Origin of the sequence: Duganella vulcania (genome assembly GCF_009857655.1) — a bacterium.
GTDB lineage: Bacteria > Pseudomonadota > Gammaproteobacteria > Burkholderiales > Burkholderiaceae_D > Rugamonas > Rugamonas vulcania.
Window position 1 is genome coordinate 1 of record NZ_WWCX01000023.1, and the last position, 56,420, is coordinate 56,420.

At 61.2% G+C, this 56,420-nt stretch carries 54 protein-coding genes and 2 tRNA genes (1 of these 56 running past the window's edge); 12 read left to right on the plus strand and 44 right to left on the minus strand.

The genetic code is table 11. From position 1 onward, the window contains the following. A partial coding sequence (locus tag GTP90_RS15040) for a carboxylesterase family protein (protein ID WP_161084316.1) occupies positions 1 to 188 on the minus strand: 188 nt, incomplete at its 3' end. A 129-nt stretch (positions 189 to 317) separates the two neighbouring features. Between GTP90_RS15040 and GTP90_RS15045 the strand changes: the two genes are divergently transcribed. Both GTP90_RS15045 and GTP90_RS15050 read left to right on the plus strand, forming a co-directional pair. Beyond that, complete coding sequence (locus GTP90_RS15045) at positions 318 to 1,205, plus strand: LytR/AlgR family response regulator transcription factor (RefSeq protein WP_161084317.1); 888 nt, start codon at positions 318 to 320, stop codon at positions 1,203 to 1,205. Positions 1,206 to 1,239: 34 nt separating this feature from the next. Beyond that, complete coding sequence (locus tag GTP90_RS15050; RefSeq protein WP_161084318.1) at positions 1,240 to 2,214, plus strand: PEP-CTERM sorting domain-containing protein; 975 nt, start codon at positions 1,240 to 1,242, stop codon at positions 2,212 to 2,214. Here GTP90_RS15050 and GTP90_RS15055 read toward each other — a convergent pair. Then, entirely contained in the window at positions 2,211 to 2,468 is a 258-nt protein-coding gene (locus GTP90_RS15055; RefSeq protein WP_117009780.1) for an ArsR family transcriptional regulator, read from the minus strand. The genes GTP90_RS15050 and GTP90_RS15055 overlap by 4 nt on opposite strands. A 73-nt stretch (positions 2,469 to 2,541) precedes the next feature. On the opposite strand from GTP90_RS15055, the gene GTP90_RS15060 reads away from it, so the two are divergent. Together GTP90_RS15060 and GTP90_RS15065 are read left to right on the plus strand one after the other, a co-directional pair. Beyond that, on the plus strand, positions 2,542 to 4,863 hold the full coding sequence (locus GTP90_RS15060) for an FdhF/YdeP family oxidoreductase (RefSeq protein ID WP_161084319.1): 2,322 nt from the start codon (positions 2,542 to 2,544) through the stop codon (positions 4,861 to 4,863). Positions 4,864 to 4,977: 114 nt separating this feature from the next. Then, entirely contained in the window at positions 4,978 to 5,763 is a 786-nt protein-coding gene (locus tag GTP90_RS15065) for a substrate-binding periplasmic protein (RefSeq protein WP_254451873.1), read from the plus strand. A gap of 9 nt (positions 5,764 to 5,772) precedes the next feature. Here GTP90_RS15065 and GTP90_RS15070 read toward each other — a convergent pair whose 3' ends face one another. From GTP90_RS15070 to GTP90_RS15115, 10 genes are all read right to left on the minus strand, one after another. Next, positions 5,773 to 7,812, minus strand: coding sequence for a TonB-dependent receptor (locus GTP90_RS15070; RefSeq protein ID WP_161084320.1), 2,040 nt, complete (start codon positions 7,810 to 7,812; stop codon positions 5,773 to 5,775). 32 nt (positions 7,813 to 7,844) lie between these two features. Then, on the minus strand, positions 7,845 to 8,663 hold the full coding sequence (fdhD, locus tag GTP90_RS15075; RefSeq protein WP_175048097.1) for a formate dehydrogenase accessory sulfurtransferase FdhD: 819 nt from the start codon (positions 8,661 to 8,663) through the stop codon (positions 7,845 to 7,847). A gap of 53 nt (positions 8,664 to 8,716) precedes the next feature. Then, positions 8,717 to 9,490 carry a GNAT family N-acetyltransferase gene (locus GTP90_RS15080; RefSeq protein ID WP_161084321.1) on the minus strand — a complete coding sequence of 258 codons (774 nt, stop codon included), beginning with the start codon at positions 9,488 to 9,490 and terminating at the stop codon, positions 8,717 to 8,719. A gap of 107 nt (positions 9,491 to 9,597) precedes the next feature. Continuing rightward, entirely contained in the window at positions 9,598 to 10,182 is a 585-nt protein-coding gene (locus GTP90_RS15085; protein ID WP_161084322.1) for a hypothetical protein, read from the minus strand. A 63-nt stretch (positions 10,183 to 10,245) separates the two neighbouring features. Beyond that, positions 10,246 to 10,623 (minus strand): response regulator, encoded by a 378-nt coding sequence (locus GTP90_RS15090; RefSeq protein ID WP_161084323.1) that lies wholly within the window; start codon positions 10,621 to 10,623, stop codon positions 10,246 to 10,248. After that, on the minus strand, positions 10,620 to 13,247 hold the full coding sequence (locus GTP90_RS15095) for an ATP-binding protein (RefSeq protein WP_254451874.1): 2,628 nt from the start codon (positions 13,245 to 13,247) through the stop codon (positions 10,620 to 10,622). Before GTP90_RS15095 ends, GTP90_RS15090 begins: the two co-directional genes overlap by 4 nt. A 16-nt stretch (positions 13,248 to 13,263) precedes the next feature. Then, complete coding sequence (locus GTP90_RS15100) at positions 13,264 to 14,052, minus strand: substrate-binding periplasmic protein (RefSeq protein ID WP_161084324.1); 789 nt, start codon at positions 14,050 to 14,052, stop codon at positions 13,264 to 13,266. A gap of 15 nt (positions 14,053 to 14,067) precedes the next feature. Beyond that, positions 14,068 to 15,522 carry a Ppx/GppA phosphatase family protein gene (locus GTP90_RS15105; protein ID WP_161084325.1) on the minus strand — a complete coding sequence of 485 codons (1,455 nt, stop codon included), beginning with the start codon at positions 15,520 to 15,522 and terminating at the stop codon, positions 14,068 to 14,070. Between the two features lie 123 nt (positions 15,523 to 15,645). Continuing rightward, a complete protein-coding gene (locus GTP90_RS15110; RefSeq protein ID WP_161084326.1) occupies positions 15,646 to 16,815 on the minus strand; it encodes a GGDEF domain-containing protein in 1,170 nt (389 codons plus the stop codon). A gap of 13 nt (positions 16,816 to 16,828) precedes the next feature. Then, the gene (locus GTP90_RS15115) at positions 16,829 to 17,104 is read right to left on the minus strand and encodes a hypothetical protein (protein ID WP_028819676.1); all 276 of its coding nucleotides are present in this window, start codon (positions 17,102 to 17,104) and stop codon (positions 16,829 to 16,831) included. 144 nt (positions 17,105 to 17,248) lie between these two features. On the opposite strand from GTP90_RS15115, the gene GTP90_RS15120 reads away from it, so the two are divergent. Beyond that, on the plus strand, positions 17,249 to 18,004 hold the full coding sequence (locus tag GTP90_RS15120) for a spermine/spermidine synthase domain-containing protein (RefSeq protein WP_175048098.1): 756 nt from the start codon (positions 17,249 to 17,251) through the stop codon (positions 18,002 to 18,004). Positions 18,005 to 18,120: 116 nt separating this feature from the next. Continuing rightward, a complete protein-coding gene (locus GTP90_RS15125) occupies positions 18,121 to 21,018 on the plus strand; it encodes a bifunctional diguanylate cyclase/phosphodiesterase (RefSeq protein ID WP_254451875.1) in 2,898 nt (965 codons plus the stop codon). A 6-nt stretch (positions 21,019 to 21,024) separates the two neighbouring features. Here the strand turns inward: GTP90_RS15125 and GTP90_RS15130 are convergent, their stop codons facing one another. The 10 genes from GTP90_RS15130 to GTP90_RS15175 form a co-directional block, all read right to left on the minus strand. Further along, a complete protein-coding gene (locus GTP90_RS15130) occupies positions 21,025 to 22,380 on the minus strand; it encodes a TolC family protein (RefSeq protein ID WP_161084327.1) in 1,356 nt (451 codons plus the stop codon). A 134-nt stretch (positions 22,381 to 22,514) separates the two neighbouring features. Continuing rightward, positions 22,515 to 23,882, minus strand: coding sequence for an HlyD family type I secretion periplasmic adaptor subunit (locus tag GTP90_RS15135; RefSeq protein WP_161084328.1), 1,368 nt, complete (start codon positions 23,880 to 23,882; stop codon positions 22,515 to 22,517). Positions 23,883 to 23,924: 42 nt separating this feature from the next. Then, positions 23,925 to 26,117: a type I secretion system permease/ATPase gene (locus GTP90_RS15140; protein WP_161084329.1), complete on the minus strand. Its 2,193-nt coding sequence runs from the start codon at positions 26,115 to 26,117 to the stop codon at positions 23,925 to 23,927. Between the two features lie 111 nt (positions 26,118 to 26,228). After that, the gene (locus GTP90_RS15145) at positions 26,229 to 27,083 is read right to left on the minus strand and encodes a toxin-activating lysine-acyltransferase (protein ID WP_161084330.1); all 855 of its coding nucleotides are present in this window, start codon (positions 27,081 to 27,083) and stop codon (positions 26,229 to 26,231) included. Then, complete coding sequence (locus GTP90_RS15150; protein ID WP_161084331.1) at positions 27,083 to 28,735, minus strand: protein adenylyltransferase SelO family protein; 1,653 nt, start codon at positions 28,733 to 28,735, stop codon at positions 27,083 to 27,085. The genes GTP90_RS15145 and GTP90_RS15150 overlap by 1 nt, the downstream gene beginning before the upstream one ends. Positions 28,736 to 28,785: 50 nt before the next feature. Next, positions 28,786 to 29,970 (minus strand): hypothetical protein, encoded by a 1,185-nt coding sequence (locus tag GTP90_RS15155; RefSeq protein ID WP_161084332.1) that lies wholly within the window; start codon positions 29,968 to 29,970, stop codon positions 28,786 to 28,788. Between the two features lie 12 nt (positions 29,971 to 29,982). Then, positions 29,983 to 30,483: a hypothetical protein gene (locus GTP90_RS15160; RefSeq protein ID WP_161084333.1), complete on the minus strand. Its 501-nt coding sequence runs from the start codon at positions 30,481 to 30,483 to the stop codon at positions 29,983 to 29,985. A gap of 1,016 nt (positions 30,484 to 31,499) precedes the next feature. Then, on the minus strand, positions 31,500 to 32,006 hold the full coding sequence (locus GTP90_RS15165) for an SET domain-containing protein (RefSeq protein ID WP_254451876.1): 507 nt from the start codon (positions 32,004 to 32,006) through the stop codon (positions 31,500 to 31,502). Positions 32,007 to 32,032: 26 nt separating this feature from the next. Beyond that, entirely contained in the window at positions 32,033 to 32,311 is a 279-nt protein-coding gene (locus GTP90_RS15170) for a KTSC domain-containing protein (protein WP_161084335.1), read from the minus strand. A gap of 9 nt (positions 32,312 to 32,320) precedes the next feature. Continuing rightward, complete coding sequence (locus GTP90_RS15175) at positions 32,321 to 32,800, minus strand: acyl-CoA thioesterase (RefSeq protein WP_161084336.1); 480 nt, start codon at positions 32,798 to 32,800, stop codon at positions 32,321 to 32,323. Between the two features lie 128 nt (positions 32,801 to 32,928). Between GTP90_RS15175 and GTP90_RS15180 the strand changes: the two genes are divergently transcribed. Beyond that, positions 32,929 to 34,242, plus strand: a complete 1,314-nt coding sequence (locus GTP90_RS15180) for a M16 family metallopeptidase (RefSeq protein ID WP_161084337.1) — start codon at positions 32,929 to 32,931, stop codon at positions 34,240 to 34,242. 4 nt (positions 34,243 to 34,246) lie between these two features. Beyond that, entirely contained in the window at positions 34,247 to 35,638 is a 1,392-nt protein-coding gene (locus GTP90_RS15185) for a M16 family metallopeptidase (RefSeq protein ID WP_161084338.1), read from the plus strand. Positions 35,639 to 35,690: 52 nt separating this feature from the next. Here GTP90_RS15185 and GTP90_RS15190 read toward each other — a convergent pair whose 3' ends face one another. The 7 genes from GTP90_RS15190 to GTP90_RS15210 form a co-directional block, all read right to left on the minus strand. Further along, positions 35,691 to 39,125, minus strand: coding sequence for a response regulator (locus GTP90_RS15190; RefSeq protein WP_161084339.1), 3,435 nt, complete (start codon positions 39,123 to 39,125; stop codon positions 35,691 to 35,693). Between the two features lie 78 nt (positions 39,126 to 39,203). Continuing rightward, a complete protein-coding gene (locus GTP90_RS15195) occupies positions 39,204 to 39,569 on the minus strand; it encodes a hypothetical protein (RefSeq protein ID WP_161084375.1) in 366 nt (121 codons plus the stop codon). A gap of 129 nt (positions 39,570 to 39,698) precedes the next feature. Then, positions 39,699 to 39,836 (minus strand): hypothetical protein, encoded by a 138-nt coding sequence (locus GTP90_RS36415; protein ID WP_175001208.1) that lies wholly within the window; start codon positions 39,834 to 39,836, stop codon positions 39,699 to 39,701. A 141-nt stretch (positions 39,837 to 39,977) separates the two neighbouring features. After that, positions 39,978 to 40,121, minus strand: coding sequence for a hypothetical protein (locus GTP90_RS36420; RefSeq protein ID WP_175041629.1), 144 nt, complete (start codon positions 40,119 to 40,121; stop codon positions 39,978 to 39,980). Between the two features lie 115 nt (positions 40,122 to 40,236). After that, complete coding sequence (locus GTP90_RS15200) at positions 40,237 to 40,734, minus strand: hypothetical protein (protein WP_161084340.1); 498 nt, start codon at positions 40,732 to 40,734, stop codon at positions 40,237 to 40,239. A gap of 9 nt (positions 40,735 to 40,743) precedes the next feature. Beyond that, entirely contained in the window at positions 40,744 to 41,712 is a 969-nt protein-coding gene (locus GTP90_RS15205; RefSeq protein ID WP_161084341.1) for a phosphotransferase family protein, read from the minus strand. Between the two features lie 2 nt (positions 41,713 to 41,714). Then, on the minus strand, positions 41,715 to 42,443 hold the full coding sequence (locus tag GTP90_RS15210) for an SIMPL domain-containing protein (RefSeq protein WP_161084342.1): 729 nt from the start codon (positions 42,441 to 42,443) through the stop codon (positions 41,715 to 41,717). Between the two features lie 117 nt (positions 42,444 to 42,560). Between GTP90_RS15210 and GTP90_RS36425 the strand changes: the two genes are divergently transcribed. Next, complete coding sequence (locus GTP90_RS36425; RefSeq protein ID WP_175048099.1) at positions 42,561 to 42,710, plus strand: hypothetical protein; 150 nt, start codon at positions 42,561 to 42,563, stop codon at positions 42,708 to 42,710. 25 nt (positions 42,711 to 42,735) lie between these two features. On the opposite strand, the gene GTP90_RS15215 is transcribed toward GTP90_RS36425, so the two are convergent. Next, a complete protein-coding gene (locus GTP90_RS15215; RefSeq protein ID WP_161084343.1) occupies positions 42,736 to 43,251 on the minus strand; it encodes a hypothetical protein in 516 nt (171 codons plus the stop codon). A gap of 82 nt (positions 43,252 to 43,333) precedes the next feature. Here GTP90_RS15215 and GTP90_RS15220 point away from each other — a divergent pair, with 82 nt between their 5' ends. After that, entirely contained in the window at positions 43,334 to 43,879 is a 546-nt protein-coding gene (locus tag GTP90_RS15220; RefSeq protein ID WP_254451877.1) for a UPF0149 family protein, read from the plus strand. Here GTP90_RS15220 and GTP90_RS36625 read toward each other — a convergent pair. The 8 genes from GTP90_RS36625 to GTP90_RS15260 form a co-directional block, all read right to left on the minus strand. After that, positions 43,876 to 44,271 carry a hypothetical protein gene (locus GTP90_RS36625; protein ID WP_217431979.1) on the minus strand — a complete coding sequence of 132 codons (396 nt, stop codon included), beginning with the start codon at positions 44,269 to 44,271 and terminating at the stop codon, positions 43,876 to 43,878. The genes GTP90_RS15220 and GTP90_RS36625 overlap by 4 nt on opposite strands. Beyond that, positions 44,264 to 44,530 carry a PAAR domain-containing protein gene (locus GTP90_RS15230; protein WP_117009760.1) on the minus strand — a complete coding sequence of 89 codons (267 nt, stop codon included), beginning with the start codon at positions 44,528 to 44,530 and terminating at the stop codon, positions 44,264 to 44,266. Before GTP90_RS15230 ends, GTP90_RS36625 begins: the two co-directional genes overlap by 8 nt. Before the next feature lie 66 nt (positions 44,531 to 44,596). Then, positions 44,597 to 44,821: a non-reducing end alpha-L-arabinofuranosidase family hydrolase gene (locus GTP90_RS15235; RefSeq protein WP_161084345.1), complete on the minus strand. Its 225-nt coding sequence runs from the start codon at positions 44,819 to 44,821 to the stop codon at positions 44,597 to 44,599. Between the two features lie 78 nt (positions 44,822 to 44,899). Next, a tRNA-Ser gene (locus tag GTP90_RS15240) sits at positions 44,900 to 44,989 on the minus strand. A gap of 31 nt (positions 44,990 to 45,020) precedes the next feature. Continuing rightward, positions 45,021 to 45,110: transfer RNA gene (locus GTP90_RS15245), tRNA-Ser, on the minus strand. A 66-nt stretch (positions 45,111 to 45,176) separates the two neighbouring features. Further along, positions 45,177 to 46,466 carry a serine--tRNA ligase gene (serS, locus tag GTP90_RS15250; RefSeq protein ID WP_161084346.1) on the minus strand — a complete coding sequence of 430 codons (1,290 nt, stop codon included), beginning with the start codon at positions 46,464 to 46,466 and terminating at the stop codon, positions 45,177 to 45,179. A 90-nt stretch (positions 46,467 to 46,556) separates the two neighbouring features. After that, positions 46,557 to 46,754: a hypothetical protein gene (locus GTP90_RS15255; protein WP_161084347.1), complete on the minus strand. Its 198-nt coding sequence runs from the start codon at positions 46,752 to 46,754 to the stop codon at positions 46,557 to 46,559. A gap of 131 nt (positions 46,755 to 46,885) precedes the next feature. Further along, a complete protein-coding gene (locus tag GTP90_RS15260; protein WP_161084348.1) occupies positions 46,886 to 48,337 on the minus strand; it encodes an aminotransferase-like domain-containing protein in 1,452 nt (483 codons plus the stop codon). Positions 48,338 to 48,512: 175 nt separating this feature from the next. Between GTP90_RS15260 and GTP90_RS15265 the strand changes: the two genes are divergently transcribed. Together GTP90_RS15265 and GTP90_RS15270 are read left to right on the plus strand one after the other, a co-directional pair. After that, positions 48,513 to 48,848 carry a DUF2917 domain-containing protein gene (locus GTP90_RS15265; RefSeq protein ID WP_161084349.1) on the plus strand — a complete coding sequence of 112 codons (336 nt, stop codon included), beginning with the start codon at positions 48,513 to 48,515 and terminating at the stop codon, positions 48,846 to 48,848. Positions 48,849 to 48,915: 67 nt separating this feature from the next. Further along, positions 48,916 to 49,335 (plus strand): hypothetical protein, encoded by a 420-nt coding sequence (locus GTP90_RS15270; RefSeq protein WP_161084350.1) that lies wholly within the window; start codon positions 48,916 to 48,918, stop codon positions 49,333 to 49,335. A gap of 4 nt (positions 49,336 to 49,339) precedes the next feature. Here the strand turns inward: GTP90_RS15270 and GTP90_RS15275 are convergent, their stop codons facing one another. The 6 genes from GTP90_RS15275 to GTP90_RS15300 all read right to left on the minus strand — a co-directional run. Beyond that, positions 49,340 to 50,170: an alpha/beta fold hydrolase gene (locus tag GTP90_RS15275; RefSeq protein ID WP_161084351.1), complete on the minus strand. Its 831-nt coding sequence runs from the start codon at positions 50,168 to 50,170 to the stop codon at positions 49,340 to 49,342. A 71-nt stretch (positions 50,171 to 50,241) separates the two neighbouring features. Then, positions 50,242 to 51,870 (minus strand): diguanylate cyclase domain-containing protein, encoded by a 1,629-nt coding sequence (locus tag GTP90_RS15280; RefSeq protein ID WP_161084352.1) that lies wholly within the window; start codon positions 51,868 to 51,870, stop codon positions 50,242 to 50,244. Positions 51,871 to 52,019: 149 nt separating this feature from the next. Beyond that, positions 52,020 to 53,333: an NRAMP family divalent metal transporter gene (locus GTP90_RS15285; protein WP_161084353.1), complete on the minus strand. Its 1,314-nt coding sequence runs from the start codon at positions 53,331 to 53,333 to the stop codon at positions 52,020 to 52,022. 74 nt (positions 53,334 to 53,407) lie between these two features. Beyond that, positions 53,408 to 54,712, minus strand: coding sequence for a replication-associated recombination protein A (locus GTP90_RS15290; RefSeq protein ID WP_161084354.1), 1,305 nt, complete (start codon positions 54,710 to 54,712; stop codon positions 53,408 to 53,410). A 65-nt stretch (positions 54,713 to 54,777) separates the two neighbouring features. Next, positions 54,778 to 55,413, minus strand: coding sequence for an outer membrane lipoprotein chaperone LolA (gene lolA, locus GTP90_RS15295; RefSeq protein WP_161084355.1), 636 nt, complete (start codon positions 55,411 to 55,413; stop codon positions 54,778 to 54,780). A gap of 15 nt (positions 55,414 to 55,428) precedes the next feature. Further along, positions 55,429 to 56,420, minus strand: partial view of a DNA translocase FtsK gene (locus tag GTP90_RS15300; protein ID WP_161084356.1) — the end only. It continues 1,366 nt past the right edge of the window; 992 of the gene's 2,358 nt are visible here — the last part of the coding sequence; the start codon falls outside the window, past its right edge; its stop codon occupies positions 55,429 to 55,431.

Below are 56,420 nucleotides of genomic sequence, written 5' to 3' on the forward strand. Positions count from 1 at the left end.
GGCTGCGGCGGGCGCCAGCGCCACCGGCCCACCGGCGGCAGCGCGAACGGGATGCCGCGATACACCTCCAGGCCCCCCTCCCTGCGCCCAGCCAGCGCGCCCTCCGCCGTCAGCACCGGCGCCGCCAGCACGCAGCCCCACGCCGGCAACAGCAAGGCCAGGCACCATCTCAAAACGATTTTCATCATGTCCGCTCCCAAGCGATTAGTCAGCGGCCAGTGTGGCTTGCCAACGCCGCCCGGGCCAGACCGGCTGGTCACTTTTCCTCACGGCCCATCCCATTTCCGCCGGCGGCGAACGCTGCTAGAATCGTCCGCATGACGATTTCCGCCCATCCCGCCCCGTCCCCGGCACGCTGGTCCGCCTGGCTGCTGCCACACGCCTGGGTGGCGCTGTACTGGCTGGCCTTCCTGCTGGTGCTCGAACCCGGCAACATCCAGCGCGCCAGCCAGGCCGGCCAGGTCCTCAGCCTGCCGCATGAAACGATCCGCATCCTGGTGGCGTCCCTGCTGGGCGCGACGGTCACCTCGGCGGTGCAGGCGCTGGCCGGACGATTCCCGCTGCATGGTCCGGGACGCGGGCGCCATCTGCTGATACACGCGGCCGGCGCCGCCGGCCTGGCGCTGGCGCTGGTGCTGGCCTCCTGCCTGCTGGCGGCATGGGTGTTCGCAGGCCGCTGGCTGCCCTCCTGGGATGAAATCCGGGACCAACTGGTGGGCAATTTCACGCTGCTGATGTTTGCGCTGGCCGCGCTGATCGCGCTGGTGCACGCGAACCTGCAGCGCAAGGCGCCGGCCGTATCGCCCGTCCGGCCCGAAGCGCCGGCGCCCGTTCGCCAGCTGCCCGCGCTGACCCACGTGGAAGTCAAACGGCGCGGCCAGCTCATCTCGCTGCCGCTGTCCGAGGTGGACTGGATCGAATCGCAGGGCAATTACGTGGCGCTGCACGTCGGCCAGGAACAGCACCTGCTGCGCGACACCGTGTCGCGCTTCGCGGAACGGCTCGACAGCCGCCGGTTCCTGCGCATCCACCGTGGCGTGATCGTTGCGGTGGACCGCGTCCGCGCAGTCGAACCGCTGACCAACAGCGACACGCTGCTGCACTTGACACGCGGCGGCCCGCTGCGCGCCAGCCGCAGCTACGCCGCCGCCGTCCGGGCACTCGCCGCCCAATTATGTCGTGAGCCGGTCATAAAAAAGAATTAGCATAACTGCATTCTAATTTAACAATGGAGCAGTCATGCGCATCCCTACCCTGCTGGCCCTGGCGCTGAGCGTCGCCGTACTCGCCCCGGCCCACGCCGCCGGCAACTGGACGCTCGCCGGCGTCGACAACTTCTACATGCACACGCCGGCGCCCGATTCCTTTACCGGCCTGTATCGCAGCCAGGGCATGGCCACCGACGGCAAGCAATGGTTCTTCTCGTGGCAGTACGGCCTGGAACGCGCCAACGACAACTTCGATTCCCTGCAGCGCAATTCCTCGCTGACGCTGGCGGGCGGACTCACCCCCGGCATCCCGGCCGCGCTGATGGCGCAGGGCCTGAACCACATCGGCGACATCGATTACCACAACGGCATCATCTACGCCTCGCTCGACTCCACGGCCGGCTACACCAAGCCGCACGTGGCGCTGTTCAACGCCTCGGACCTGAGCTACACCGGCAAGACCTATGCGCTGGGCGGCACGCCGGCCAACCCGAGCAAGGACCTGGCCAGCTGGGTCGCGGTGGACGCCAGGCGCGGCGTCGGCTACGGCAAGGAATGGCAGAACGGGAACACCATCAACGTCTACAACCTGGACGACTGGAGCTTCAGCCACACGATCACGCTGGCCGCGCCGCTGTCGCGCATCCAGGGCGCGAAGGTGGTCGGCGACTGGCTGTACATGGCCTCGGACAACGACACCCAATCGATCTACCGCAGCAACCTGCTGACCGGCGCGGTGGAGGAAGTGCTGCGATTGCCGCAGCCTTTGGGCGACCTTGAAATGGAAGGACTGGCGCTGCGCGAAGGCGCCAACGGCGCGCTGGACATGTACATCGAACAGGTGGTCGACCCGGACCGCAGCAATCAGTCGCTGACCAATCCCAACCTGCACCTGGCGCTGTACCACTATCAGCTGGCGCCGGTGCCGGAACCGGCCACGTATGCGATGCTGCTGGCCGGCGCCGGCCTGCTGGCCATGCGCCGCCGGCGCGCGCGCAAGGTTTAAGCGAACAACTCCCGCCCCAGCTGCCGGCCGCTATCGGTCAGCAGCACGGTGCCGGCGACGCCGCCCTCCTCCAGCCGCACCTCGACCCAGCCGGCATCGGCCAGCAGCGTCAATTGGCGCCGCAGCACCGACATCGGACGCTCCGATTGCTTGCTCAATTTGGCGAGCGTGCATGGCTTGTCCGGCCACTCCGCGTTGATGCGCCACAGCGCCTCCAGCACGCCCACCAGCGCGGCCATTACCTCTTCATCCATACGACACACCCTTCAAGCGCGAGCGCGCAATTCTGCACTATACTCCGCTCAACAAGATTGACTGGACCAAGGCATGCAGAAGACAAAACCCGAAGGACGCATCGAACCCTATCAACACGCGGCCGCCGGCTGGGGCGCGGTGAAGCAGGTGGCGATCAACCTGGTACGCGAGAAGGTCGCCGGCGGCAATTACAAGACGCTGCTCAAGCAAAACCAGCCGGACGGTTTCGATTGTCCCGGCTGCGCCTGGCCGGACCGCGAACACGCCTCCACCTTCGAATTTTGCGAGAACGGCGTCAAGGCCGTGGCGGCCGAAGCCACCAGCAAGCGCGTACGCCCCGACTTCTTCGCCGCCCACACGGTCACCGAACTGCTGGCGCAATCCGACTACCAGCTCGAACAGCACGGCCGCCTGACCGACCCGATGGTCTACGACAGCGCCAGCGACAAATACCTGCCCATCGCGTGGGACGACGCCTTCGCGCTCATCGCCCGCCACCTGAAAGCGCTGCCCGATCCGAACCAGGCCACGTTCTACGTCTCCGGCCGCACCGGCAACGAGGCGGCCTTCCTGTTCCAGCTGTTCGTGCGCATGTACGGCACCAACAACTTCCCCGACTGCTCCAACATGTGCCACGAGCCGACCAGCCGCGGCCTGCCGGGCACCGTCGGCACCGGCAAGGGCACGGTGACGCTGGAGGACTTCGAGCACGCCGACACGCTGCTGATCTTCGGCCAGAACCCGGCCACCAACCACCCGCGCATGCTGGGCGAGCTGCGCGACTGCGCCAGGCGCGGCGCCACCATCGTCTCCATCAACCCGTTGCGCGAGCGCGGGCTTGAGCGGTTCACCAGCCCATCGCATCCGATGGAGATGCTGACCAACGCCAGCACGGAGATCAGCAGCATGTTCGTGCAGCCCAAGCTGGGCGGCGACTTCGCGCTGATCAAGGCCATCGCCAAGCGCCTGGTGGAACGCGACGACGCGGCGCTGGCCGCCGGCCAGGCCAGCCTGCTGGACCGCGACTTCATCGCCGCCCACACCAGCGGCTACGAGGCCTTCGAGCAGGACCTGCGCGCCCAGGACTGGGACCAGCTGCTGGCCGAATCGGGCGTGCCGCGCGCGCAGGTCGAGGCGCTGGCGGAGGTCTACATCAAGGGCAAGCGGGTGATCAGCACCTGGGGCATGGGCCTGACCCAGCACAAGGGCGCGGTGGCGACGATCCAGATGCTGTCCAACCTGATGATGATGCGCGGGAATATCGGCCGCCTCGGCGCCGGCCTGTGCCCGGTGCGCGGCCACTCCAACGTGCAGGGCGACCGCACCATGGGCATCGAGGAGAAGCCCACCAAGGCCTTCCTCGACCGCATGCGGAAGGTGTTCGCGTTCGAGCCGCCGCGCGCGCACGGCTACGACACGGTGGAAAGCATCCAGGCCATGTTGGACGGGAAGGTGAAAGTCTTCTTCGGCATGGGCGGCAACTTCGCCATGGCCACGCCGGACACGCCGCTGACCTTCGACGCGCTGCGCGCCTGCGACCTGACGGTGCACGTGGCCACCAAGCTCAATCGCAGCCATCTGGTGCACGGCAAGGACGCGCTGATCCTGCCGACGCTGGGCCGCACCGAGATCGACATGCAGGCCGGCGTGCCGCAGGGCGTGACGGTGGAGGATTCCATGAGCATGGTCCACCTGTCCTACGGCATGAACCAGCCGGCCTCGGACAACCTGCTGTCCGAGACCATGATCACCGCCCGCATGGCGCACGCCACGCTGGGCAGCGGCAAGGTGGACTGGCTCGCGTTGGGCAGCGACTACGCCCGCATCCGCGACGCCATCGAGCAGGTGTTCGACGACTTCCACGACTTCAACGCGCGCGTGGCCAGGCCGGGCGGCTTCCACCTGCGGGTGGCCTCGCGCGAGCGCGAATGGCGCACCGCCAGCGGCAAGGCGCAGTTCCTGCCGCACGCGGTCGACACCGACACGCCGATCCACCGCGCCCGCGCGCTGCACGGCGAGCGCTTGATGACGCTGATGACGGCCCGCTCGCACGATCAGTACAACACCACCATCTACGGCATGGACGACCGCTATCGCGGCGTGTTCGGCCTGCGCCGCGTCGTGTTCATCAACCGCGCCGACCTGGAGCTGCTGGGCATGCGCAACGGCCAGTGGGTGGATATCGTCAGCGTGTGGGACGACGGCGTGGAGCGCCGCGCCGAACGCTTCCTGCTGGTGGAATACGACATCCCGCGCGGCTGCCTGGGGTCCTACTTCCCCGAGACGAACGGCCTGGTCCCGCTGCACAGCACCGCCGACGGCGCCGGCACGCCGACCTCGAAATCGATCCCGGTGCTGCTGCACCTGTCGGCCGAGCAGTCGTCGGCGGAATAACAACAGCGGCCCACAACGCCCCCAACGCGGTAGAATTGACCCTTGCTTTGAGGGAAATAACGATACCGCGGCCCCGCCGCCATCCTGAGCCAACATTTCGGGAAGGGGAATTGCTTGAAGTTGTCTACGCTATGGGGACTGGCTTTCAGTCTGCTGCTGAATGCACCCGTGCTGGCCGCCGCGCCAGCGACGCTGCGCTTCGCCACGGAAGAGTGGCCGCCGTTCTTCAGCGCCGCTCTGCCAGGCAATGGCCTCACCGGCACCTTGCTGGAGGCGGTCCTGCAGCGCATGGACGCCACCGCCAGGATCGACTACTTCCCCTGGAAGCGCGCCATGCAAGTGGGCTTGAACGACCACCGCTACGCCGGCGCGCTGGCCATGTTCCGCACCCCTGAACGCGAAAAGCTGTGCCATTTTTCCAGCGCCGTCGGCAGCCGCCAGACGGTGCTCGCCTACCTGAAGGACGAACCGGTGGCGGCCGCCCGGCTGGAGGATTTGCGCGGTGTCCGCATCGGCACCGTGGCCGGCTATTCGAACGGCGAAGCCTTCGACGCGCTGGTCCATTCCGGCCTGCTGACCGTGGACGAAGGCCTCAACAACGAAATGAACCTGCGCAAGCTGCTGCACCGGCGCTTCAGCGCGGTGGTGGTGGAAAAACGCATGCTGCGCTACACGCTGGCCGGCGGCGGCTACACGCAGGCGGAACGCGAGCGCATCGTCATCGCAGAGAATCTGTTCCCGGAGCGGTCCGTGCACGTCTGCTTCCAGCGCACCGAGGAAGGCCTGAAGCGCCAGCGCGCCTTCGACGAGGCGGCGCGCGAGGTCGACCTGGCCCGCATCGAGCGCGATTACTGGCGCACCATCGGCCAGACCGCCCGGCTGCCGCCGCCGCGCCAGTGAGGCGCCGGCCTAGAACGTCGTGTTGAGCGCCACATACGCCGCGCGGCCATCGCCCGGCGAATGGCGCGTCCGGTCGTTGATCCACACGTATTCGTAGTAGCGGTTGGCCAGGTTCTTCAGCTGCAGCTCCAGCGCCATGCTGGCGCCGAGCCGGTAGCTTGCGCTGGCGTTGAGCAGCACATAGCCGCCGAACTGGCCGCCGGTGTTGGCCGAGGTGAGGTAGTAGCCGGACTGGCCGTTGCCCCAGGCCGACAGCTTGAGCGCCGGCGTGGCCTGCCAATCGGCGCCGGCCGAGTAGACATGGCGCGGCACATGGTCGATGGTCTTGCCGATGGTGGACGGCGCGGCCGGATCCGGCTTGACGATGGTCGCGTCCTGCAGCGACCAGGCCAGCCAGGCATTGGCGCCCCGCGCGGGCCGCAGGTTGAGCTGGACGTCGACGCCCTGGCGGCGCGTTTCGCCGACGTTGTCGACATCCCCACTGGGATCGTTCAGGCGGCGCTTGACCTCCCCCGAGGCGCGCTGGCGCCACAACGCGACGCGGCCGTCCAGCCACGCCGCCGGCGTGAGTTTGACGCCGGACTCCCAGCCATCGTTGATCGACGGGCGCAACACCGTCGGCGTGGACTGGAAGGCCGCAGCGCCGCTGCCGACCTGGAAACTGCGGCCCCAGTTGGCGTACACGCTGGCGCCCGGCGCCGCCGCGTAGGCGATGCTGAATTTCGGCTGCCGGATCACGCCATAATCCCGAATGGGATAAGCCACGCCCTTGGACGGATCGTTGAAATCGCCGTCGATCTTGTCGATCCTGAAGCCGGGCACGATCTTCAACGCGTCGACCGGCTTGATCACCGCCTGCACGTAGCCGCCCAAGGTGTCGAAGGTGAAGTGGTGGTCGCGCGTGGCCTTCACGCGGACCTCGTCGATGGTGCTGTAGCGGGGACTGCGGTCGCGCTGGTGCTCGGCGCCGACGCCGCCCTCGATGACGACGCTTTTGAAGCCGTCCAATAGCGCCAGGCGCGGGCGATAGGTCAAGGTGCCGAGGAAGCCGGCATGCGTCTCGACATAGACGCGCTCCTGCTGCGGATCCGTGGTGGTGAAACGCAGCCAGCGCTGGTCCTGTATCCGGTTCAGATAAACGCGGGTGGACAGCGACAGTTGCGAATGGAGTTCGGCGTCCAGGTGCAGGCCGAGTTGGGTGAGCTGGCGGTTGCCGCCGTCCGACTGCGCGTACGGGTAGGATGCGGTCGGGTCGCTGCGCGCATCGGCGGCAGTCAGGTAGCCGGGTTCCTGCGAAGTGGCCTCCGCGCGGCGCGCGCTCAGGCCCACGCGCAGGCGGCCGTCGTCCGTGGTGTAGAACCATTTGCCGGCCACGACCAGGTTGCTGCCGCGCGCGTGGTCGCGGTAGCCGCCGCTGCCCTGGTAGCCGAACACATAATTCTGCGACCAGTTACCCTCCTCCACGCCCTTCACCAGCTGGAGCTGGCTGGTATCGAAGCTGCCGTAGCTCAGCCTCGCCTCGCCGTCGTTGCCGCCGGCGCGCGTGATCAGGTTGACGTTTCCGGCGATGTTATGCAGGCCATAACGCGGGTCGTTGGTGCCGCGTACGACTTCGATGCGCTGCAGTTCCAGCGGCAGGATCGCGCCGATCAACGGCATGCCGCCGGCGTTGTCATTGGACGGAATGCCGTCGACGAGCAGCTTGACGGCGTTCACCTCGCCCTCGCCATTGAAGCCGCGGAACGACAGCTTGCCGGACTCGTTCCCCTGCCGGAAAGGCGTGACCATGACGCCGGGCGCCCGCGCGAACAGCTCCCACGCGCTCTTGACCTGCTGGTCGCGCAGCAGGCCCTCGCCCAGGATGTCGACGGAACTGAGCACACTGCGAGTAGGCAGCACACCGCCCTTGCTGGCGCTGATTTCAACCCGGCCCAATATCAGCGATGAATCGCCGTCTGGCGCATCCTGCGCGCAGGCCGGCGAACAGCAGGCCAATCCCGCCAGCGTGAGCGCGACGGCGCCCGGCGTGCTTGCGATGATCGTTTTCATGGCGTGGCTCCGGGCAGGTTTCCGTTCAGCGCTTAGCTGTATTCGACGCAGCCGTCCTGGCGGCAGAAGCTCACCAGCTTGACGCCCGCTTCGACGGCGACATCGATCGCCAGCGTGCTGGGGGCGGAGATGGTCGCCAGCATCGGGATGTGCATGCGCGCCGCCTTGCGCACCAGCTCATAACTGGCGCGGCTGGACATGAAGACGAAACCACGCCGCATGTCCACGCCTTCGCGCGCCAGGTGGCCGATCAGCTTATCGAGCGCGTTGTGGCGGCCCACGTCCTCGCACACGCGCAGCACCGCGCCGGCGGGGTCGCACCATGCGGCGGCGTGCACCCCGCCGGTGGCCTGCATCAGCTCCTGGTGCTTGCCCAGCTCCGCCGCCGCGCGGGCGATGGCGGGCGGCAGCGTGTACGCATCGTGCAGCGCCGCCGCGTCGATGGGCGCGGGCTGCAGATCGAGCAGCTCCAGGCTCTCGACGCCGCACACGCCGCAACCGCTGCGGCCCGCCATCGAGCGGCGCTGCTGCTTGAGCTGCATGAATTCTTCCTGGGCGATGGTGAGGGCGACCTCGAAGCTGCGCGCATGTTCGCGCAGTTCGATATCGAATACGTCGGCGGCCTTGCCGACCAGCCCCTCAGTGAGCGCGAAGCCTAGCGCGAACGCTTCCAGCTCGCGCGGGGTGACCATCATGACGGCATGCGAGATGCCATTGAAGACCAGCGCCACCGGCATTTCCTCGGCGACGCGGTCGGTGCCGCGAGCGGCGTCCTGCGGCGCGGCGCCGCGCCGGCGCAGCACGGAGCGCTCCTGCAATCCAGATCGTTCCGTCTCTGTCTCAAACTTCATCCCTGCCCCGCTGAATAAGCACAACGGCTTATTCTACACGGGGCGGCAACACATCACGCGGCCAGTGGTTCGCCGGCCACGCCGTAGTGGCGTGCGTAGCGGCCGTCCAGGTTCGCCAGCGGCAGCAGCAGGAACAGGTCGGCGCTTTCGAAATCAGGATCCCATGCCGGTTCGCCGCAGATCCAGGCGCCCGAACGCACGTAGCCCTTCAACAGCGGCGGCACTTGCGGCTTCTGCGCGGCTTCCAGTTTCGAGAACGGGAACGGCAGGTGCGGGGTAACGCGGTACTCGGACGGCGCCAGGTGGGCGCCGACCAGCGACTGGTAGACGGCGACCGCATTATGCCCGCCATCGGCCAGGCTGATGCTGGCGCAGCCGGCCAGGTAGTCGCAGTTCTCGCGGCGCATGTATTCGGCCAGGCCGGACCACAGCAGCATGATGACGCTGCCGCCACGGTAGTCGGGATGGATGCAGGCGCGGCCCGCTTCCACCATGCGGCCACGCAGGTTGTTCAGGCGGCCCAGGTCGAACTCGCCCTCGGAGTAGACGCGGCCCAGCTTGCGGGCACGCGCGGCGCTCAGCAAGCGGTAGGTGCCCACCACCTTGAGCGAGCTCGAATCACGCACGATCAGGTGATCGCAGTGTTCGTCGAATTCGTCGCTATCCAGGCCATCCTCGCGGACCAGCGAACTCAATCCCATCGTTTCGATGAACACCTTGTAGCGCAAACGCTGAACCTCGCGCAGCTCTTCCGGTGTGCTTGCCATACTGAGTACCAGCTTACCGGACGCTGCTCGGACGTCGGCTTGTATGATCGAAGTTTGCATGCTTCATCCTTTCTGTGGGGAACGAAGCAAGCGTAACGGTCGAATACTTCAGGAAAATGACATCGTGGTGTCAGTTCCGTGACATGGGCCGAAGTGTTGTTTTTTATTTAGTCTTTTTTTGGACGGCCGGTTTTCAGTTGCGGCAGGCCGGACAACACATTTTGCAGCGTGGCAAGGTCGATCTGGCTGATCAGGGCGACGCCGATGCGCAGCAATTCGCTCTTTTTGATCTCAAAACCGGCTTTCAGGCAGGCTTTCTTGACCTGGCCGAGCACCGCGTATTCCGCTTCCGGCATGGTGAAGCTGTCGCGCACCAGCTTTTCCTTGCGGACTTTGTCCTTGGCTGCGTCCACCGGGGCCGATTTGACGACTGCGGCTTTCGGCGCGGCCTTGACGGCTGCTTTAGGAGCTGGCTTGGCGGCGGCCTTAGGTGCAGCCTTGGCTGCGGCTTTAGGGGCTGCCTTAGGTGCTGCTTTAGGCGCTGCCTTAGGTGCAGCCTTAGGCGCCGCCTTGACGGCTGGCTTGGCGGCGGCCTTCGGTGCGGCTTTCGCGGCGGCCGGCTTGGCTGCCACGGGCTTCACGGCGGCCTTGGCCACCGGCTTGGCTGCAGCCTTGGCGGCTGGTTTCACGGCCGGCTTCTTCGGCAGCGCAGGGGCTTTCCCATTCAGGAGGCCATTGACGGTTTTGTTCATACCAACTCCATTTTTATTCAACAATATAAACAATATATATCATTTATGATGTTTTTGCTTGTTTTAGCGCAAATGCAAGGCAACGCGGGCAAACAAAACATCGGGGTTTACGGGCTTGCGCAGGAAATCCACGGCCCCCAGGCTGAGTCCCATGGCCTCGTCCTCGGCCAGGCTCTTGGCGGTCAGGAACAGCACCGGTATGGCGCTGCTGTGGGGGTCGGCCTTCAGGCGGCGGCAGGTCTCGAAGCCGTCCATGTCCGGCATCATGACATCGAGCAGGATCAGGTCCACCGGCGAGGCGGCGACGATCTGCAGCGCCGTCGCGCCGCTGGTGGCGACCTTGGTGTTGTACTTGTCCTTCAACAGATTGGCCAGCAGCGTGATGTTGTCCGGCGTGTCGTCGACAATCAGTATCGTCGGACGGTTGGCTTTGACGTTCATGGTTTCTCCTGTTCCTGTGCGACCGCCGCCAGCAGCTTGCCGGCGGCCTCGAATTCATAGTGCGCCATGTGATTGCCCAGGCGGGTCATCGCCGCCGCCGGCAGCAGCGTCGCCAGCGAGGCGCGCACGCTGCCGAAATAATCCACGCTGTCGCCGCTGAACTCCGCCAGCAATGCGCGCAGCTCGGCCAGCGCCTGGCGCGCGTCGACGATGCCCGGTTCCGCGCGCGGCGGCACCGGCGGCAGCGCCTTCATCGACAATCCCAGCCAGCGCGACAGCGCGCCATACAGGCGCTGAGGATCGACCGGCTTGGTGATGTAGTCCTGCATGCCCTCGTCCATGCACCGCGCCTGCACGCCGGCCAGCGCGTGCGAGGTCACGGCGATCACCGGCAGCTCGTTGAAGCGGCTGTCCTGGCGCAGCAGGCGCGTGGCTTCGTGGCCGTCCATCAGCGGCATGCCCAGGTCCATCAGCACCAGGTCATACACGTCCGGGCCGGCGGCCTGCAGCAGGTCCAGCGCCTCGCGGCCGTTGCCCGCCACGTCGACCACGATGCCCTGCAGCTCCAGCAGCTCCACCATCACATCCTGGTTGTCGGCGCTATCCTCGGCCAGCAGCACGCGCGCCGCGCGGCGCGGCGACGCCAGCAAGGTCAGGTCGCCCACCGGCCCCTGATGCACGGCCGCCTGCACCGACACCGCCGCCGCGTCGGACAGCGCGAACCGCAGCTCGAAATGGAAGGTCGACCCGAAGTCCGGCTCACTCTCGACGTCGATGCGCCCGCCCATCAGCCGCACCAGCTGCTGCGAAATCGACAGGCCCAGGCCGGTGCCCCCGTAGTGCCGCGTGGTCGAGCCGTTGGCCTGGCTGAAGGCGCGGAACAGCTTGGCCTTCTGCTGCTGCGTCATGCCGATGCCGGTGTCGCGCACCGAAAAACGCAGCGTGGCCTGGCCGTCCGGCGCGCTCTCCGCGCCCGGCTCGCAGCGCAGTTCCAGCTCGCCCTCGGCGGTGAACTTGACCGCGTTGTTGACCAGGTTGACCAGCACCTGCCCCAATCGCAGCGGATCGCCCACCAGGTAGCGCGGCACGCCGGGCGCGGTCGTGACCAGGTAGCGCAGGCGCTTGTCCTCGGCGCGCTGCGCGGTCACGCTGGAGACGTGGGCCAGCACGTCCTCCAGCGCGAACGGGATGGCTTCCACGTCCAGCCGCCCCGCCTCGATCTTGGAGAAATCCAGGATGTCGTTGATGATACCCAGCAGCGACAAGGCGGCGCGGTGGATCTTGCTGATGTAGTCGAACTGCTTGGGCGTCATCTCGGTGCGCAGCGCCAGGTAGGCCATGCCGATCACGGCGCTCATCGGCGTGCGGATCTCGTGGCTCATATTGGCCAGGAACTCGGACTTGGCGATGTTGGCCGCCTCCGCCGCGATATTGGCGTTGACCAGTTTCTGTTCGCGCTCGCGGCGGTCGCTGATGTCGCGGATGAAGGCGCAGAACTCGACGTTGTCCGGTCCTTCCGACCTGACGTGGGTGATCGCCAGCTCGATCGGGAACTCGCTGCCGTCGCGGCGCAGCGCCGCCACCTCGATGCGCGTGTCGAGCACTTTTGCCGGGCCGTTGCCGGCCATGTAGCGCTGGATGCCGCGCCGGTGGTCGTAGCGGTAGCGCGACGGGATAATGGTCTGGTCCAGCGCCAGTCCCAGCGCCTCCTCGCGGCTCCAGCCGAAGATGCGCTCGGCCTGCGCGTTCCAGCCGACGATGCGGCCGGCCAGGTCCATGCGCACCACCGCGTCAAGCGCCGTGTCCAGGATGGCCTGCAGCTTGGCCTGGCTGTCGCCCAGCTGCCGCAGGGAGGTGGTCACTTCCCGTGTGCGGGCGGCGATGCGCAATTCCAGGTCGCTGTTCAACTCGCGCAGCTCGGATTCGGCATCGCGCAGGCGGGTCAGCGTGTCGCGGAAGCGCAGCACGGCGCCGGACAGCCGGCCCACCTGGTCTTCGCGGTCGATGCCGGACAGCTTGATGTCGGTCTCGCCGCGCGTCAGTTTCTCAAGGCCGGCCTGGATGTCCGCGAACGGCCGCGCGGCGCGCCGGCCCACCACGAAGATCGACAGCACGATGCCCAGCGCCAGCAGCAGGTTGGCCGCCACCGTGTTGAAAAGCTGGCGCCGCAGGTCCTGGTCGATCTGCTGGCGCGAGAAGGCCAGCTCGATCGAGCCGACCGCATAGCTGCGCCGCACGTCGGTGAAGCTGATATCGCGCCGCACCTTGATCGCGGCCACCGGCTCGCGCAGCGGCGAGACGTAGCTGGCCAGCTCCGCGCCGTTGGGCGCCAGCACCCGCAGCACCAGCACTTCCGGCGTGGCGCCGGAGGCGTCGACCACGCTGGAGACGGCCGCGCTGTTGATGTCGAACAGCGGCCGCGCCAGCGCCTGCGACAGCACCGCCGCCAGCCGCTCGGCGCGTTCGCGCAGGTTCTGTTCGGCCTCGCTCTTGAGCGTCTGCAGCACGTAGGTGGTGTAGATGGCGGTCGACAGCGTCACCGAGACGAAGATGCCGAACCCCAGCCGCAGCAGGATGTTGCGGCGCCACGCGCTGCGCAGGCGCGCCAGCGGGCCGCCGCTCAACGCAGGGCCCCGCGTATCAATGGCGCACTCCCTCGGCCGCTTCCAGCTTGCGGTAGGCCGCGCTGTTGCGGGCTTCCTCGATCGCGCGCCAGATGCGCTCCGCCAGCTGCGGGCGCGACGCCACCATGCCGTGCGACAGGATCAGGAAGTACGGTTTTTCGATGATGGGGATCGGCAGTTCCTCCAGCTGCGGCGCCAGCGGGCCGTGCATCAAGCCGTTGGCGTCGCTGCCGCCGATGGCCGCCGCCGCCACGCGCCCGGCGATCAGCTTGCGCGCCAGCTCGTCGGCGCGCTGGCTGCCCTCGTCCACCTCGACGTTCTGTGCGCGCAGCACGTCGCCCACCGAGTATCCGAGCTGGAAACCGATGGCGCCATCGAGGTTGTGGAAGCTCTTGCCGTCCCATTCCACCTTGCTGCCTTTTCGGCGCACCACCATGTAGCTATCAATATGCATGCGTTTGCTGGCGTCGATCTGCTGGCCGCCGGGATATTCGCCCAGCTCGCGCCGGTCCGGCTTGTAGCTGACCGCGAAGGCGCCGTCGACGGTGTTGGATTTGAGCTCGGCCAGGCAGCGCTTCCACGGGACGGCCTGGTAATCGAAGCGGATGTCGAGCTGCTGCTCGACCATCTTCAGCAGCGCGAAATTGAGGCCGCCGCCCTGCCTGGAGCGCCACGGCAGCACGTCCTGCTGCTCGAAGCACAGGGCGACCGTCTCCTTGCCGCCGGCCGCATGGGCCGTGGGCGACAGCAACGACAGCGCCAACAGCGCGCCGGCGCAGCTGCGATGTATGCCGTCCTTACTCATAGACCTCCCTGGCGATCAACCGATAGTGCGTATGCTGAAGTCTAACCCAACTTCATCCCACTGCTCCTGCTCCTTCTCCAGCCAGTACGACAGGGTCGGATGGTCGCCTATCCATTCGCGGCGGATTTCCAGCTCGATGCGGTTCTTCATGCGCAGCTTGATCAGGGTGAAGTCGATGTCCAGCCGCGAGTGCATGAACAGCACCGCCAGCCGCAGCGCCACCACCGCCTTGGTGAAATCCGGCTCCGCCAGCGCATCGACCACCTTGCGCAGGTTGCCCTTGTGGGCCGCGATCAGGCGGGCCATGGTCTTCTGCTCGCGCGAGGTGAAGCCCGGCAGGTCGGCGTTCTCGATCATGTAGGCGGCGTGCTTGTGGTAGCCGGTGTGCGACACCACCATGCCCATCTCGTGCAGCAGCGCGCTCCAGTACAAATGGCGCGTGTACTGGTCGCTGGACGGCTTGGTCTGCGCGTACAGGGCCAGCGCGTCGTCGGCCACGCGGTTGGCGCGCCGTTCGTCGCAATGGAACTTGAGCAGGCAGGCCTTCACCGATTGCTCGCGGCGGTCACGCTTGGTCGAACGCAGGTGCAGGTCCCACATCACGCCCATGCGCAGGCCCGCCTCGATCGGCTGCACCACCGGGATATCGAGCTCGCGCACCAGGCCGATCAGGATCGCCAGGCCGCCGATGATGGTGGCGGCGCGGTCGGGACGCAGGCCGGCCATCTCGATCCTGCTGACATGGCCGAATTCGATGAAGCGCTGTTTGAGGGCGCTGAGGGTTTCGGCGTTGACCTCGCGGCCGATGCCGTTCTTGACGATGATGTCGGCGATGGTGCGGGCGGTGCCGGACGAGCCGTAGCACTGCTTCCAGAACTGCGGATGGTAAGGCGGCGCGGCGTCCTCGAAATGGCTGCGCGCCGACAGGATGGCCGCCTCGAACGACGGCGCGTCGACCCGGCCGCCGATGAAGAACGACAGGCTCTGCTTGACCGTGCCGACGCTGAACGATTCGACCTGCTCGATCTCCTGGCCGCGCCCCAGTATCAGTTCGGTGGAGCCGCCGCCGATGTCGATCACCAGCCGGCGTTCGCCCGGCAGCGCCAGCGCGTTGGCCACGCCCATGTAGATCAGGCGCCCCTCCTCCTCGCCGGAGATGATCTCGATCGGGTAGCCGATGGCCAGTTCGGCCTCGGGCAGGAAGGCGGCGGAGTTGCGCGCCACGCGCATGGCCGATGTGGCCACCACGCGCACGCCATCGAGGCGGTAGGCGGCCAGCACGGCGCGGAAGTTCTTCAGGCAGGCCAGCGCGGTCTGCATGGCGGCGGGGGTCAGGTTGCCTTGTTCGTCCAACCCCGCGGCCAGGCGGATCGGCTCGCGCACGGATTTCAGCACGCGGATCGCCTCCCCGTCATGCTTGCCGATGTGGAGGCGAAAACTGTTGGAACCCAGATCTACTGCTGCGTACATATTTGGAAGCCTCTCTCGGCACACGGCAACGAAGGCTCGCGGGTGAATCAAACTAAACGATTTACATGATTATAATCACGATAAGCGCAGTTTGTTACCGGCTGATGACAGGGGTGTGGCTATTCAGGCCGTCAGCGTGCCCGCCTGCGCCTCGGCCACGCGGTTGCGGCCCGCCAGCTTGGCTGCCTGCAGCGCCTCGTCGGCGCGCTTGAACAGGCTGACGGTGGTGTCGTCGGCGCGGACGATCGTCACGCCCAGGCTGGCGGTCATGTTGATGACGGCCTTCCCGGCCTTGACCGGCAGCGCGGCGACCGCGTTGCGGATACGCTCGGCCACCATCAGCGCGTCCTCCTGCGAGGTGCGCGGCAGCTGGATGGCGAATTCGGCGCCGCCCAGGCGGCCCATCAAATCGCTGTCGCGCAGCTGCTTCTTGCAGACGTCGACCATGGCCTTGAGCACCTGGTCGCCCACCGGATGGCCATAGCTGTCGTTGACGCGCTTGAAGTGATCGAGGTTGAGGATGATCAGCGCGGTCGGCAAGCCGGGACGGCGCGCCAGCGCGATCCACGGCGTCAGCGTCTGGTAGAAGCCGCGCCGGTTGGGCACATCGGTCAGCGCGTCCACCACCTCCAGCCGGGCCAGTTCGGCCAGTTGCTGCTCGCGGCCCAGCAGCAGGTAGGCGAAGGCGCTATTGATCATCATCAGGTACAGCGCGGCGATGCCCACACCCTGGACGATGGCCGGGCTGACCCAGCCCCAGCCCTCCGGCACCAGCAGCGTCAGCAGGCCGCGCGCCATCACGGCCAGCGCCAGCAACAGCGAGGACAGCACCAGGTAGCGCCGCAGCAGCGTGCCCGCGCTCCAGCCCCGGCCCAGCGCGGCGGCGCCGGCGATGGTGAACAAGCCGATCGCCAGCGAGCCGATGGCGATGCGGCCGGCGGGCGGCAGTTCCAGCAGCCAGGCGCCGGAGAACATGCCGGTGGCCGCGCCCAGCGCCGGCAGCAGGTAGCGCCGCCACACACGGCGGCCGGCCTGCTCCCACAAGGCGGAGGCGTCCAGCGCGAAGCCGGCGAACAGCACGCCGTTGGCGATCGGGATGGTCAGGAAGTCCGGCAGCGTGCCGCGCAGGTACAGCAGGGCCCAGGCCACGGCCTGGCACTGCTTGGCCATGCCCCAGGTGGAACTGGCCGGCGCCAGGCCGGCGCGGCGGCGCTCCTGCTCATAAAAGAACAGCGCCGCGCACAGGCTCAGATTGCCCAGCGCCAGCGCCAGTACCAGGGTTTTTATATCCATGACCTGCGGCGGGTCAGACCTCGTGCTCGACGTTGGTGCTGCCGTCGCCCATCTTGCTGGCCCAGGCCTGGGCGAAGTAGGCTTTCTCGTCCTCGGTCGGCGCGTCGTGCCAGAACACGATCAGCGTGCCCTTGTGGTCGTGCAGCTGGCTGACTTTCTCGATAAAGGCCTGCTTGCCGGCCATGTCGGCCAGCGCCACCACGTAGCCATAGACGCGGGTCAGGCGCTCCAGGCGGTCTGGCTCGGTGAAACTGTTGGTGGCGGTCAGCGTAGGGTGGTCTAAAAACATCGTCTCGTTCTCCATGGGGGCCGCCGGAAGGGGCTGGCCTGTGCTATCGCCAATGTACCTACAATTGTTGCTTCTGTAAATGCAATGTGGCTTACTGGCCGGCATGCTACTATAAAACGCCCCCGTAAATCCACAATACGCCCCTTGACCCAGTCTTCCCACCGGCCGCAAGTGCACACGCGCGGCGACAAACGTTCGCTGGAATTCCAGCCCGGCATGATCCAGAGCGAGATGCGGCTGTCGCGGCCGGACGACCTGGTGCTCAGCTATGCGCGCGCCATGATGTGCTTCGTGCTGTTCCACCCCAGGCCCGAGCACATCGTCATGGTCGGGCTGGGCGGCGGTTCGCTGGCCAAGTTCTGTTACCGCTACCTGCCGCACAGCCGCATCACCGTGCTGGAGTTGCGCGCCGACGTGATCGCGCTGCGCGAGCAGTTCGCCATCCCGCGCGACAACGCCCGCTTCCGCATCATCCAGGCCGACGCGGCCGCCTACATGGCCACGCTCGGCGGCGCGGCCGACGTGCTGCTGGTGGACGGCTTCGACGCCGACGGCCTGCCGCCGGCGCTGGGCAGCGCCAGCTTCTACGCCGACTGCCGGCGCGCGCTGCGGCCCGGCGGTGTGATGGTGGCCAATATCTTCAGCTACGATCCGCAGTACGGGGCCATGCTGCGGCGCCTGCGCGAAACCTTCCAGGGCCGCATCTGCTGGTTCCGTGGCATCGCCGGCAACAACCGCATCCTGTTCGCGGTCAAGGGCGGCAAGCCGTCGCCGGCGCTGGCCATGCAGCGGAAGGTGGCGCGCAGCCACGGCCTGGGCTTCGCCCTGCTGAACCGCCTGCTGGCGCACTGGATCGTGCTGCGGTTGCGCTGGAACCAGGCGAAGACCGGGACCGGCTAGCCCGAAAGCGTGGCTTGCATAAGACAATCCGGAGGCCAATGACTGTCCCAAGGGCATGAGATATGCCACACTAGACTTGTCCGCCAGCCCCGCCGTCTTCATACTGAAAGCGCCGCATGTCGCTGTTTTCCAAGTCGCCGCCGATCTCGCTGGCCGCCATGCTGACGCTGGTCACCGGGCTGGCCGTGACCGGCATGCTGTTCGTGGCCGTCAGCGCGCTGGAATACGGCAAGATGGAGCTCGGCTTCCAGCAGCGGGCCCAGGCGCGCGCGTCCGCCATACGCAGCGGCCTGGACGACACGCTGGAGCTGGTCACCATCATCAACGACCTGTTCAAGTCGGTGGGTCCGGTCAGCCGCGAGCAGTTCGGCGACTTCACCCGGCCGCTGCTGGCGCGCTATCCTTTTGTGCAAGCTTTCAATTTCCACCGCGTGCTGACCGACGAGCAGGCCCGCCGCCACGCGGCCGCGCTGCGCGAGCGCTACCCCGGCTACACCATGTTCGACAGCGGCCGCTTGCCGCTGTCGCCACGGCCCCGGCACGCCATCGTCGACTATCTGGAACCGATGCAGGGCAACGAGGCCGCGTTCGGGCTGGACGTGATGTCGCTGGGGCCGATGTCCAACACCGTCAACCAGGCGGTGGCGGCCGGCACCACGCTGGCCACGCCGCTGCTGCGGCTGGTGCAGGAACGGGACAACCAGAAAGGCTTCGTGCTACTGATGCCGGTCTACCGGCCCGGCGCCCAGACCGCCACCGCCGAACAGCGGCGCGAAGCGTGGATCGGCAACACCGGCGCCGTCATCCGCTCCACCGACTTGATCCACAAGATCCTGCACGGCGCCGACCTGCTGGACGACAGCTCGCTGGTGGTGCGGGTGTACGTCGGCGACGATGTCCGGCCGGACAACTTGATCTACAGCCTGGGCCAGCCGGTCGGCCAGTCGGTGGCGGCCAAACCGCTGCAGCGCTGGCTGGCGTTCGACTACCACGACGTCTACACCCGCACCTTCAGCGCGGCCGGCAAGGCCTGGCACGTGCAGGTGACGCCGCTGCCGCGCCCCTTCCTGGCCAGCCACCTGGGATCGCTGTCCACGCTGCTGGGCGGCCTGTTGTTCTCGCTGCTGACGGCGGCCTTCGTCAACTCGCTGGCGCGGCGCTCGGTGCGGGTGCAGCGGCTGGTGGACGAGCGCACCCGCGCGCTCCAGCTCAGCAACGAGCGCCTGAACGACGACGTCGCCGCCCGCAAGCGCACCGAGCAGGCACTGCAGGAAAGCGAGCTGCGCTTCCGCCGCCTGCTGGCGCTGTCATCGGACTGGTACTGGGAGCAGGACGAACAGTTCCGCTTCACCAGCATCACCGGCGGCTTCTTCGACAAGGGCAAGCAGGACCCGGACCACTTCATGGGCAAGACGCGCTGGGAACACCATCCCGAGATGCGGCAGGCGCGCTGGGGCCAGGACCACATCGCGCTGCTGCAAGCCCACCTGCCCTTCCTCAATTTCGAATACGCGCTGACCGGCACCGACGGCCAGCAGCACTGGTTCAGCATCAGCGGCGAGCCCCTGTTCGACCAGGATGGCGTGTTCAAGGGCTATCGCGGCACCGGCACCGACATCACCGAGCGCAAGCAGTCCGAGCAGCGCATCCACCACATCGCCCACCACGACGTGCTGACCGGCCTGCCCAACCGCGTGCTGCTGCAGGACCGGCTGACGCAGGCGGCCGCCTTCGCCAACCGCAGCGGCAACCCGCTGTGGGTCATGCTGATCGACCTGGACCGCTTCAAGTTCGTCAACGACAGCCTGGGCCACAAGGCCGGCGACCTGCTGCTCAAGACCGTGGCCCAGCGCCTGCAGGACAGCGTGCGCGAAAGCGACACCGTGGCGCGGCTGTCCGGCGACGAGTTCGTCGCCATCCTGACCGAATACCCGGACGAGGCGCTGTCGCTGGACGTCACGCAGCGCATCATGCGGGCGGTGGCGCAGCCGGTGCTGCTGGAGGGGAAGGAGTTCTTCGTCACCTGCTCGATCGGCGTGGCGGTGTACGACCCGGACGGCACGCCGGCGCAGCGCCTGATCGAGCATGCCGACATCGCCATGTACCGCGCCAAGAAGCTGGGCCGCAACAACACGCAGTTCTACCAGCCGGCCATGAACGAGGAAGCGCTGGAGCGGGTCCGCATCGAGACCGCGCTGCGCAGCGCGCTGGAGCGGGACGAGTTCGTGCTGCACTACCAGCCGCAGGTGGACCTGGGCAGCGGCCGCATCGTCGGCATGGAGGCGCTGATACGCTGGCGCCATCCCGAGCTGGGCATGGTGGCGCCCGACCGCTTCATCGGGCTGGCCGAGGAGACCGGGCTGATCGTGCCGATCGGCGCCTGGGTGCTGCGGGCCGCGTGCATGCAGGCCAAGGCATGGCAGGATGCGGGGTTTGGGCCGTTGCGGATCGCGGTCAACCTGTCGCCGCGCCAGTTCGGCGAGCCGAACCTGCTGGCTTCGATCGCCGAGGTGCTGGAGCAGACCGGCCTGCCCCCGTCCTGCCTGGATATCGAGCTGACCGAGGGCTTGTTCATGAGCGATGTGGCGCTGGCGGTGGAGCTGCTGCACAAGTTGAAGGCGCTGGGGCTGGCGTTGTCGATCGACGATTTCGGCACCGGGTATTCGAGCTTTTCCTACCTGCGCAGGTTCCCGATCGACGTGCTGAAGATAGACCGCTCCTTCGTCAGCGACATCGGCGACGGCGACGAGGCGGCCATCGTGGTATCCATCATCGCCTTGGCGCACAACCTCAAGCTGCGCGTGATCGCCGAGGGCGTGGAGACCGCCGCGCAACTGGACTACCTGCGGCTGCACGGCTGCGACGAGATCCAGGGCTACTACTTCAGCCAGCCGGTGCCGGCCGAGGCCTTCGGGCAGATGCTGGCGGAGGGCAGGAATCTGCTGGCGATGGGCTGCGAAAATCCGATTAATGTTATCAAATCACATCGAGGAAGTTCTTCGAAGCCCTCTTAACCTAGTTCAATAATCTGCGCTATTAATAACAATTTTATTTAACGATTTAAAGGACAAAATCCCAGAACTCGCAATTAACCTCAATTGTGCAGAACGCCATTCCGCTATTGCGCGCACCCTCTCTTCTTCGGCATCCACCAGCGAATTTTGAGTGTTCAAAATTTCCACAACGTCAGCCACACCTTTCTCATATTTTCGCTTCGATACGGTATACGCTTCCTGGGCCGCCTCAAGCAAAACCTGAGTCTCGTTAATATTTTTAAGCGAAGAAAGAGCATCGTAATACGACCGTAATACTTCCGCAGATATGCTTTGTGAGATGTCGCGCATTTCGCTATCTTTCCGTTCTTTCTGCGCAATTGCCTGCTTAACTTTAAACGACCGTGAAAATCCATCAAAAATGGGAAAGTTTATTGTCAATCCGATTGTTCCAACGCGAGATCTAGTAGAGGACAATGCCTGCCCAGGATAGCCATTTTGATAATAATTAATAGAAAAATCGATCGTCGGATTACCTTCCGCCTTGACAACATTTATCTTCTCTTGTGCTGCCTCGAATCTGGCTTTCGCAGCCAAAATAGCGGGATGTTTGAGTTCAGCCTTATTAATCCACTCCACAAGATTACTATTCTCATTGGCTATCCAACTTGCCATAGCGCTTGGAGCTAAGGACATTTCTTCAAAGTCTATTAGCTTATAACTACTGTGCAACGGAACGCCCATTGCATAATTTAGGCTTCCTATCGCCTTTCCGTAATTTCCTTTTGCTCGGCTTAATTCCAAGTTCGCCTTTGCATTTGCAGTAGCCATTTGTAATGTGTCGCTCCTTGAGGAAACTCCCGAAATCTCTCTGCGTTTCGCGCTTTCGAGAGTTTCAGAGCTAATTCTAGAATCCTGAATTTTCGCCTTTAAAACAGCTGCTGCACTTTGTCCATCAAAAAAACACTGCATAGTATTGCTAACTATTTTTTGCAATTCCGAGTCGTGCTCAAATTCAGCAGATACCAAAATCTGCTCAGAAGTTTTTATAGTTGAATCTCTAGCTCCAAAATCAAAAACTCTCCAATTGAGTGAGCCAGATATGGTGCTACCGGAAGACGAGGCCGATGATGAACTATGATCGGGATATTGAGCGTGCGTGCGCAGCTTATTCACAGAAACGGACGCCGTCGGTAAATAACTCGATTTCGACTCTTCTAAAGCCGCTCTTTGCTCCTCTACTGCAGCCCAAGATCCTTTAATTCTTTTATTGTTACATATCGCTATTTTTACCGCATCAACGAGCTCCAAAATATCTGGGATTTTCTGTGCTATTCCGCAGTCAACGGGCAACTCGTTTTTAGAAACGAAGTCGGAGAACATATTTTTTTCCACCACGTCCGTTCCTTTAAAAAAAATTCCCAGGAACCCATTTTCAACGTTAGACGCTTGAGACACATTAACAAATAACATTAATATAAAAATGACATGAAATCTACTAATTTTCATAATTCCGTTTATCTTTCATGCAGCGCTTCATGACCATGTTTTACCAGCGGCGATAAAATATATTCAATAATACGCCTGCGTCCAGTACGAATTTCGACGTTGACCGACATGCCAGGTGACAAATTAATTTCTTTATTCTCAATTAACATAGATGATTTCATCATGCCAATATTTACTGGGTAAATCCAACCCTTTTTTTCGTCAGAAATTGCGTCATGTGCCACTTGTTTCACAGTGCCAGAAATCGTGCCATATGTGCCAAAATCGAAGGCATCAACCTTCACTTGCGCAAATTGCCCTTCTTGAATGAATCCGATATCCTTATTTTCGATAAAAGCCTCCACGATAATATTGTCACCCGACGGAATAATTTGCATTAGAGTTTGCGCGGCTGGAACAACGCTTCCAACGGAATGAACATTCAGTTGCTGAATGACCCCATCAACAGGGGATCTCAATATAAGCAGTTTACTGTGTGCGGCAGAACGTATCGCATCAGAATTATATGAGTTTGACAGCTTACTCCCTTCGGAATACTGATCAAAAGCCACTTTCTTTGTTTCGGCGACCAGCGAAGCTCGTTGATTTTTTGCATCCTCATTTTGAGAAAATAAGTTACCTCGAGATTCTTCTTTTTCTAGCCAAGCGTGATATGGAATATCGTGATTTTTAAATAACTCCTTATAATCATTTGCGCGTTCTGTGGCCAATTCTAATGCACGGGCGTATTTCTTTATGTCGCCGTCAACACGATTTAATTTCGCTACGAAATCATTAAAAATTCCCTCAACGTGGGCCTGTTCTTCCGCCCATTTCTCCTTTGGGATTTGAATGTGATAGCTTTTATTTAGTTTTTCAATTGAATATATTGCCGGCGCCTGAATACGATCAATAGCCATAATTAAGGCTCTAGAACGCTCCATTTGAAGGATAGCATCAATTCTTTCAGTCTGGGCTTTATCTTTTTCAGCATCAATTTCACTAGAGTCAAGCTCAATAAGAATCTCCCCAGACTTAACGTGTTGGCCTTCGACGACGTGCAACGCTGTAACGCTCGCGACATCAACAGAGGCAATGGATTTAATCCGCCCCCTGGGTATTATTTTCCCCGAAGCATTTACCACAATATCGACCTTCCCAACTATAGACCAAATAAGCGTTGAAAATATTAATAAAATTAATATTCGCGCCGTCCATTTAATCGTCACCGATATTGGCCTTTCTTGAAGTGAAAGGGCAGCAGGAAGAAATTCAGCCTCAACCGAATTAAACAATCCAGTTTTAAATTTACTTCGATTCTTCCAAACATAAGAAAAGGTCTCCTTATATTTCCTGATCAAATCTCCATATGCCAAAGCTCGATGAAATATTTTCATATATTTTTACAAAATTTCCTGCAATATTATTATTTATACGTTTCAATTAATTTGAAATCTATATAGATGGGTATATATTCCATTTTCATTCTCCAACAGTTGAGCATGAGTACCAACTTCTGCAAGTCTTCCTTGCTCCATTACAAGTATCCTAGAAGCGTCTCTAACCGCCGATAGTCGATGCGCAATTATAAGAACAGTCCTACCACGCGCAATATCCTTCATATTTTCTTGAATTATTCTTTCCGACTCATAATCAAGCGCACTGGTCGCCTCATCAAAAATAAGTATTCTTGGATTATTTATTAACGCTCGCGCAATAGCAATTCTTTGACGCTGCCCCCCAGACAATCCAGCCCCATGCTCCCCTACATGAGTATCATATCCCTCGGGGAGTTGACAAATAAATTCATGGGCACCGGACAGTTTGGCTGCAGATACAATGGAATCCAGGGAAGCCGATGGATTGCTAAGCGCAATATTATCGCGAATACTTCTGCTAAATAGATTATTTTCTTGCAGTACAACTCCGATTTGATGGCGTAAAGAAGCCGTATCAATAATTGAAATATCATGTCCATCTATTAATACATTGCCACCGTCTGGAACATAAAGACGCTGCACGAGCTTAGTTAAAGTACTCTTTCCAGACCCCGACCGTCCTACAATTCCAACTATTTCCCCAGCGCGAATTTCGAAACTGAAGTCGTGAATAACATGTGGCAAATCCGGACGATATCTGAACGAAACATTTTTAAATTTTATATCGCCAATAAGCCTCGGCAATCTGGATTTTTGCCCGGCTATTTCTGTACGCGTGTTCAGAATATCACCTAACCTTTGCATGGAAATTCCAACTTGTTGAAAGTCGTTCCACAACTGAGCGAGTCTTAATATTGGTGAGGAAACTTGTCCGGCAAGCATATTAAATGCAACAAGCTCTCCCACACTCACTTTTCCTTCTATCACATAGCTAGCGCCAATCCACATGATAAGAACAGTAGTCAGCTTGCTTACAAGATTGACACCACTATTAGCGACATTCGAGATATTAGTGGCGGAGAGCGAAGCAACGACATATCCCGCCAATTGACGTTCCCATTTTCTTTGCCAATGGGGCTCAACAGCAAGCGATTTTATAGTATCAATTCCACCAATAGTCTCCACCAGAAACGACTGGTTTTCTGCGCCCCTATTAAATTTATCATTTAATTTAGCCCTTAATATCGGAATGAATATCGCTGACTGTATTATATACAATGGAACGGAAAGAGTGACAATTAACGTCAAGCCTGGGCTATATAAAAACATAACGCCGAAAAAAACAAAAGAAAATATTACATCCAATACCAGAGTTATACCGTTCCCGGTTAAAAAAGACCTAATGTTTTCAATTTCTTTTATTCTAGCCACCGAGTCACCTACGCGCCTGGCCTGAAAGTAGGCGATAGGCAGGCCTAGCAAGTGATTGAAAAGTTTAGCACCCAGCTCAATATCGATCTTACTGCTTGTGAACGAAAAAATATAGCTCCGAATTGATGTCAACACCACTTCAAATAACGTGGTAATAAGAAGGCCAAGAGATATTATATCAAGTGTATTTATCGCGTGATTTACCAACACTTTATCCATAATAACTTGAAAAAACATTGGAGATACTAATCCTATCCCCTGCAATACGAACGATATCAATAATATTTCCGCTAATGTCGTGCGATACTTTACTATGGATGGAATAAACCAGGTAAAATCAAATTTTGCAGTTTCTCCTATGAAATTTGCCTTGCTTGAAAATAGCAATACATCGCCTGACCACTCATCAATAAACTCCAGATAATTGATCCACTGAGGTGCTTCGCCGGGGCGTTGAATCAAAATCTTGGCCCCATCGTCAATTTCACGTTTTTGAATCTCATTATCTAGTTCGGAAGATAAAACTATTTTACCAATAACAAAAAATCTTCCGTCGTTATCTTTTGCTATTGCTGGCAAAGCGATCTTATGCAATCGTTCGGGTTTCTGGCTCACGATTTTCGAAGATAAACCTATACGCTTTGCTCCGAGCATTATGGTTTCAGAGGTGAATATTGTTCCATGGCCGAAGGCATGATTTAATTCCGTCCAATCTGCCGGAAGCCCATGAAACGCAGCAATTATTACTAAGCAGTCCAGCCCGGTATTTCTTTGATCTACCACCAATTCAGGCTCAAAAATTTCATTATTATTTAAATACATATGAGGCCAAATAATCTATATTTTTCAATTTCAATAACCGATGTCATTTAACAATCGCCGAGGCGAACCTAGACTACGGAAAAGAATGTGTTTGCATCATCAAACCTAATTTCATTTCAAAATTCTTTCAAAGCGGTAATCCACATTATTTTTCTTATATCTTACATAGGTTATTTTTTTATATTTATCGCCTACAAATTCCCTCAGATGCTTCCACATATATATTAAATTACCAAATGGCGCTATTATTTCTTCAATTTCCATCTCAACAAATTCGCCTAAAAAATTCTTTTCGCTCCAAAAAACGCATCCGACGACCATTCCGTCTTCGTTGTAAAAAATGATATTCCTATTGTCGAAAATGAAAGAAAATATCTTTTTTTCAATATACTCCATTTTTAAAAATCGGTATCTTTCGCATTGCGCTAGTAATATGCATATATTTCCGATCTTTAGAAAATTAGAATTATCCTGCAGTCTTAATTCGTCACCCACGTATTTTCGAATGTATGCAGCGGCCTCGTTTTTTTTACTAGCCGCCACGACGAGAGCATTTCGACCTTTTAGCCGTTTAATGAGAACTTTTCTTCTAATTACATGCCGCAAAACAGGCCGGTTCCTCATGATATTCTCACCAGAAACGGATACGGAATCAACCAGCCATAAATTATGCCCACTAGACCAATCAGAGATGTCAAAACTAGCGAAATGTGAGATCAGCACTTTATCTTCTGCATCGCAGTTCAGATAGGCCCAAATATGAAGACAGTCAATCTCACCGTTGAAATAGCAAAACAATATTCGTCTTTGATTTATTGCCAGACTAATTGACTTAAAAAAAGACGATATGGATATAGATCTACGTTTCTTGTTCAAGGCGTAAACATATGCGGCGGCACCCAACTGGCACGGAAAATCCTTCTGATAACAATTTTCGTCAAAAAAAACGTTTAAATAACTTTGCATTATTCGGCCTTTAGCCTATTTAAAAAGTTTTTACTGAATATCTCTTCCGGAAGCATATCGATAGCTCCGCAGTAATCAATTTCTTGTCTTTTTTCATCAGATACCCCATTCGGTCCAAAACATATTCTTCCAAACGTTGCCGTATTCACATAGGAAGTCAGAGTGTCCGAACTCTGAAACAAATTCTCAGATTTCTTTATCGTTTTCTCGATATAAATGCCAATGTCTTCTGACCTTATACCGTCTTCTATCATTTTCTCTATCTCGCCATCAATTTTGTACTTCGATAAGAAATCATTTTCCCCATTTAAAAAAATTGAACGAATAGCAATTACCTTATTAGAAAATTTTGCTTCAGAAAGTTCTAGATTGCATTCATTGCGAAAATTCCAATAACTGTCAGAAAACTCGTTTACTAGCGTTTCTGAAATATGATTTTTTAAATCTACTGTAAGTTCGGCCTTGTTCCTTGATAGCGACGCAATTTGCAAAATCGTATTTAAATGATAGCTTCCGAACTTTACGGGCGAGTTTTCTGTCAGCCTAAAGGGCTCACGATTTCCATGCGAAATTATCTTAATCATGACCTTCCACAGCGAAATTTTCGCTTCTAAGGGAATTTTTTCAAAATAAAATTCTGGGATGCCCGTCAACTTTAAAAATTCGATACACAGTCTATCGGAAAATATTCTTTGGAACTCCGCCCAAAAATAATCTACATTGGGCAAAACTTTATTAATATCGCTTTCGTATTTCAACACTGAAAAGTAAATATTTTCCAATGTCTGTCTGACAGCGATCTCCTCATTCCATAAATCGGGGTTTCCGCCAGAAATAATAACTCGCCCAAAGTCGCTTATAGCAGTCATTGTTCCGAAATCAATATATCTCCCATCTAAGCAAATATTTGAACAATTTATGGAGCCGTGCGGAATCCTTTTGGCCCTCGCGGCTGCCATTTGAAATGCAGCTCGCTTTAGAAGCTTATAAATACTTGCGTAGAGGTTTTTCGCCGGATCTGCAACGTCTGACGGCATGGGAAAATTCCGAGTTAAACTATTGATTGAATTTTTAGTTCTATCATTATCACTTACACAACTTGACCATATCAAATCATTAGGGTTATAGTTTACGGAACGCATAAAATGCGCCGGCCGTATGCTTTTTTCCCTAATAATTAAAGCTCTGTCAGCGATAGTTTTTTTATCGCGCTCCTTTTTCCATGTCTTTGTTCCAGTTAAGATAATCCCGGCAGTTCGTATAGCACCATACGGAAGTGTAAAACTACATATCTCGCTCCAAATTACCTCTTTAATGGCCTCGTCTATGGTCGCCCCGCCGTGTGCATGCCAATAGTCCGTCCCCATCCCTACCAATGGATTACACCCAACGCCTTTAATTTGCCAGTCACCAATATTGCCACATCTCACGCCACCACCGTTTGTTCCTACTCCCTTACCTCCATAGCGCTCGGCAAATGCAGTAATAGAAAATTTATCGTAGTCGCTTTCTTGATCACAAAGAGCGGGAACACAAAATGCATAATTCTCAAGGGGAACATCGGTTCCAACAGCTCTGTTTTGCCATAATATTTTAAAATTCTTGAGTTTCGCACAAGAGAACGGAACGTAAGATGTGGCAGGTAAGTTCATATTAATTTATATGAAATTCTATAAACCGATTAAAGACTTCATGCGATGGGTTATGCTTTGCTCGTGATTGTTGCCCACTCAGGTTCAGCCGGACGCTCTCTTATGCTTCCGGCAGCCGATGCCATCGGATAAGCGGACATGGTTTCAATTAATTTGTCGGCGGAAATAGAATTTGATGGGCTCTGTGAAGCAGAAGCCATTCGGCCAAATTCATCATTTCCGCTATATGCCGCCCCATAGCTCGAATTCGAATCTCCATATAAATCATTATTTGATCCATAAAATTGTACGTTACTGTCATCAACCCTCGCCAAGTTATCATTTCCGGTTACGCTCAAGTCGTAATGTATACCTCCCTCGATAGTATTGGCATCGCCCAGTAAATTGACGTCCAGGCCATTATCGGCCAACATGACGTTTGTATAATTAGCTGATACGTCAGCACTGGTAAACACACTAAGATCACTGATTTCGTTATTTTTTAATTGGATCGCCGTGACTACTCCATTTTTTTTGGTAATCAATGAATCTAATAAGAATGGATTGTTCCAGTCCACTATTTGGATAGTCGTGCCATCAGATCTTTCTGTCTGTGTCACGGAAAAATCTTGGCCTGGTGAGCTTGCACGTTGCCGCATATTATTAAGATATTGCTCAATGTTGCTTTTTTTGGTGGGCATATTGTTATTTCCGCATCCCCATGCGAGATATGATCCGGGGTCACTTGGCATTGGGAGACCCGCAATTTTTAATGCGGTACATGCCACGCTATTAGAATTTTGTAGAGTTGGCGAGTACGTCATATGTAATGATGCGATATCATTATACGTTTGGACGATTCCGGCAAACTGCGCATCGGAAACATTATTAGATATAACTTCCCAATTGTAGGTGGCTCCAGCGTTCGGATTTGGTAGCCCGGTGTTCGGGTCAGTTTGTGCAACGTTGGTGACGCCATTAAATGGATCCTTTGCATTAAATGTTCCACTTCCCTGAACTTTAAGAGTTCCCCAAACAGAAGGGCTGTTATCTAATACATTGATCCCGGAATTTGCGATTGCTGCTGCTTCCGCCCCTGGGCCGAGATGTAAACTCTTGTCTGAAATTGTTGGCCCTGCTGAGACAAAGGAAGTGGTTCCATTGTCACTTCGATAAACCAAAGTAATATGATAAGCTACGGGCAATCCAGCAATGCTTGGACCTACTTGAGAATATACTGCACTAATTGTACCCATTAAATACTCCTATTAGAGTGTTACGGTAGTTACGCCACATGACGTAATTTTGATTACTTTTTTTTCTGGATCTTTTGCGTCTATCAGAAATGTTATTCCAAAAGTTACTGAAGATATAAGCGATTTGTGTATTATGAACCCGCCGTTAAATACAGAATCCTTGGGATAGTAGTCGTATACTTTCGTATTTAAAAATGGACCTTTTTGTCCACTAGCTTGTAGCACGCTTTGTGCATAGCTAAGAGGTTTGTTCAAGAAAATAGATTTATTGCACCATTCTGTATAATCGTAATGAATATTCGGCGATTCAATCTCAGATTTGTCGAACAATGCTATTACTTGCGATTTAAATAATGCTGCATCGCGTTCATAATTTGCATCTGAAGAATTATTCGCGTTTTTTTTATATGGACTTTCTTCATTTGCTTTACAGCTAATTAAATTACAATATACCCCCCCAAAAAGAATAAAAAAAATCATTATTTTTTTTGAGCTTAGTAAGATTATGTTCATTTTTTCTCCGCATACATAAGGCCAGATTTAATTAAAATTGATTTGAATTAATAACTTGTATCGGTCGATAAGTATCATTTTCCTGTCTATTAACATAATATTCTAGTATGTGAATTATTTCATAAAATAAACTTTGATACTTTAGCATTTTTTTTAAAAAGTAATCTATCCGAATGTAACAACTCGCCCTCTATTTGTATTATTGCTGTTACGTTCCCCCTTCCTTAACAGTTCAGCCTCTATTTCGATCACTAAATTTCGTATCAAACTGAGCAAACAAGGGGCGTGCATACCGCAGCTCTGTGCTGCCAACAACAAATTAGTAATCGTCCGCCTGGAGGCTTGAAGCTCCATTTGCATAAGTCATGAACAACACTGACGACTGCCCAAAGGGTAAGAAGCTGATCGCCCTTCAATGCCAGGCCGACCGCATGAAGTTGTCAATTTGGGTGGAACAGGACTAAAGGCAATGGGACACCGGAGCCCGGTCCGCCAGACGCGGCTGCGCGGTCGCGCGAGAGCCGCTCAAAATATGGTTCCGAAATCTAGCCAGCAAAGTTATGGTGTCCCTCTGAAAGACGGGTTCCATTCGACTTGCTAATTCGAGGGGTTTGGGGCGGGTTGAGGACTTCGCAGCGAAGTTATGCTTCCGGCCGCAACAAGGCCATAGGTCTAGACTCAGTTTCATCCGATTAATGGTACAGCGGCGGACAAATTACTAAATCCGCTGCGGGCGACTGTTGCGACGACCGCCGCTCCTGCAATTTCTTGACCTTCCACCGCAAGACCACCACCACCGAGATCGCCAGTGTCGGCGGATTACAATCTAGCGACGGGCGATCATGATCGCGTCCGCCGCCGCCACCGCGATCACCGCCGGACCGGGCGCGATCAGCCCCACCTTAGCCGCAGCAATAGATATGCTGCACAGGTAAATGCTGCACAGGTTAGCGATGTCGCCGTCTTGGTTACTTCCTTGAATGTGCAGCGATCAGCAGCGGCTTTACCGGCTCCTGTCAGGCTGGCGTGTCGGCAGCCTGCGGCTTCCGCCGCCGCTTCTTGGGTGCCAGCATGGTGCCGGTGCAGCCTGGCGCGCCGCAGCGGCAGGCGAAGGAGCGTTTGATCGCGGGCGTGTGGCGGCCTTCGTAGATCAGCGGGTAGGAGTAGCTCAACTCCTCGCCGCACTTGATGTCGTGCAGCGCGTAGATGTAGATGCGGCCCTCGTCCTCGATGGCCTGGCAGTTGGGCTCGCACGAGTGGTTGATGAAGCGCGCCTCGTTGCCCTGGTCGCCGCCGTCGATGACGTTGCCGTTCGCCAGGCTAAAGAAGAAGGTGTGGTTGTGCGGCATGTCCTGCGCGGCCGCGCGCTCCAGTGCTTCGGGCCAGGTGATCTCGCGGCCCGTGTATTCGATCACGCATTCGCTGACCGCGATGTCGCGGTTGGCGAATACGCCCCGCCCGTGCACCGGCGAGGTCTTGACAACATACGCCGGCTGGTCGGACAGCACCGCCGGACTTTCCATTACATTTTCAGTCAACATAGGTCGGCTCAGTTGGCATCGCCGCCGGGCGGCTTGAACAGGTCTTCCAGCTCGGCGCGGCTGGTGGGCTTGCGCACCACGCCGCGCCGTCCGGTGAATTCGTCTTCGATATTGTCGCGATAGTAGCTCCATGCGGCAGCCGAGGTCGACAGCTTGCGCCACACCTCGTTGCCCACGCCCGAGTAGTCGATGGCGACACCATCGTCAAACTCCACGCGCAGCATGCGGTCGCGCGCATCGTATCCGATGGCGCGCAGCTTGCCGGCGTTGATGCGTTTCATTTCCATACAGCCTCCTCAGGCCTTGCGCGCTCCGTGGACCATCTGCCGCGCCTGCTTGCGCAGCAGGGCCTGGTCCCAGCGCTGTTTCTGCTCTTCGGTTTCCGGCACCAGCGTCGGCACCTCGACCGGCTTGCGGTGTTCGTCCACCGCCACCATCGTAAAGTAGCAGCTATTCGCGTGGCGCACCAGACGTTGCTGAATGTTTTCCGTCACCACGCGGATGCCCACCTCCATCGACGTGCGGCCGGTGTAGTTGATCGACGCCAGGAAGGTCACCAGCTCGCCCACGTGGATGGGCTGCAGGAACATCACCTGGTCCACCGACAGCGTCACCACGTAGCTGCCCGAGTAGCGGCTGGCGCAGGCGTAGGCCACGCTGTCGAGATACTTGAGGATGGTGCCCCCGTGCACGTTGCCGGAGAAATTGGCCATGTCCGGCGTCATCAGGACGGTCATGCTCAGTTCGTGGGCGGTCCAGCTCATCGGTTTTTCCATTGCATACTCCATAGTTGTTTTCTCCATGCTATCCGCTAAGCTTGTCATTCGCAAATAGTTATCAAAAACAACTAGTGAACTGTAACGTTTAATCGTATGCTTTGCGCTTCACGAAAAAAGGAGCAACCATGAAATGGAAAGTCCTGGCCGCCAGTCTCATGCTCGGCATGGCCGCCACCGCCCACGCCGTCACGGCGGACGAGGTCCACACCTTCACGCTGGCCAACGGCATGAAGTTCATTGTGCTCGAATCGCACACCATCCCCAACGCCAATATGTACACGTTCTGGAAGGTCGGCTCGCGCAATGAGGCGCCCGGCATCACCGGCCTGTCGCACTTCTTCGAACACATGATGTTCAATGGCTCCAAGCACTTCGGCCCGAAAATGTTCGACCGCACCATGGAAGCCAAGGGCGGGTCCAACAACGCCTACACCAGCAACGACCTGACCGTGTACCAGGACTGGTTCCCGGCGGCGTCGCTGGAAACCATCTTCACGCTCGAGAGCGACCGCATCGCCCACCTGACGATCGATCCGAAGATGGTCGCCAGCGAGCGCGGCGTGGTGCTATCCGAGCGCAGCACCGGGCTGGAGAACTCCAACATCCGCGCGCTGCACGAGGAAGTCAACGGCGTCGCTTTCCAGGCCCATCCGTATTCGTGGCCGGTGATCGGCCATGAGTCCGACATCAAGGCCTGGACCCAGGACGACCTGCAGCGCTACTTCAACACCTACTACGCGCCCAACAACGCCGTGTCGGTGATCGTCGGCGACGTCAAGGCCGACGAGGTGAAGAAGCTGGCCACCAAATACTTCGGCGGCATTCCGAAGCGCGCGCTGCCGCCGGCCGTGCGCACCGTGGAGCCTGAACAGAAAGGCGAACGCCGCGTGTTCGTCGCCAAGGAATCGGCCACCTCGGCCAACCTGGCGATCGCCTACAAGGTCCCGGCCGCCAACAGCCCGGACTACTACGCGCTGGAAGTGCTGCAGAGCATACTGGGCGAAGGCAAGACCTCGCGCCTGTACAAGGCGCTGGTCGAGCAGCAGCTGGCCACGCAGGTCAGCGCCAGCAGCATGGACGGCTTCGATCCCGGCCTGCTGTACCTGTCGGCCGTGGCCACCGCCAAGACGCCGCCGGCCCAGCTGGAAAAGGCGCTGCTGGCCGAGGTCGACAACCTGGTCAAGAACGGCGTGACCGCCGACGAGCTGCAAAAGGTGAAGAACCAGAAGCTGCTGAACCTGTACCGCGAACAGGAAACCATCAACGGCCGCGCCCAGCAGCTGGGCAACTACGAGGTGTTCTTCGGCGACTACAAGAAAATGTTCGACGCCCCGGCCGCTTACGAAAAACTGACGCCGGCCGATATCCAGGCCGTCGCCGCCAAATACCTGAAGAAATCGCAGCGCACCGTCGGCGTGCTGGCTGCGAAGGAGGATTGATCCAATGACCATCAAAGCAACCGCAATGGCCGCCGCCGTGCTGGCCGCCGCGCCACTGGCCGGCGCCGCCGATTTCCGCCTGCCGGCGTTCGACACCGTCACCCTGCCCAACGGCCTGACCGTCTACCTGATGGAGCGCCATGAAGTGCCGCTGATCTCGGTGCGCGCCGTGGTCAAGGCCGGCGCCGTCAACGATGAGAAACAGCCGGGCCTGTCCAACCTGACCGGCGACGCCCTGCTGCTGGGCAGCAAAGCCCACAACAAGACCGCCATCGACCAGGCCTTCGACTTCCGCGGCGCCCGCCTGGCCGGCGGCGCCGGCACCGAGGCCAGCACGGTGCAGGCCAACTTCGCCCGCGCCGACAGCGCCACGCTGCTGCCGCTGTTTGCCGAGATCGTCCAGCAACCAAGCTTCGACGAGGCCGAGCTGGCCAAGCTGCGCGACCGCAAGGTCAACGGCCTGAAGCAGGCCAAGGAGGCGCCGCGCAACGTGGTCAACAACTACTACCGCGCCATGCTGTTCGGCGAGGCGCCGTATGCCAATCCGCCCGGCGGCACGGTCAGCAGCGTCAGCGCGCTCAAGCAGAGCGACGTGCAGGGCTACTACCAGCACTACTACCGTCCGGACAACGCGGCCATCATCGTGGTGGGCGACTTCCAGACGGCCGAGATGCGCAAGCAGATCGAGTCGCTGTTCGGCGCGTGGAAGGCCAGCGGCCCGGCGCTGCCGCAGCAGGACAACGGCAAGGTGCAGGCCGACAAGGCGCGCGTGTGGCTGGTCAACAAGCCGGATGCGATCGAGACCACCTTCCTGATCGGCGGCGTGGGTATCGCCCGCAACGATCCGGACTATGTGCCCATGCAGGTGCTCAACACCATCGTCGGCGGCCGTTTCACCTCGTGGCTGAACGACGAGCTGCGCGTAAACTCGGGCCTGACCTACGGCGCCCGCAGCGAGTTCGCCACGCTGGCGCAGACCGGCACCTTTGCCATCTCCAGCTTCACCGCGCTGCCCAAGACCGAGGCGGCACTGGCGCTGGCGCACAAGACCTACCAACGCTTGTGGGACAAGGGCATCGACCAGGCGACGCTGGAATCGGCCAAGGCTTACGTCAAGGGCCAGTTCCCGCCGCGCTACGAGACCGGCGAGCAGCTGGCCGGCTTGTTGGGCGATATGTACGCGTCCAAGGTCGGCCGCGAGCAGATCGACAACTTCATGAAGGATGTCGACAGCCTGACGCCGGAGCGCGCCAAGGCGCTGGTGGACAAGCACTTCCCGCGCACCAAGCTGCAAACGGTGCTGGTGGGGAAAGCCGACGCCATCCGCGACATCGCCAAGACCTACGGCGAAGTGACCGAGCTGCAGATCAGCGCGGACGGTTTCCAGCCGCGCTAAGTCCGGGGACGCGCGCCGCCGTCATTCCCCCCAGTGGGAGGAGCGACGTGGGTTATGAAACCGCGCCGGCCGGGTCCAGCTGGCGCGCCAGGTGGGCGATCTCGTCCACCACGCCGGGGATGGCGTCGATCACCGGCGCCAGCTGCGCGCAGCCTGTCGCGCCGGGGTCGGCCTTCAGCGCCTGCTCGGCGCGGTGCGCCAGGCCGGCCAGGCGGTCGGCGCCCACGGTGCCGGCCAATCCCTTGAGCGTATGCAGCAGCGGCAAGGCCGCGCCGCCATCCTGCCCGTCAACCGCCACCTGCAATCGGGCCGCCAAGCTATTCGCCTCCACCGCAAAACTGCGCAGCGCCACCAGATACACCGAAAGCAGCCCGCCCATGCGCTTGAGCGCGGCCGCGCTGTTGATGCCGGCCTCCGCCAGCGGCGCCATGCCGGCCGCCTCGGCCACCACGACCGGCGCCACCACCATCTCCAGCGGCACGCCGGCGCGCCGCGCATGCCGCAGGATCACCGCGATCAACTGGACCAGGTCGAAAGGCTTGCCGATGTGGTCGACCATGCCCGCGTCCAGCGCGGCGATGCGGTCGGCCGGCATGGCGTTGGCCGTCATCGCGACGATGGGCGGGGCCTGCGCGCCCAGCAGGCGCTGGATCGCGCGCGTCGCCTCGTAGCCGTCCATCTCCGGCATCTGGATGTCCATCAGGATCAGGTCCGGCGGCGGGCCGGGGCGCGACGCGGCGGCTATCGCCATCGGCCCGGAACTGGCCACCTCGACCTGCGCGCCCTCGTTGCCCAGCAACTCGCTGGCCACCTGCTGGTTGGCCGGATTGTCGTCAACCAGCAGCAGGCGCAAGCCGGCCAGGCGCCGCAGCGACGGCAGCGCCACCGCCGCCAGCGGCGCCCGCTTTTCCATGCGGGCGTCGGCCACCGCGTCGAACAGCATCGACGCCGTCACCGGTTTGACCACGAAGCCGTCGAGCACCGGCTCCATTTCCATGTGACGCTGCGCCAGCAGCTCGCGGTCGTGCGCGGTCACCATGACGATCAGCGGCAGCTTGCCGTGCGGCGCCAGCTTGCGGATCTCGCAGCTGGTTTCCCAGCCGTCGAAGACCGGCATGCGCCAGTCGATCAGCACCACGTCGTAGGCGCGCTGCGCGGCCATGTGCCCGGCGACGGCGGCCAGCGCCTCGCGCCCGCCAACGGCCACGTCCACCTGCCAGCCGAACGACTGCGCCATTTCGCTCAGCACCATGCGCGCCGTCGGGTTGTCGTCCACCACCAGGCAGGACAGTCCCTTGAGCAGCCCGCGCTCCGGCGCGGCCGCCGCGATGCCGGAAGTCTCGGCCTCGGCCGGCATCGGCGCCACGCCGCAGGCGACGGCGAATTCGAACACGCTGCCCTGCCCCAGCGTGCTGCTCACGCCCAGCTCGCCGCCCATCAGGCGCACCAGGCGCTGGCTGATCGCCAGGCCCAGGCCGGTGCCGCCGTAGCGGCGCGCGGTCGAGGCCTCGGCCTGCGAGAAACCGTCGAAGATGCGCAGGCGCTGCTCGTCCGAGATGCCGATGCCGCTGTCGCGGATGGCGAAGCCTATCGTCAGCGTGTTGTCGGCGCGCGCCAGCAGCCGGACCGACAGCACCACTTCGCCCTGCTCGGTGAACTTGATGGCGTTGCCCGCCAGGTTGAGCAGGATCTGCTGCAGGCGCAGCGCGTCGCCCACCACCAGCGCCGGCAGGTGCGGATCGATGCGGAACAGCACTTCGATATTCTTGCTGCCGACGTTGGCCGACAGGATCACGGCCAGGTCGCGCCACAATTTGTCGAGCCGGAACGGATGGGGATCGAGCGCCAGCTTGCCGGCCTCCACCTTGGAAAAGTCCAGGATGTCGTTGAGCAGGCCCAGCAAGGCGCTGGCGGCGGCATGGGCCTTGGCCGCGTAGTCCTGCTGGCGCTCGCTCATCTCGGTCTGCTGCAGCAGTTGCAGCATGCCCAGCACGGCGTTCATCGGCGAGCGGATCTCGTGGCTCATGTTGGCGACGAACTCGGACTTGGCGCGGCCGGCCTGGTCGGCCTCCTCCTTGGCCTGGCGCAGCGCCTCGTGGGCCGCGCGCGCCTCGGTGGAATCGGTGCTGCTGCCCACCCAGCCCAGGATGCGGCCGTTGCCGTCCTTCTGCGGCAGCGCGTGGTTGTCGAAGATGCGCCAGGCGCCGTCCAGGCGGCGCAGCCGGCAATCGCAGCGGAAGGCGTCGCCGGTGGCGGCGGCGCGCTGCCACTCGGCCAGCAGCGCCGGGCGGTCGTCCGGATGCAGCACCGGCGCCCAGTCGCCCGCCTCGATCAGCCGCGCCGACGGCACGCCGCTGAAGCGCTCCCAGTGGTGGCTGATGAAATCGAGCCGCAGCGCCGGCGTGACGGTCCACACCATCTGCGGCAAGCCCTCGGTCAGCGAGCGCCAGCGCGATTCGGAGGCGGTCAGCCGCGCCAGCGAGGCCTGCAGCGCGTGGTCGGCCTCCAGCAGCTGGTGCACCGCCTGCGATTGCTTGCGCATGGCGTACCACACGCCCGCCAGCAGCGCCGCCGCGAACGCCACCAGCACGCCGATGAAGATCAGCGCGTTGCGCACCTCCTTGCGCCACGGCGCCAGGAAATCCTCGCTGGCCAGCGCGACCGCCACGTACAACGGATAGCGGCCGACCCGCTGCAGGCTCATCGTGCGCTCCAGCTTGTCGCGGTCGCTGATGATGTTGTAGGTGTCGCCGTCCTGCCGGCCATCGAGGATGGCCTGGGTTTGCGGCGAGACCTTGATGGTGTCGCCGAAGGCCATGGCGTCGACGAAGGGATAGCGGTGCAGCACGCGGCGGCGGTCGTCCAGCAGCACGATGGCGCCGTGGGGGCCGATATTGAGCGATGAGAACAGCTCGGTCAGCCGCGAGCTGTTCATCAGCGTGTAGGCGGTGCCGCCGAAGCTGCCGTCCGGCATGGCCAGCGGATAGACCAGCGGCAGCACCCACTCGCCGCTGATGCGCGACTTGACCGGCAGGCCGATGATCAGCTCGTGCTCGACCCTGGCGCGCGGGAAGAATTCGCGCACGCTCAGGTCCTGTGGATGGGCGAGGTCGATCTGTTCGCCGTAGATCACGCGGCCGGCCGCGTCCGAGCCGCGCACGGCCTGGGCGTTCGGGATGCGTTCGCGCAGCGTGCGCAGGTAGGCGCTGAACTTGTCCGGGTCGAAGCGGCCCGCCGTCTGCATGTCGCGGAACTCCACGCCGGCGCGGCGCATGGCCAGGTCGACTTCTTCGAAATGCGAGTGCAGGAAGTTTTCCAGCGAGACGGCCAGGTTGTGCGCGGTCTCGGCCGCGTTGGCGTAGTAGCGCGCCTGGCTGGCCTGCAGCACATGGGCCACGAACAGCGACACCAGCAGCAGCACCGCGGCCACCGCCGCGGCCAGCACGCCGAACAGTTTACGGAACTTCTGCAAGGTATCCGGTTTCATGGCGGCCGGCGGTCTCTTCTTGTTTTGTTATGCCTCTACATTACCGCAAAAAAAACGCCCCGGAGGAGCGTTTTTTTCTTACAAGCCTTGATTGGCGATATCGGCCAACGATTCCCGGCCCTTGTCGCTGAGTTCGAAGCCGCCTTCGGCGCGCGGCACGATGTGGGACTTCTTGCCGAGGAACAGGGCGACGTCGGCGTCCAGCGGGCTGGCCGGATCGGCCTCGATGGCGCGCATGCCCAGCACGCAGCGGCGCAGGAACAACACTTCCTCGCCCTTGTCGGTAAGCGAGATGCGGCCGTTCCGGGCGATGCTGAACAGCTTGATGCCGGCCAGACGCTTGGTGTTGCGGCCAACGCAGGCGCTGACACGCTCACCCTGGGTGCCGCGCTTGACCTCATCGAGTGCGTTGTATTCGTCTTGCGTTAATTTCTCGTTCTTCATTGCCATTTTATCCATAAGAGACTGCTGCGGCCCTCATGGTACGCGCCCGGCGGGGCGGCGGCAAGGTATACGCCCTTCCGGCGCCTGCGGCGGCGGCACGGGCGTATCAAAACGAAAATAAAGTGTGGCTCAAAACGCTCGGATCGCCAGCCAGATCAGGCCGATGGTGGCAAATGCCGCTACACAAATCAAGGCTTGGACACGCTTCGCACTGAAGGCGACGCTACGACGGCCGAGGTAGATTTTGTTGTGTAAGGAATTGCCCATGATGCTCTCCGTGAGAGGAAAATCGATGACATGACTAAATTATAGAAACACTTTGATTACCCCAGTGTGACGGCCAACACAAAGTTTAAAATATGTATCCATTGAGCAACAACTATCACACTTTCTCACGGGGCTGGGAGCTCAGGTTTTGACCGGTGGCTGCTTGGGTTGCGGCTCTTCGATGGGGGCGTGGTCCGGCAGCGGCATATTGTCCGGTGGCGGATCTTTTTCCGGCTGGGGCGGCGGCATGTCGGGCTCGGGCGTGGTGTGGGCGCGGATGTTCATGGGCGGTCCTCCTTGAAATAGTCGATCCATTCAAGAAGCAGGTTAGGGGCTGGCGGCGGATAAACAAGCGCCCGATTGCACGCCAGCGTGCGGCAACGCACACTGGCATGCTGCGCTACTTCGACTTGACCTTGACCAGCACTTCGTCCAGCGCCACCAGGTCTTCGCTGTTCTTTGCCGCGGTCGGGACGCCGGCTATGCTGCGCAGGCGCTTGGGGTCGATGAAGGTCCGGCCATCCTTTACCGTCGCGAACGACCAGGAAACGGAACCCGCCTCCACGCTGACGATGATCTGTTCTTCCGTCACCGGGAAATCCGGCCCCCATTCGCCGATGCGGGACTGGACCCGCCGGGTCCCGTCCCCGGCTTCGCCGAGGTAGACTTGATCCACCTTGACATCCATGGTCTGGCAGCCGCCCGAGTTGGAGATGCAAACGGTGCGCAGGCCATCGGCCTGGAGCGTCCCCTCGACAGGGCAAGGCCGCGGGCAATCCTCGGTGCCGGATGGCTGCAGGATGACCCGCTGCACATGGCCGGCAAACAGGCCATCCTGCGCCGATGCGATGGAACAGCCGCCAAACAGGGCGACGGCGACAAATTTGATCATGTTCACGCGTACTCCTTATCTGGTTGAATCGAAGGGAAACATCTGCGCGGCGACCTGGTCCCAGGTGCCGCGCGGGCCGCTGGCCGGGACTTGCCGCAGGCAGAACATGACGTCGGAATCCGGCCTGATCAGCATGCAGGCCGTCAGCTGGCGCTGCAAGACGACGCCGCCGGTTCCGCCATGGGACTCGAGCAGCGCATCGAGCAGCAACGGGCTGCCTTGCGCCATGAATATCATCGGCGTCAGCAGCTCGAACCTGTCGCTGCACCCCACGATCGCGTCGCCGAAATCGAGCAGGCCGTCAAGCTTCCAGCGGCCCGCCTCCCGCTTCGCCATCAGGTTCCACGGGTGGACGTCCATGTGGATGAAGCGCGGCTCGCCCGCTTCCGCAAAATCCCCCGCCGCTTCGAGGTATGGCAGGACCTGGCCGAGCAAGCCGGCGGGCATGTTCCTGCGTCGGTGCCGCGCCAGGCATACGGCGATCAGTTCCTGGAGATAGGACGGCCAATCCACTTTGATCGCGATGTTCTCGTCAAACGTCACCGCGCGCAGTTCGCGCAGGACTTGGCCGGTCTGGACCATGATCGAGCGTTTCTGCCCGATGTCCAGCGAGGGCCACACATCGGCCAGCAGGACACCTTTCAGGCGGCTCGTGATGACGAACACCCAGTTGTCGATTTCCCCGCTGCCGATCAGGCGTGGCGTTTGCAGCGACAGCTTGCCCTCCAGTAGCGGGGCTGCCAGGATTTCCTTGTCGCCCTGCCGGCGCCAATTGGGCGGCACCAGTTTGACGATCACCTCGTCACCCAGTCCGAACAAGGCGTTGGCGCCTTGCGGGATTTTCTCCCACGCGCCAGTTGGCAAGCCGAACTGGTGTTGAAGATGGCTCAACACCGGCATCCATGCCGGCAATGGCGCGCTTCGAATGAACTCGTTGCACGCTGGATTATCCAGCCCCTGGGGCAGGCAGCCGATCAGGCTCACGCTCACTTGATGCGGAAGATCACGTCCACGGTCTGCGACCATTGCAGCGACTGGATCGACAGGAAGTCCTTGTCCGCCGACTTGGCGCTGGTGCCGCGACGATTGTTATAGAAATCCACCGGCAGCAGGCCGACCGCGTTGGTCAGGTTGCGCAACTGGCCCGACGAGATGGCCGTGACGGCGCCCACCTTCTTGCCGAAGCCGGCCGCCATCCCCTCGGCGCGGCGCTGCGCATCCTTGATCGCGACGGCGGTCAGTTCCTGCTCGGTCTGCAGGCGGTCTTTCTTGCCGAAGCCGGTACTCATGTGGTCGATATTTGGCTTGCTCAGCAGACCCTGCATGATGGCGGTCCACTTGGTCAGGTCGCGCACGACAATGTGCACGGCGCTGCGGATCTCATATTCGGGCGAGGCGTTCGGATCGGGGTTGGCGGACTTGCGCATTTCCTTGCGCATGTCGCGGAAGGACACCTCCGCTTCGGTATCCTGGCCGGGGTCACCGCCCTGCTCGGCCAGCAAGGCCTGCACTTCCGCCACGCGCGCCTGCACCACGGCCACGGCGGCGTTGGTGTCGGCGTCGAAGGCGCTGATGTCGAAGTCGATCTCGCCCATGTCGGGCATGACCCGCAGGAAGCCTTCGCCGCCGACGTGGATGAAGGGGTAGTCCGGCAGATTGGAGGCCTGCACGGCCAGCGGCAACAGGGCTACCGCAACGGCGAGTTTCTTCAGCATTCGAGCTTCCTTCAGGAGTGAAAGCTGGAGTATCCAATACTTTTTACTATTTAACAACTTGCAAAAAGTGCCGGCATGCCCATTTGCGACTTCAACAACAATCACCCGGGGGAAAAGATGCTGGTTCCAAAACGTCCAAGGTCGGTGCATGACAACCGGCCGGTCGCCGTGCAGGTGGTCATGCAGGAAAAATCGGGCGCCGTCGACAAGCATGTGCTGATTGTCGAGACGCCCAAACTCAAGCCGGTGCCGCCGAAGGCCAAGTAGCTTACTTGCCAGCTTACTTGCCAGCTTACTTGCCCTTGTTGATCTCGCCGATCAGCAGGAAGGCTTCGTGGTGGATGGCCTGCTCGGCGGCCTTGAACTCCTGGTTGGCCTTGACGAAGGCGGGCTTCTTCAGCTCGGCCTTTTCCTTGGCGGTCGGGGTCGGATCGGCGGGATACAGGCGCGGCGGGCCGTTGTAGGTCTGGGTCAGCACCTTCTGGCCGTAGCTGGACTGGTAGTACTGGGTCATCTCGACCGCCGTCTCCGTGCTGATCAGGCGCGCCACCGGCAGCGCCAGGCGGCTGTAGACGGTTTCGTTGGGCAGCTTGTCGAGCTTGGCCATCATCAGCTCGCGCTGGGCCGGGCTGGGATACTTGCTCATGCCGGCGGTGGTGCGCACCATCTTCTCGGCCTGCATCGACACCAGCAGGTCGTGCGCGGCCTTGATTTGGGCGGCGTCCGGCGCGGCGGCGGGGGCCGATGCCTGGGCCCACACGGCACTCATCAGCAAACTGGCGGCTGCCAGGGTTTTTATCGGGTTCATGGTTGCTCCTTGAATGTTGGTATTGTATGGCACGCATCATATTGCCAAACTCGCAAACATGGCCACATGATTGGTGCGTAGAATGTCGGCTCACACAGTCAACGAGGCCTACCCCATGCAGCACACCCCACTGAACGACGACGAATACGATGCGCTGGACGCGCTGCAAGACGTGTCCTGGCTGGAAGGCTTCCTGACCGCCGTGGTCATCGGCCCGGGCTCGGCCGCGCCGGAAAGCTGGCTGCCCGCGGCCCTGAAAAATCCGGCCGCCGAGCCGCTGCTGCTGCGCCACTACCACTACATGCGCACGTGGATGAGCAAGGACCCGTCCAGCTTCGAGCCCATCTACGAATGCGGCGGCAACTGGGGGCCGGAACAATGGTGCGAGGGATTCGTGGCCGGCATGCAGGCCGACGCGGCGGCGTGGGCGCCGCTGCGGGCGGCCCATCCGGAATGGCTGGCGCCGTTCCAGCGCGAAGGCGACGCCTGGGCCGACGCGGTGACGCCATCGGTCATCCAGATCAACGCCTACTGGCATCCGCCGAAAGGCCCGAAAGTCGGCCGCAACGATCCCTGCCCTTGCGGCAGCGGCAAGAAGTACAAGAAGTGCTGCGGCGATGCGGCCTAAACGTGCAGTTCGATGAACTCGCTCCAGTCGTCCGAGGCCAGCGCGAGCCAGCGTTCGCGCTCGTCCGGCGTGGCGCTATTCCAGTACGGCATCCAGAGCCAGTTCCACCAGTAGTCCAGGCTGCCCTGCAGGCTGCCGGTGCCGCCGGCGTCGATGTCGGGAAAGGCCAGCCAGGGCGCGGGTGGCCGCAAGCGCATGGCGTCCAGCGCCTGAAGCACAGCCACGGAATCGGTCGCCAGTTCGATGACATGGCCGCCAAATTCCCGGCGCTCGCTGTAACGTGTAAAACTGTTTATATCGTTCGCATGTGTGGCCAGCAGGCCCAATACGCGTGGCGCGTCGGCCTCCGTTACCGCGAACAGGCGGCGCTGCGCTCCCCTCCGCTCAGCCAATGGTGTCGGTCTGCTGAGAGGCGATGAGGACGGCGCCGCAGGAAGTCTTCATCCCCTCTACAGCGGTACTGATGCCCATGATGGTGTGCGTGACCGCGCCTTCCACGATGGTGTGCGTGCCCCGGCATTTGGGGCAACTGACCTTGTGGCCCACACCGGCCACCGGCTTGCCCATCACGATCACGTCCTGATGGCCTTCCAGCACGGTGCCGTGGTGCGACGTTTTGTCGCCTAGTCTGATGATCGCTTTCCCGCCCATATCGCCTCGCGTTAATTCAATGCGGCGATCATAGCATTGCCATTTTCACCACGTCGCACGGCAGCGTTAGCGGCAAAGCGCGCTCACCGGATTTTCACCCTTCGCCGTGATTACCCCCAAGCGGTACGGAATTTTGATGTTCACAGGCGCGGAAGAGAATGGCTCCCACTTTCCGTCCAGGTCATTGCTCTTCCAAATCCGGAAGCAACGTCCTTTCGGCGAAATCGCCTCCACCAGCGTAATGTAGGTATTCGTGTTGGCTATCTTGTAGGTATCGCTGACCTCGAACACGTCTTCCTTTTTCTCGAGACGATATTTTCAACCGCACAAATAAAAAAGCTCCCTTGCGGGAGCTTTCCTATTTAATTATGGCGGAGAGGGTGGGATTCGAACCCACGGTAGGGTCGCCCCTACGCTTGATTTCGAGTCAAGTACATTCGACCACTCTGCCACCTCTCCTGGTGGTACATTTTCCTACAGCAGCGTTTTGTGGCGGAGAGGGTGGGATTCGAACCCACGGTAGGGTCGCCCCTACGCTTGATTTCGAGTCAAGTACATTCGACCACTCTGCCACCTCTCCGTTTTCCCACCTGCTGCTGCGAGAAGGCAAGATTATAGCAGGCCGCTGGGAAAAGGGAAGGAGTATTTACGCCTTCAGGTGCGTTAATCCACCCATGTAAGGACGCAGCACCGCAGGAATCTCCACCGAGCCATCCGCCTGCTGGTAGTTTTCCAGCACGGCGACCAGCGTGCGGCCCACCGCCAGGCCCGATCCGTTGAGCGTGTGCAGCAGCTCCGGCTTGCCCTGGGCGTTGCGGAAACGCGCCTGCATGCGGCGCGCCTGGAAGGCTTCGCAGTTCGACAGCGACGAGATTTCACGGTAGGTGTTCTGCGCCGGTAGCCATACTTCCAGGTCGTAGGTCTTGGTGGCGCCGAAGCCCATGTCGCCGGTGCACAGCGACATCACGCGGTACGGCAGGCCCAGGCGCTGCAGGATGGTTTCCGCATGGCCGACCATCTCGTCCAGCACCGCGTACGAGGTATCCGGATGCACCACTTGCACCATCTCTACTTTGTCGAACTGGTGCTGGCGGATCATGCCGCGCGTGTCGCGGCCGTAGCTGCCCGCTTCCGAGCGGAAGCATGGGGTGTGCGCGGTCATCTTCAGCGGCAGCGTGTCGGCCGCCACGATCTCGTCGCGCACGATGTTGGTCAGCGTGACTTCCGAGGTAGGGATCAGGTAGAAGTTCTCGCCCTCGCCTTCCACGCCGCCCTTCTTCACCGAGAACAGGTCGGCTTCGAACTTGGGCAGCTGGCCGGTGCCGCGCAGGGAGTCGGCGTTGACCATGTACGGGGTGTAGCACTCGGTGTAGCCGTGCTCGTCGGTGTGGGTGTTCAGCATGAACTGCGCCAGCGCGCGGTGCAGACGGGCGATGCCGCCTTTCATGACCGAGAAGCGCGAGCCGGTCAGCTTGGTCGCCACGTCGAAATCCAGGCCCAGCGGGGAGCCGACATCGACGTGATCCTTGACTTCGAATTCAAAGCTGCGCGGCGTGCCGACCTTGCGCACTTCGACGTTGCCGCTTTCATCCGCGCCGACCGGGACCGATTCGTGCGGCAGGTTGGGGATGGCCTGCACGAAATCGCTCAGCTTGGCCTGCACCGCGGCCAGCGCCGTTTCGTTTGCCTTGAGCTCGTCGCCCAGGCCGGCCACTTCCGCCATCAGGGCGGTGGTGTCCTCGCCCTTGCCCTTCATCATGCCGATCAGCTTGGACTGCGAGTTGCGCTTGCCCTGCAGCTCTTCGGTGCGCGTCTGAATCGCTTTGCGTTCGGCTTCGAGGGCGTTGAACCCGTCCACGTCGAGCTGGAACTTGCGGGTCGCCAGGCGCGCGGCGACGTTGGCGATGTCTTTACGGAGAAGTTGGATATCAATCATGGGAACAAGTGCCGTTGTATCGAAAACGTCAATTGTACCAAGAGGATGCCACTTCCCTGCGAGTTTTGAACAGCCCGCCGGCTGTGGGGATTACAGTGCGGCTTTTTCGGCGGCGGTCAGGCGCTTGGCGGTCACGGTGACCACTTGCATCTTGGCGCTGGAAACAGCCACTTTGGCGGCCGGGGCGGCCGGTGCAACGGCGCTGTCGGCGGCGGTGGCGAAGCTCGTGGCGGCGGCCAGCACGGTGGCGGCGACGAAGATGATTTCCATGTTTTTAGCGATGTTCATGATGTGCTCCTTCAGGTAGTTGGTTCGGTATGGTTGTACTGTACCTAAAGGCCGTATGCGCCACCATCGGGATGCGACGAAGCGCCGGAAACGGCGCCTGAAGTGCAAAAAACAGGTGGGAATCGAAAGATTCAGGCGGCGCTGCGCAGCCCGCCCGCCTGGCCGGCGTGGCGGTGCACCAGCTGGCCCAGGGTGGCGATGGCGGCCTCGGTGCGCGGCCCCCAGGGGTTGCCGCAGTTGAGGCGCAAATAATTGCGGTACTGGCCGGAGGCCGAGAACAGCTGCCCCGGCATGAAGGCCACGCCCTGGCCGATGGCGTCGGCGTGCAGGGCCAGCGCGTCGACCTGCTCCGGCAGGCCGACCCACACCACGAAGCCGCCCTGCGGCTCGGACACCGTGCATTGCCGCGGGAACGCCTCGCAGATCGCGTCCGACATGCGGGCGATGCGCTGCGACAGCGCGCGCCGCATCTTGCGCAGCTGGTTCTCGTAGGCGCTGCCGGCCAGGAAGTCGGCCAGCACGGCCTGGAAGAAGTGGCTGGTGGCGCCGCTGGAGACCATCTTCAGCACCGCGATGTCCTGCGCGTAGCGCCCCGCCACCACGTAGCCGACCCGCGAGCCGGGGCTGACCGCCTTGGAAAACGAGGCGCACAGCATCACATGGCCGCTGCTGTCATAGGCCTTGACCGGCCACGGCCGCTGCGGCGCGAAGCACAGGTCGCCGTAGACGTCGTCCTCGATCAGCGGGATATCGTGGCGCGTCAGCAATTGCGCCAGGCGCTGCTTGTTCGCGTCCGGCATGATGCAGCCAAGCGGGTTGTTGGCGTTCGGGATCAGCAGCACCGCCCGCACCAGGCCGGCGTTCATGGCCAGCTCCAGCGCGTCGATCGACGGCCCGGTGGCCGGATGGGTGGGGATCTCCAGCGCCTTCATGCCCAGCGACTCGATCAGTTGCAGCAGCACGAAATAGGTGGCCGATTCGATCGCGATGGTGTCGCCCGGCTTGGCCACGGCGCGCAGGCACAGGCTGATCGCCTCGGTGCAGGAGCCGGTGACGACGATTTCGTCCAGGTCCAGCCGGCCCCACTCCAGCGCGCGGCGGGCGATCTGGCGGGCGAACTCCGGATAATTGGTCTCGTAGCAGCTTACCGTGCTCAGCAGGCTTGAGTCGCGCCGGGCCACCGCCGCCACGGTCTTCTGCATGCGCTTCATCGGCAGCAGCTCGTGCAGCGGCCAGGCCGAGCCCATCTGCACCAGGCCGCTGGCCTCGTTGGCCTTCAGCACCCGCATCAGCAGGTTGTTGATGCCGACATAGGCCGGCTCCCGCAACGGCCCGGCATCGGCCGTCACCGCCGTCATGCGCGCGCGGTGGCGCACGTAATAGCCCGCCTGCGGCCGGGCGTCGACCAGGCCGCGGTCCTCCATCAGCCGCAGCGCCTGCATCACCGTGCTGACGGACAGGCGCTTCTGCTGTGCCAGGTGGCGGATCGACGGCAGGCGGTCGCCCGGCGCGAACACGCGGCTGGCGATCAACCCGCCCAGTTCGTTGGCCAGGCGCTCGTAGAGATTGAGTTGTTGGGGCATCCGTGCATTGTGGCCCGCCCTGCCCGGTCGCGACAGGTACAGCGGGCGCAAATTTCGACCATGACAGTTTAGAGCAAGCGCCGCTGTGACGGTCACAATTTCGATTTGCTGCATCTGTCATGGCCGCGCGCCGCTGGCTATGCTGGTGTCACCAACGACCACCGCAGGAGCCGCCATGAAACCGGAACTACTCGCACTGACCCAGGAACAGGCCGAATACCGCCTGTCGGAAAACCACCCGCTGCGCATCGCCGGCGCGGCCGGCCGCCAGATCGAATGCCTGGCCGGCACCGCCTGGATCACCGTCTACGGCGAACGGACCGACTTCATGCTGCGCCAGGGCCGGCGCTTCGAGGTGCCCAACAACGGCCTGATGCTGATCGACGCGCTTGGCTGCGGCACGGTGCGCGTGCGCGTGCCGGCCGACACCGAAGTGCCCGGCGGCTGGCTCGGCTTCCAGCGCAGGTTCGCCGGCGCCCTGCACGATGTAGGATTTCTCCTACGCAACTAATCGTGCGCCACGCACTCGTCGGACTATGTACGATACGTCAACAATATTGACACCGAGGAGTACGATTTTGAACACACCATTCCTGAAAACCATCGCCGCCGGCGCCACCCTGCTGTTGGCCGCGGGCTGTTCGACCATGGGCGGCCAGGGCTCGGCCGCGGACGAGGCGCCGCCGCCGGCCAACCCGGCCTTCGCCACCGAAATGGCCAAGTTCAACGCCCAGTTCCCGAACCCGAAGGCCAGCAAGTATGAGGACGTGTCGATCAACTTCAACAACACGAACAAGCTGGACGAGCGCGGCAACTGCCACGACAAGTCCAAGTATCCGGTGGTGATCGTGCTGACGCTGGACGCCAGCGGCCGCGTCACCCGCAGCACCACCGACGTGGAGAACAGCAAGGCCGCCTGCTTCCGCGAGGCCTACGCCTCGGTGCAGCTGCCGGCGCCGCCGTTCGCGCCCTACCTGAAGCCGATCAAGCTGCGTTGATGCGTCAGGCCGCCGCGTCCTGCGCGGGGGCCTCGTCGTTGTCGGCCGGCTTCTCCAGCCAGGCCAGCACCACCTGGTTGAAGCGCTCCGGCTGGCGCAGCATGGGCCAGTGGTCGGTGTTGAAGCCCACCACCTTGCAGCCCTCCTTCGCCTCCAGCTTGTCAGCCCACTCGTCCGAATGGAACATGAAGGGCTTGCGCGCGCCGTAGATGAACAGCATCGGCACCTTGGGCACGAACGGCACCAGCGAGCGGTAGGAACCGGCCTCGCCGGCCGCCAGGATGTAGTACGGGAAGTTCATCTTGACGCTGATGTATTCCATCGGCGACGGCGCGTGCAGCTTGCGCGCCATGTAGCGCGTCATCATGTTGCCGATCGCCCCCCCGATCGCCCAGGCCAGCGCCAGCGTGCCCTGGTAGCCCTTGACCATCATTTTCTGCGCCAGCGTGCGCGAGCGCTCGAGCGCCTTCGACTGGGCGTCGCCGATGTCGACGCCGATGATCGCCGACACCGCCTGCTTGTTGCGCATGTAGTACTCGTAGCCGAACACGCAGCCCCAGTCGTGCAGCATCAGGATCACCTTCTGCTTCTGGTTCACGCTGTTGACGACGTACGAGATCAGGCGGATGGTGGCGTCGAGCGAGTAGGCGCGGCGCGGCTTGGCGATGTCGAAGCCCGGCAGGGTGAAGCGCACGCAGCGGTAGCGCTGCTTGAGCTCGGCGACCTGGGCGTCCCACACGCGGTAGGTGTCCGGCCAGCCATGGATCATCACGATGGTCTCGGCGCCTTCACCTTCGATATGGACTTCGATGCCATCGACCTTTGTTACCTGCATTTCGTTCCTCTGCGCCGCCTCGTCAATCCTGAATCTTACAACATTTTTACAACATTTGAGACCGCACCAGGCTAGGTCTTGATCCGCGCCCGCAGCACGCGCTCGGCGCCGACCAGGTTCACCGCGAAGCCGTTGCGCCCGGCGGCCTTGACGCCATACAGCGCCTGGTCCGCCGCCCGCATGACCTCGTCGACCGTGACGTTCGATGAGGTGGTCAGCGCGATGCCGATGCTGGCGGTCACCTTCAGGCGCGCGGTGCCGCCCAGGAAGGGCGGCTGCATGGCGTCGACGATCTTGCGCCCCAGCAGATCGATTTCCGTGTTGGAGCCCAGCTGCTCGAACACGATCACGAACTCGTCGCCGGCCAGGCGGGCCACCGTGTCGGTGGTGCGCACCGCGGCCGTCAGCCGCCGGGCGAATTCCACCAGCACCTCGTCGCCGGCGGCGTGGCCCAGCGTGTCGTTGATGGTCTTGAAATGATCGATGTCCAGGAAGGCCAGCCCCACCTGCTGGCCGGCGCGCGCCGCGCGGGCCAGCGCCTTGGGCAGGAAATCGTCGAACATGCGGCGGTTGTGGATGCCGGTCAGGACATCGGTGGTGGCGATGCGGTGCAGCTCGGCCTCGGCCCGCTCGCGCCGCTGCGACAAGGCGTAGAACGCGCGGCTGAGGTGGCCGAACTCGTCGCCCCGGTCCACATCGAACACCGCGATGCCGGCGCGGCCGGCGCTGATGTCCTCCACGTGGTCATGCAAGCGCTTCAGCGGACGCAGCAGTTTTTTGGTGACGCCCCAGCCGAATATGCCCGCCAGGCCGGTCAGCAGCGCCGCGCCCAGGAAGGCCCGCCAGCGCACGCTGCGCATCGGCGCGAACGCGCTTTCCATCGGATACGACAGGGCGATGTTCCAGGCGGCCTCGCGCAGGTGCTTGTGCACCAGCAGCACCGGCACGTCGTTGTCGAGGATGCCGTCCTGCCAGCCCTCGCCGCCTTGCAGCGCCGCCTCCAGCACGCTGCCGGGCTCGGGATCGGTCTTCTCCAGCAGGCGGCTGCGGTCGGGGTGGTGGATGATCACGCCTTCGTCGGTGACGATGAACAGGTAGCCGTCCGAGCTGGAACGCAGCGCGTCGATCTGCGCCGAGAACGATGGCCGCAGCAAATCGATGGCGCCCAGCAGGATGCAGACGATCCTGCCGTCGGCGTCGCGCAGCGGCTGGGTCAGCACCACCACCGGGCGCCCGGACAGCACGCTCTTGAACGGCGCCGACACCACGCCCTCCTTCAGCCGCATGGTCTCCCGGAAGTAAGCGCGGTCGGCGATATTGATGCGCTTGGCGTTGCGGTCGCGCAGGCTGGCGATCAGCGCGCCCGAGGCGTCGAAGGCGGAGACGTTGAAGAATTCCTCGCGCAGGGCTTCATGCGTTTCCAGCTCCGCCTGGACTTGCCCCAGCGTCAGTTGATGGGCCTGGAACTGCTCGGCCAGCAACCTCAGCAGTTGGCGCTTGTCCTGCAGATCGTTGTCGACCAGGGCGGCCGCGCTGGTCAGCAGCGACAGCTCCTGGCGCGCGATCACCTGGCGCAGCTCGGACTCGGCGACCAGCAGCGACAAGCCGCCGCTGCCGATGCCGGCAATCAGCACCAGCGCGATCACGAGCACGCTGATCTTGAACTTGAAACTTAAGAAAAAACCAAATGAAGGGCGCATGAGCACACCTGTGTAGCAAGTCCGTCAGGACACTGCGGGTCGAAATGGACTAGCCATTTGTGCACGCGGGGGTTCGGCGGCGCCAGATGTTACAAGTATATTACGCCGGTTTACGATTCGGCCAGCTCCGTTGCCATCCAACAACGTCCTTATTGCATCATGGTCCAGAACATGGCCAGCACCGCCAGCGCCATGGCCCCGGTGGCGCCCCAGCCCAGCACGCGCAGGCGGCGGCCGATCACGAAGCGGCCCATGATGGACGAGCGCCCGGCCATCAGCATCATCACGGCCATGATGGGCAGGGAGATCACGCCGTTGATCACGGCGCTCCAGTACAGCGCCTTGATCGGATCGATCGGCGTGAAGCCCAGCGCGATGCCGACGATGGTGGCAACGGCGATGATGCCGTAGAAGCCCTTGGCCTGCGACGGCGTCTTCTCCAGCCCCTTGGCCCACTGGAAGGCGCCCGCCACCGCGTAGGCCGCCGAGCCGGCCAGCACCGGCACGGCCAGCAGGCCGGTGCCGATGATGCCGGCGCTGAACAGCGCGAAGGCGAAATCGCCCGCCAGCGGGCGCAGCGCCGTGGCCGCCTGCGCCGAGGTCTCGATCGACGTGACGCCGTGCTGGTGCAGCGTCACCGCCGTGGTCAGCATGATGAAGAAGGCCACCAGGTTGGAGAAGCCCATGCCGATCACCGTGTCGATCTTGATGCGCAGGAAGCTGGCGCCCGCCTGGTCCGGCGCCTCGATCAACGGCTGCGCTTGCGGGTTGGCCTGCATGTCCTCCACTTCCTGCGAGGCCTGCCAGAAGAACAGGTAGGGGCTGATGGTGGTGCCGAACACCGCCACCATGGTGGTGATGTACTCGGGCGACCAGTCGAGATGCGGCAGCGCGGTGGCGGCCAGCACCTTCAGCCACGGCACGTGGACGGTGAACACCGTCGCCACGTAGGCCAGCAGGGCCAGCGTCAGCCATTTGAGGAGGCGCACGTAGCGGTGATATGGAATGAACACCTGCAGCAGCAGCGAGGCCACGCCGAACAGCGCCGCATACACGCGCGACGAGCCGCCGGCGATCAGCGTCATCGCTTCGCCCATGGCCGAGACGTCGGCCGCGATGTTGATGGTGTTGGCGACCAGCAGCAGCGCGACAATAGAGCGCACCAGCCATGCGGGGAAATGCTCGCGGATATTGCCGGCCAGCCCCTTGCCGCTGACCCGCCCGATCCGCGCGCTCACCACCTGGATGCCGACCATCAGCGGATAGGTCAGGAAGACCGTCCACAGCATCTGGAACCCGAACTGGGCGCCGGATTGCGAATAGGTGGCGATGCCGCTGGGGTCGTCGTCGGCGGCGCCGGTGATCAGGCCGGGGCCGAGTTTTTTCAGCCAGCTGGTGGCGCCATCGCGCTCGCCAGCGGGCGTGGTTGCGGTAGCGGCTGCGGTATGGTCAGCATTTGGCATGATTCTCCCAATAATCATGGACGCCCGTGCACGGGCAAGGCCGGCGCGGACTCTGCTTTGTTTTGCCGGGCACATCAGCTCTTGCCGGCATCTTCGTCGAGCTTGCGCAGGAAAGCCATCTTATCGGAAATCTTACTTTCGAGGCCGCGCGGTACGGGCTGATACCAGCCGGGCTCTCGCATGTCGTCGGGGAAGTAGGTTTCGCCGGCCGCGTAGGCGTGCGGCTCGTCGTGGGCGTAGCGGTATTCGTGGCCGTAGCCGAGTTCCTTCATCAGCTTGGTCGGGGCGTTGCGCAGGTGGACCGGCACTTCGCGCGACTTGTCCTTCTTGACGAAGGCCATGGCCTGGTTGAAGGCGTTGTAGCCGGCGTTGCTCTTGGCGGCGATGGCCAGGTAGATCACGGCCTGCCCCAGCGCCAGCTCGCCTTCCGGCGAGCCGAGCCGCTCGTACGTGGCGGCCGCGTCGTTGGCCAGCTGCATGGCGCGCGGATCGGCCAGGCCGATGTCTTCCCACGCCATGCGCACGATGCGGCGCGACAGGTACTTGGCGTCGGCGCCGCCGTCGAGCATGCGGCACAGCCAGTACAGGGCGGCGTCGGGATTGGAGCCGCGCACCGATTTGTGCAGGGCCGAGATCTGGTCGTAGAAATTGTCGCCGCCCTTGTCGAAGCGGCGCGCGTTCAAGGTCAGCGCGTTCTGGATGAACTCGGGCGTGATCTTGTTGGTCTTGGCGGCGTTGGCGGCCGTGCTGGTCTGCTCAAGCAGGTTCAGCAGGCGGCGGCCGTCGCCGTCGGCGTAGCCGATCAGCGTGTCGATGGCGGCTTCGTCGAACTCCAGATGCGTGAGCACCTTGGCGCGGGCCTTGTCGACCAGCTGGCGCAGCTCGGCCTCGTCGAAGGAGTGCAGCACGTAGACCTGCGAGCGCGACAGCAGCGCCGAGTTGACTTCGAACGAAGGGTTCTCGGTGGTGGCGCCGATCAGCGTGACCAGGCCGGACTCGGCGTACGGCAGCAAGGCGTCCTGCTGCGATTTGTTGAAGCGGTGGATCTCGTCGACGAACAGGATGGTGTGCTTGCCCATGTCCAGGTTGTGCTGGGCCTGCTCCATCGCTGCGCGGATGTCCTTCACGCCGGAGAACACCGCCGACAAGGCGATGAACTCGCACTCGTAGGCATTGGCGGTCAGGCGCGCCAGCGTGGTCTTGCCCACGCCCGGCGGGCCCCACAAGATCATCGAATGCGGCTGGCCCGATTCAAACGCCAGGCGCAGCGGCTTGCCCGGCCCCAGCAGGTGGTGCTGGCCGATGACGTCGTCGAGCGTCTTGGGCCGCAGGGCTTCGGCCAGCGGCTGGCGCGGTTCGGTGGAAAATAAATCTGCCATGATCTTTAAAAGGAAAAACGCCGCAGCGTCGCGGCTGCGGCGTCGGCGCCCGCGACAGCAGGGGCTTAATTATTATTGAATACGTCGGCGCCCTTCGGCATGACGAATTTAAAACTCGTCGCAGTCAGCGCCGGATTTTTTTCGATCTTGCGGAACGACAGCACCGAGGTCTGGCCGAACGAGTCCTTCAACTCCATCGCCTCCGGCAAGCCGTTGCGCAGGCCGATGGTGATTTGCTCGAAGCTGGTGTCCTTGGCTTTCGGCACCGCCTTCAGCCATTCCAGGCCATCCTTGGTGCCGGCCTCGGACAAGATGAAGTTCTTCTCCAGGTCGTTGCTGCCGAACAGGATGGCGGCCGGCGACGAGCCCAATGCGTCGCCCAGCTTCTTCACCGTGACCTGGTTCAGGTCCTTGTCGAAGATGAACAGCTGGTCGCCGTCGGCTTGCAGCACCTGGTCGTAGGGCTTCACGTAGGTCCAGATGAACTTGCCTGGACGGGCGAACACGAAGGTGCCGGTGGCGGTGTTGGACGCCTTGGGCGTTTCGCCGTTGGTGTTCTTCACCTGCTTCTGCGTGAACTCGCCCTTGGCGGCCTTGGTCGAGGCCACGAAGGTCTTGAACTGCTCCAGCGCGCTGGCCTGGGCCAGGGTGGCGGCCAGCAGGCCGGCGGTCAATACCGCGATATTCTTGAAACGCATCATACGGTTTATCCTATTTTATTCAGCACTGGCGGCCGGCACCAGGATGTCGCGGTTGCCGTTCGATTGCATCGCGGAGACGACTCCGCTGTTTTCCATTTGTTCCAGCAGGCGCGCCGCGCGGTTGTAGCCGATGCGCAGATGGCGCTGCACCAGCGAAATCGATGCGCGGCGGTTCTTCAGCACCACCTGTACCGCCTGGTCGTACATCGGGTCGGCCTCGCCGCCGCCCTCGCCCGCCTCGCCGCCCGCACCGCCGCTCTCGCCCTCCAGCGTGCCGCCTTCGAGGATGCCGTCGATGTAGTCCGGCTCGCCGGTGGTCTTCAAGTGCTTGACCACGCGGTGCACCTCGTCATCCGAGACGAAGGCGCCGTGCACCCGCACCGGCAGGCCCGTGCCCGGCGGCATGTACAGCATGTCGCCCATGCCGAGCAGCGTTTCCGCGCCCATCTGGTCCAGGATGGTACGCGAGTCGATCTTCGACGACACCTGGAACGCGATACGGGTCGGGATGTTGGCCTTGATCAGGCCCGTGATCACGTCCACAGATGGGCGCTGCGTCGCCAGAATCAAGTGCAGGCCGGCCGCGCGGGCTTTCTGCGCGATTCGGGCGATCAGCTCTTCCACCTTTTTGCCGACCACCATCATCAGGTCGGCCAACTCGTCGATGATGATGACGATGGTCGGCAGTTTTTCCAGCGGCTCCGGCGAATCCGGCGTCAGGCTGAACGGATTCGGGATGTGCTCTTCCTTCTTCTTGGCCTCGGCGATCTTGGCGTTGTAGCCGGCCAGGTTACGCACGCCCAGCTTGGACATCAGCTTGTAGCGGCGCTCCATCTCGTTGACCGCCCAGTTCAGCGCGTGGCCGGCCTGGCGCATGTCGGTCACCACCGGCGCCAGCAGGTGCGGGATGCCTTCGTACACCGACATCTCCAGCATCTTCGGATCGATCAGGATCATGCGCACGTCGGCCGGGTCGGACTTGTACAGCAGCGACAGGATGGTGGCGT

Excerpts from the sequence above, each read along its gene's own strand:
- GTP90_RS15045 (WP_161084317.1), top strand. The coding sequence starts at position 318 with ATGACGATTTCCGCCCATCCCGCCCCGTCCCCGGCACGCTGGTCCGCC.
- GTP90_RS15050 (WP_161084318.1), top strand. The coding sequence starts at position 1,240 with ATGCGCATCCCTACCCTGCTGGCCCTGGCGCTGAGCGTCGCCGTACTC.
- GTP90_RS15055 (WP_117009780.1), bottom strand. The coding sequence starts at position 2,468 with ATGGATGAAGAGGTAATGGCCGCGCTGGTGGGCGTGCTGGAGGCGCTG.
- GTP90_RS15060 (WP_161084319.1), top strand. The coding sequence starts at position 2,542 with ATGCAGAAGACAAAACCCGAAGGACGCATCGAACCCTATCAACACGCG.
- GTP90_RS15070 (WP_161084320.1), bottom strand. The coding sequence starts at position 7,812 with ATGAAAACGATCATCGCAAGCACGCCGGGCGCCGTCGCGCTCACGCTG.
- fdhD (WP_175048097.1), bottom strand. The coding sequence starts at position 8,663 with ATGAAGTTTGAGACAGAGACGGAACGATCTGGATTGCAGGAGCGCTCC.
- GTP90_RS15080 (WP_161084321.1), bottom strand. The coding sequence starts at position 9,490 with ATGCAAACTTCGATCATACAAGCCGACGTCCGAGCAGCGTCCGGTAAG.
- GTP90_RS15085 (WP_161084322.1), bottom strand. The coding sequence starts at position 10,182 with ATGAACAAAACCGTCAATGGCCTCCTGAATGGGAAAGCCCCTGCGCTG.
- GTP90_RS15090 (WP_161084323.1), bottom strand. The coding sequence starts at position 10,623 with ATGAACGTCAAAGCCAACCGTCCGACGATACTGATTGTCGACGACACG.
- GTP90_RS15100 (WP_161084324.1), bottom strand. The coding sequence starts at position 14,052 with ATGAGTAAGGACGGCATACATCGCAGCTGCGCCGGCGCGCTGTTGGCG.
- GTP90_RS15105 (WP_161084325.1), bottom strand. The coding sequence starts at position 15,522 with ATGTACGCAGCAGTAGATCTGGGTTCCAACAGTTTTCGCCTCCACATC.
- GTP90_RS15110 (WP_161084326.1), bottom strand. The coding sequence starts at position 16,815 with ATGGATATAAAAACCCTGGTACTGGCGCTGGCGCTGGGCAATCTGAGC.
- GTP90_RS15115 (WP_028819676.1), bottom strand. The coding sequence starts at position 17,104 with ATGTTTTTAGACCACCCTACGCTGACCGCCACCAACAGTTTCACCGAG.
- GTP90_RS15125 (WP_254451875.1), top strand. The coding sequence starts at position 18,121 with ATGTCGCTGTTTTCCAAGTCGCCGCCGATCTCGCTGGCCGCCATGCTG.
- GTP90_RS15130 (WP_161084327.1), bottom strand. The coding sequence starts at position 22,380 with ATGTTCTCCGACTTCGTTTCTAAAAACGAGTTGCCCGTTGACTGCGGA.
- GTP90_RS15135 (WP_161084328.1), bottom strand. The coding sequence starts at position 23,882 with ATGAAAATATTTCATCGAGCTTTGGCATATGGAGATTTGATCAGGAAA.
- GTP90_RS15140 (WP_161084329.1), bottom strand. The coding sequence starts at position 26,117 with ATGTATTTAAATAATAATGAAATTTTTGAGCCTGAATTGGTGGTAGAT.
- GTP90_RS15145 (WP_161084330.1), bottom strand. The coding sequence starts at position 27,083 with ATGCAAAGTTATTTAAACGTTTTTTTTGACGAAAATTGTTATCAGAAG.
- GTP90_RS15150 (WP_161084331.1), bottom strand. The coding sequence starts at position 28,735 with ATGAACTTACCTGCCACATCTTACGTTCCGTTCTCTTGTGCGAAACTC.
- GTP90_RS15155 (WP_161084332.1), bottom strand. The coding sequence starts at position 29,970 with ATGGGTACAATTAGTGCAGTATATTCTCAAGTAGGTCCAAGCATTGCT.
- GTP90_RS15160 (WP_161084333.1), bottom strand. The coding sequence starts at position 30,483 with ATGAACATAATCTTACTAAGCTCAAAAAAAATAATGATTTTTTTTATT.
- GTP90_RS15165 (WP_254451876.1), bottom strand. The coding sequence starts at position 32,006 with ATGGAAAGTCCGGCGGTGCTGTCCGACCAGCCGGCGTATGTTGTCAAG.
- GTP90_RS15170 (WP_161084335.1), bottom strand. The coding sequence starts at position 32,311 with ATGGAAATGAAACGCATCAACGCCGGCAAGCTGCGCGCCATCGGATAC.
- GTP90_RS15175 (WP_161084336.1), bottom strand. The coding sequence starts at position 32,800 with ATGGAAAAACCGATGAGCTGGACCGCCCACGAACTGAGCATGACCGTC.
- GTP90_RS15180 (WP_161084337.1), top strand. The coding sequence starts at position 32,929 with ATGAAATGGAAAGTCCTGGCCGCCAGTCTCATGCTCGGCATGGCCGCC.
- GTP90_RS15185 (WP_161084338.1), top strand. The coding sequence starts at position 34,247 with ATGACCATCAAAGCAACCGCAATGGCCGCCGCCGTGCTGGCCGCCGCG.
- GTP90_RS15190 (WP_161084339.1), bottom strand. The coding sequence starts at position 39,125 with ATGAAACCGGATACCTTGCAGAAGTTCCGTAAACTGTTCGGCGTGCTG.
- GTP90_RS15195 (WP_161084375.1), bottom strand. The coding sequence starts at position 39,569 with ATGAAGAACGAGAAATTAACGCAAGACGAATACAACGCACTCGATGAG.
- GTP90_RS36415 (WP_175001208.1), bottom strand. The coding sequence starts at position 39,836 with ATGGGCAATTCCTTACACAACAAAATCTACCTCGGCCGTCGTAGCGTC.
- GTP90_RS36420 (WP_175041629.1), bottom strand. The coding sequence starts at position 40,121 with ATGAACATCCGCGCCCACACCACGCCCGAGCCCGACATGCCGCCGCCC.
- GTP90_RS15210 (WP_161084342.1), bottom strand. The coding sequence starts at position 42,443 with ATGCTGAAGAAACTCGCCGTTGCGGTAGCCCTGTTGCCGCTGGCCGTG.
- GTP90_RS36425 (WP_175048099.1), top strand. The coding sequence starts at position 42,561 with ATGCTGGTTCCAAAACGTCCAAGGTCGGTGCATGACAACCGGCCGGTC.
- GTP90_RS15215 (WP_161084343.1), bottom strand. The coding sequence starts at position 43,251 with ATGAACCCGATAAAAACCCTGGCAGCCGCCAGTTTGCTGATGAGTGCC.
- GTP90_RS15220 (WP_254451877.1), top strand. The coding sequence starts at position 43,334 with ATGTCGGCTCACACAGTCAACGAGGCCTACCCCATGCAGCACACCCCA.
- GTP90_RS15230 (WP_117009760.1), bottom strand. The coding sequence starts at position 44,530 with ATGGGCGGGAAAGCGATCATCAGACTAGGCGACAAAACGTCGCACCAC.
- serS (WP_161084346.1), bottom strand. The coding sequence starts at position 46,466 with ATGATTGATATCCAACTTCTCCGTAAAGACATCGCCAACGTCGCCGCG.
- GTP90_RS15255 (WP_161084347.1), bottom strand. The coding sequence starts at position 46,754 with ATGAACATCGCTAAAAACATGGAAATCATCTTCGTCGCCGCCACCGTG.
- GTP90_RS15260 (WP_161084348.1), bottom strand. The coding sequence starts at position 48,337 with ATGCCCCAACAACTCAATCTCTACGAGCGCCTGGCCAACGAACTGGGC.
- GTP90_RS15265 (WP_161084349.1), top strand. The coding sequence starts at position 48,513 with ATGAAACCGGAACTACTCGCACTGACCCAGGAACAGGCCGAATACCGC.
- GTP90_RS15275 (WP_161084351.1), bottom strand. The coding sequence starts at position 50,170 with ATGCAGGTAACAAAGGTCGATGGCATCGAAGTCCATATCGAAGGTGAA.
- GTP90_RS15280 (WP_161084352.1), bottom strand. The coding sequence starts at position 51,870 with ATGCGCCCTTCATTTGGTTTTTTCTTAAGTTTCAAGTTCAAGATCAGC.
- GTP90_RS15285 (WP_161084353.1), bottom strand. The coding sequence starts at position 53,333 with ATGCCAAATGCTGACCATACCGCAGCCGCTACCGCAACCACGCCCGCT.
- GTP90_RS15290 (WP_161084354.1), bottom strand. The coding sequence starts at position 54,712 with ATGGCAGATTTATTTTCCACCGAACCGCGCCAGCCGCTGGCCGAAGCC.
- lolA (WP_161084355.1), bottom strand. The coding sequence starts at position 55,413 with ATGATGCGTTTCAAGAATATCGCGGTATTGACCGCCGGCCTGCTGGCC.